57 protein-coding genes and 1 pseudogene (1 of these 58 cut by a window edge) are annotated in these 55780 nt (G+C 64.5%); 31 read left to right on the top strand and 27 right to left on the bottom strand.

Going from position 1 to position 55780, the window contains the following annotated elements:
* Window positions 1–380: 380 nt before the first annotated feature.
* The 6 genes from DH10_RS19290 to DH10_RS19315 form a co-directional block, all read right to left on the bottom strand.
* Window positions 381–1565, bottom strand: a complete 1185-nt coding sequence (locus DH10_RS19290; RefSeq protein WP_192385243.1) for a mandelate racemase/muconate lactonizing enzyme family protein — start codon at window positions 1563–1565, stop codon at window positions 381–383.
* 1 nt (window position 1566) lies between these two features.
* Entirely contained in the window at window positions 1567–2670 is a 1104-nt protein-coding gene (locus tag DH10_RS19295) for a mandelate racemase/muconate lactonizing enzyme family protein (protein WP_192256549.1), read from the bottom strand.
* 14 nt (window positions 2671–2684) lie between these two features.
* Complete coding sequence (locus DH10_RS19300) at window positions 2685–3389, bottom strand: GntR family transcriptional regulator (protein ID WP_192256551.1); 705 nt, start codon at window positions 3387–3389, stop codon at window positions 2685–2687.
* A gap of 147 nt (window positions 3390–3536) precedes the next feature.
* Window positions 3537–4691: an efflux RND transporter periplasmic adaptor subunit gene (locus DH10_RS19305; RefSeq protein WP_192385244.1), complete on the bottom strand. Its 1155-nt coding sequence runs from the start codon at window positions 4689–4691 to the stop codon at window positions 3537–3539.
* Between the two features lie 14 nt (window positions 4692–4705).
* The gene (locus DH10_RS19310; protein ID WP_192385245.1) at window positions 4706–7903 is read right to left on the bottom strand and encodes an efflux RND transporter permease subunit; all 3198 of its coding nucleotides are present in this window, start codon (window positions 7901–7903) and stop codon (window positions 4706–4708) included.
* Entirely contained in the window at window positions 7897–8196 is a 300-nt protein-coding gene (locus DH10_RS19315; RefSeq protein ID WP_376774926.1) for a hypothetical protein, read from the bottom strand. Before DH10_RS19315 ends, DH10_RS19310 begins: the two co-directional genes overlap by 7 nt.
* 187 nt (window positions 8197–8383) lie before the next feature.
* Here DH10_RS19315 and DH10_RS19320 point away from each other — a divergent pair, with 187 nt between their 5' ends.
* A complete protein-coding gene (locus DH10_RS19320) occupies window positions 8384–8965 on the top strand; it encodes a TetR/AcrR family transcriptional regulator (RefSeq protein ID WP_192256555.1) in 582 nt (193 codons plus the stop codon).
* 377 nt (window positions 8966–9342) lie between these two features.
* Here the strand turns inward: DH10_RS19320 and DH10_RS19325 are convergent, their stop codons facing one another.
* The 5 genes from DH10_RS19325 to DH10_RS19345 form a co-directional block, all read right to left on the bottom strand.
* Window positions 9343–10365 (bottom strand): LacI family DNA-binding transcriptional regulator, encoded by a 1023-nt coding sequence (locus DH10_RS19325; RefSeq protein WP_192256557.1) that lies wholly within the window; start codon window positions 10363–10365, stop codon window positions 9343–9345.
* Window positions 10366–10422: 57 nt separating this feature from the next.
* Entirely contained in the window at window positions 10423–11217 is a 795-nt protein-coding gene (locus DH10_RS19330) for an ATP-binding cassette domain-containing protein (RefSeq protein WP_192256559.1), read from the bottom strand.
* Between the two features lie 3 nt (window positions 11218–11220).
* On the bottom strand, window positions 11221–12207 hold the full coding sequence (locus DH10_RS19335) for an ABC transporter permease (protein WP_192256561.1): 987 nt from the start codon (window positions 12205–12207) through the stop codon (window positions 11221–11223).
* A gap of 103 nt (window positions 12208–12310) precedes the next feature.
* Complete coding sequence (locus tag DH10_RS19340) at window positions 12311–13243, bottom strand: substrate-binding domain-containing protein (protein WP_192256563.1); 933 nt, start codon at window positions 13241–13243, stop codon at window positions 12311–12313.
* Window positions 13244–13522: 279 nt separating this feature from the next.
* A complete protein-coding gene (locus DH10_RS19345; RefSeq protein WP_192256565.1) occupies window positions 13523–14680 on the bottom strand; it encodes a fumarylacetoacetate hydrolase family protein in 1158 nt (385 codons plus the stop codon).
* Window positions 14681–14912: 232 nt separating this feature from the next.
* Here DH10_RS19345 and DH10_RS19350 point away from each other — a divergent pair.
* From DH10_RS19350 to DH10_RS19380, 7 genes and pseudogenes are all read left to right on the top strand, one after another.
* Window positions 14913–15545 (top strand): annotated as a pseudogene (locus tag DH10_RS19350) (ABC transporter permease); the annotation flags it as partial.
* Window positions 15542–16342: an ABC transporter permease gene (locus tag DH10_RS19355; protein WP_192256567.1), complete on the top strand. Its 801-nt coding sequence runs from the start codon at window positions 15542–15544 to the stop codon at window positions 16340–16342. The pseudogene DH10_RS19350 and the gene DH10_RS19355, both read left to right, overlap by 4 nt.
* A 22-nt stretch (window positions 16343–16364) precedes the next feature.
* Window positions 16365–17951 carry a gamma-glutamyltransferase gene (ggt, locus tag DH10_RS19360; RefSeq protein WP_192256569.1) on the top strand — a complete coding sequence of 529 codons (1587 nt, stop codon included), beginning with the start codon at window positions 16365–16367 and terminating at the stop codon, window positions 17949–17951.
* Window positions 17952–18001: 50 nt separating this feature from the next.
* The gene (locus tag DH10_RS19365) at window positions 18002–19531 is read left to right on the top strand and encodes an acyl--CoA ligase (RefSeq protein ID WP_192256571.1); all 1530 of its coding nucleotides are present in this window, start codon (window positions 18002–18004) and stop codon (window positions 19529–19531) included.
* Entirely contained in the window at window positions 19531–20508 is a 978-nt protein-coding gene (locus DH10_RS19370) for a 2-dehydropantoate 2-reductase (RefSeq protein WP_192256573.1), read from the top strand. The genes DH10_RS19365 and DH10_RS19370 overlap by 1 nt, the downstream gene beginning before the upstream one ends.
* Window positions 20509–20628: 120 nt before the next feature.
* Entirely contained in the window at window positions 20629–20982 is a 354-nt protein-coding gene (locus tag DH10_RS19375; protein WP_192256575.1) for a nuclear transport factor 2 family protein, read from the top strand.
* Window positions 20983–21232: 250 nt separating this feature from the next.
* Window positions 21233–21580, top strand: coding sequence for an ArsC family reductase (locus tag DH10_RS19380; RefSeq protein WP_192256577.1), 348 nt, complete (start codon window positions 21233–21235; stop codon window positions 21578–21580).
* A 93-nt stretch (window positions 21581–21673) separates the two neighbouring features.
* Here DH10_RS19380 and DH10_RS19385 read toward each other — a convergent pair whose 3' ends face one another.
* The 3 genes from DH10_RS19385 to DH10_RS19395 all read right to left on the bottom strand — a co-directional run bounded on the left by DH10_RS19385 (window position 21674) and on the right by DH10_RS19395 (window position 24353).
* On the bottom strand, window positions 21674–22027 hold the full coding sequence (locus DH10_RS19385; protein WP_192256579.1) for a DUF488 domain-containing protein: 354 nt from the start codon (window positions 22025–22027) through the stop codon (window positions 21674–21676).
* 76 nt (window positions 22028–22103) lie between these two features.
* Window positions 22104–23360, bottom strand: coding sequence for an aminopeptidase (locus tag DH10_RS19390; RefSeq protein ID WP_192256581.1), 1257 nt, complete (start codon window positions 23358–23360; stop codon window positions 22104–22106).
* A gap of 78 nt (window positions 23361–23438) precedes the next feature.
* Complete coding sequence (locus DH10_RS19395; protein WP_192256583.1) at window positions 23439–24353, bottom strand: LysR substrate-binding domain-containing protein; 915 nt, start codon at window positions 24351–24353, stop codon at window positions 23439–23441.
* A gap of 97 nt (window positions 24354–24450) precedes the next feature.
* On the opposite strand from DH10_RS19395, the gene DH10_RS19400 reads away from it, so the two are divergent.
* The 3 genes from DH10_RS19400 (at window position 24451) to sbmA (ending at window position 27267) form a co-directional block, all read left to right on the top strand.
* Window positions 24451–24648 (top strand): hypothetical protein, encoded by a 198-nt coding sequence (locus DH10_RS19400; protein WP_192256585.1) that lies wholly within the window; start codon window positions 24451–24453, stop codon window positions 24646–24648.
* 72 nt (window positions 24649–24720) lie between these two features.
* Window positions 24721–25881, top strand: coding sequence for a YbfB/YjiJ family MFS transporter (locus DH10_RS19405; protein ID WP_192256587.1), 1161 nt, complete (start codon window positions 24721–24723; stop codon window positions 25879–25881).
* Window positions 25882–26004: 123 nt separating this feature from the next.
* Window positions 26005–27267, top strand: a complete 1263-nt coding sequence (gene sbmA, locus DH10_RS19410; protein WP_192256589.1) for a peptide antibiotic transporter SbmA — start codon at window positions 26005–26007, stop codon at window positions 27265–27267.
* 28 nt (window positions 27268–27295) lie between these two features.
* Here the strand turns inward: sbmA and DH10_RS19415 are convergent, their stop codons facing one another.
* Window positions 27296–28312, bottom strand: a complete 1017-nt coding sequence (locus tag DH10_RS19415) for a polysaccharide deacetylase family protein (RefSeq protein WP_192256591.1) — start codon at window positions 28310–28312, stop codon at window positions 27296–27298.
* Between the two features lie 202 nt (window positions 28313–28514).
* On the opposite strand from DH10_RS19415, the gene DH10_RS19420 reads away from it, so the two are divergent.
* Both DH10_RS19420 and der read left to right on the top strand, forming a co-directional pair.
* On the top strand, window positions 28515–29180 hold the full coding sequence (locus tag DH10_RS19420) for a tetratricopeptide repeat protein (RefSeq protein WP_192256593.1): 666 nt from the start codon (window positions 28515–28517) through the stop codon (window positions 29178–29180).
* 6 nt (window positions 29181–29186) lie between these two features.
* Window positions 29187–30617, top strand: coding sequence for a ribosome biogenesis GTPase Der (gene der, locus DH10_RS19425; RefSeq protein ID WP_192256595.1), 1431 nt, complete (start codon window positions 29187–29189; stop codon window positions 30615–30617).
* Window positions 30618–30631: 14 nt separating this feature from the next.
* Here the strand turns inward: der and DH10_RS19430 are convergent, their stop codons facing one another.
* Window positions 30632–31552 carry a LysR substrate-binding domain-containing protein gene (locus tag DH10_RS19430; protein ID WP_192256597.1) on the bottom strand — a complete coding sequence of 307 codons (921 nt, stop codon included), beginning with the start codon at window positions 31550–31552 and terminating at the stop codon, window positions 30632–30634.
* Between the two features lie 117 nt (window positions 31553–31669).
* Here DH10_RS19430 and DH10_RS19435 point away from each other — a divergent pair, with 117 nt between their 5' ends.
* From DH10_RS19435 to DH10_RS19465, 7 genes are all read left to right on the top strand, one after another.
* Window positions 31670–32944, top strand: a complete 1275-nt coding sequence (locus DH10_RS19435; RefSeq protein WP_192256599.1) for an MFS transporter — start codon at window positions 31670–31672, stop codon at window positions 32942–32944.
* 143 nt (window positions 32945–33087) lie between these two features.
* Complete coding sequence (locus DH10_RS19440) at window positions 33088–34269, top strand: cell wall hydrolase (protein WP_192256601.1); 1182 nt, start codon at window positions 33088–33090, stop codon at window positions 34267–34269.
* A gap of 266 nt (window positions 34270–34535) precedes the next feature.
* Window positions 34536–34928, top strand: coding sequence for an AtpZ/AtpI family protein (locus DH10_RS19445; RefSeq protein WP_192256603.1), 393 nt, complete (start codon window positions 34536–34538; stop codon window positions 34926–34928).
* A 65-nt stretch (window positions 34929–34993) separates the two neighbouring features.
* Window positions 34994–35755 (top strand): F0F1 ATP synthase subunit A, encoded by a 762-nt coding sequence (locus DH10_RS19450; protein ID WP_192256605.1) that lies wholly within the window; start codon window positions 34994–34996, stop codon window positions 35753–35755.
* Window positions 35756–35835: 80 nt separating this feature from the next.
* Window positions 35836–36060: a F0F1 ATP synthase subunit C gene (locus tag DH10_RS19455; RefSeq protein ID WP_027164582.1), complete on the top strand. Its 225-nt coding sequence runs from the start codon at window positions 35836–35838 to the stop codon at window positions 36058–36060.
* Between the two features lie 61 nt (window positions 36061–36121).
* On the top strand, window positions 36122–36703 hold the full coding sequence (locus tag DH10_RS19460; RefSeq protein WP_192256607.1) for a F0F1 ATP synthase subunit B: 582 nt from the start codon (window positions 36122–36124) through the stop codon (window positions 36701–36703).
* 10 nt (window positions 36704–36713) lie between these two features.
* Window positions 36714–37205 (top strand): F0F1 ATP synthase subunit B, encoded by a 492-nt coding sequence (locus DH10_RS19465; RefSeq protein ID WP_192256609.1) that lies wholly within the window; start codon window positions 36714–36716, stop codon window positions 37203–37205.
* 129 nt (window positions 37206–37334) lie between these two features.
* Here the strand turns inward: DH10_RS19465 and DH10_RS19470 are convergent, their stop codons facing one another.
* Both DH10_RS19470 and DH10_RS19475 read right to left on the bottom strand, forming a co-directional pair.
* Entirely contained in the window at window positions 37335–38033 is a 699-nt protein-coding gene (locus DH10_RS19470; RefSeq protein ID WP_192256611.1) for a ribonuclease HII, read from the bottom strand.
* A 253-nt stretch (window positions 38034–38286) separates the two neighbouring features.
* On the bottom strand, window positions 38287–39441 hold the full coding sequence (locus DH10_RS19475) for a PA0069 family radical SAM protein (protein WP_192256613.1): 1155 nt from the start codon (window positions 39439–39441) through the stop codon (window positions 38287–38289).
* A 149-nt stretch (window positions 39442–39590) separates the two neighbouring features.
* Here DH10_RS19475 and DH10_RS19480 point away from each other — a divergent pair, with 149 nt between their 5' ends.
* Both DH10_RS19480 and DH10_RS19485 read left to right on the top strand, forming a co-directional pair.
* On the top strand, window positions 39591–40094 hold the full coding sequence (locus DH10_RS19480; RefSeq protein WP_192256615.1) for a glycosyltransferase: 504 nt from the start codon (window positions 39591–39593) through the stop codon (window positions 40092–40094).
* 186 nt (window positions 40095–40280) lie between these two features.
* Window positions 40281–41255 carry a hypothetical protein gene (locus tag DH10_RS19485; protein ID WP_192256617.1) on the top strand — a complete coding sequence of 325 codons (975 nt, stop codon included), beginning with the start codon at window positions 40281–40283 and terminating at the stop codon, window positions 41253–41255.
* 16 nt (window positions 41256–41271) lie between these two features.
* Here DH10_RS19485 and DH10_RS19490 read toward each other — a convergent pair whose 3' ends face one another.
* The 7 genes from DH10_RS19490 to DH10_RS19520 all read right to left on the bottom strand — a co-directional run bounded on the left by DH10_RS19490 (window position 41272) and on the right by DH10_RS19520 (window position 45532).
* Entirely contained in the window at window positions 41272–41724 is a 453-nt protein-coding gene (locus tag DH10_RS19490; RefSeq protein WP_192385246.1) for a GFA family protein, read from the bottom strand.
* A gap of 96 nt (window positions 41725–41820) precedes the next feature.
* Complete coding sequence (gene moaB, locus DH10_RS19495) at window positions 41821–42372, bottom strand: molybdenum cofactor biosynthesis protein B (RefSeq protein WP_192256621.1); 552 nt, start codon at window positions 42370–42372, stop codon at window positions 41821–41823.
* Complete coding sequence (locus DH10_RS19500; protein WP_192256806.1) at window positions 42372–43253, bottom strand: 4-(cytidine 5'-diphospho)-2-C-methyl-D-erythritol kinase; 882 nt, start codon at window positions 43251–43253, stop codon at window positions 42372–42374. The genes moaB and DH10_RS19500 overlap by 1 nt, the downstream gene beginning before the upstream one ends.
* Window positions 43254–43279: 26 nt before the next feature.
* Window positions 43280–43465 (bottom strand): membrane protein, encoded by a 186-nt coding sequence (locus DH10_RS19505; RefSeq protein ID WP_040971812.1) that lies wholly within the window; start codon window positions 43463–43465, stop codon window positions 43280–43282.
* An 83-nt stretch (window positions 43466–43548) separates the two neighbouring features.
* Window positions 43549–44406: a S49 family peptidase gene (locus tag DH10_RS19510; protein WP_192256623.1), complete on the bottom strand. Its 858-nt coding sequence runs from the start codon at window positions 44404–44406 to the stop codon at window positions 43549–43551.
* Between the two features lie 107 nt (window positions 44407–44513).
* Complete coding sequence (locus DH10_RS19515; protein WP_192256626.1) at window positions 44514–45308, bottom strand: tRNA1(Val) (adenine(37)-N6)-methyltransferase; 795 nt, start codon at window positions 45306–45308, stop codon at window positions 44514–44516.
* The gene (locus tag DH10_RS19520) at window positions 45308–45532 is read right to left on the bottom strand and encodes a putative signal transducing protein (protein WP_059186744.1); all 225 of its coding nucleotides are present in this window, start codon (window positions 45530–45532) and stop codon (window positions 45308–45310) included. The genes DH10_RS19515 and DH10_RS19520 overlap by 1 nt, the downstream gene beginning before the upstream one ends.
* Before the next feature lie 162 nt (window positions 45533–45694).
* Here DH10_RS19520 and DH10_RS19525 point away from each other — a divergent pair, with 162 nt between their 5' ends.
* The 5 genes from DH10_RS19525 to DH10_RS19545 all read left to right on the top strand — a co-directional run bounded on the left by DH10_RS19525 (window position 45695) and on the right by DH10_RS19545 (window position 50679).
* On the top strand, window positions 45695–46708 hold the full coding sequence (locus DH10_RS19525; RefSeq protein ID WP_192256808.1) for a polyprenyl synthetase family protein: 1014 nt from the start codon (window positions 45695–45697) through the stop codon (window positions 46706–46708).
* Window positions 46709–46816: 108 nt separating this feature from the next.
* On the top strand, window positions 46817–47482 hold the full coding sequence (locus DH10_RS19530) for a GntR family transcriptional regulator (RefSeq protein ID WP_192256628.1): 666 nt from the start codon (window positions 46817–46819) through the stop codon (window positions 47480–47482).
* 204 nt (window positions 47483–47686) lie between these two features.
* Window positions 47687–48295, top strand: coding sequence for a biotin transporter BioY (locus DH10_RS19535; protein ID WP_192256630.1), 609 nt, complete (start codon window positions 47687–47689; stop codon window positions 48293–48295).
* Entirely contained in the window at window positions 48292–48711 is a 420-nt protein-coding gene (locus tag DH10_RS19540) for a DUF1284 domain-containing protein (protein ID WP_192256632.1), read from the top strand. The genes DH10_RS19535 and DH10_RS19540 overlap by 4 nt, the downstream gene beginning before the upstream one ends.
* Window positions 48712–48900: 189 nt before the next feature.
* A complete protein-coding gene (locus DH10_RS19545) occupies window positions 48901–50679 on the top strand; it encodes a tetratricopeptide repeat protein (RefSeq protein WP_192256634.1) in 1779 nt (592 codons plus the stop codon).
* Window positions 50680–50740: 61 nt separating this feature from the next.
* On the opposite strand, the gene DH10_RS19550 is transcribed toward DH10_RS19545, so the two are convergent.
* Window positions 50741–51202: a GNAT family N-acetyltransferase gene (locus DH10_RS19550; protein ID WP_192256636.1), complete on the bottom strand. Its 462-nt coding sequence runs from the start codon at window positions 51200–51202 to the stop codon at window positions 50741–50743.
* 169 nt (window positions 51203–51371) lie between these two features.
* Here DH10_RS19550 and DH10_RS19555 point away from each other — a divergent pair, with 169 nt between their 5' ends.
* Entirely contained in the window at window positions 51372–52316 is a 945-nt protein-coding gene (locus tag DH10_RS19555) for a glycine--tRNA ligase subunit alpha (RefSeq protein ID WP_192256638.1), read from the top strand.
* Here DH10_RS19555 and DH10_RS19560 read toward each other — a convergent pair.
* Window positions 52313–52495, bottom strand: a complete 183-nt coding sequence (locus tag DH10_RS19560) for a hypothetical protein (protein ID WP_192256640.1) — start codon at window positions 52493–52495, stop codon at window positions 52313–52315. The two genes, DH10_RS19555 and DH10_RS19560, sit on opposite strands and share 4 nt — an antisense overlap.
* A gap of 221 nt (window positions 52496–52716) precedes the next feature.
* Here DH10_RS19560 and glyS point away from each other — a divergent pair, with 221 nt between their 5' ends.
* From glyS to DH10_RS19575, 3 genes are all read left to right on the top strand, one after another.
* Window positions 52717–54870: a glycine--tRNA ligase subunit beta gene (gene glyS / locus DH10_RS19565; RefSeq protein WP_192256641.1), complete on the top strand. Its 2154-nt coding sequence runs from the start codon at window positions 52717–52719 to the stop codon at window positions 54868–54870.
* 267 nt (window positions 54871–55137) lie between these two features.
* Entirely contained in the window at window positions 55138–55458 is a 321-nt protein-coding gene (locus tag DH10_RS19570; RefSeq protein WP_192256643.1) for an ATPase, read from the top strand.
* On the top strand, window positions 55400–55780 hold the 5' end (the start) of the coding sequence (locus tag DH10_RS19575; RefSeq protein ID WP_192385247.1) for a hypothetical protein. 387 nt of this gene lie beyond the right edge of the window; the window shows 381 of its 768 coding nt (coding positions 1–381); it begins with the start codon at window positions 55400–55402; the stop codon falls past the right edge of the window. The genes DH10_RS19570 and DH10_RS19575 overlap by 59 nt, the downstream gene beginning before the upstream one ends.

A 55780-nucleotide genomic window follows, 5' to 3' on the forward strand; every position in this document is an offset into this window, starting at 1 on the left:
TGGCGGACGAAGTCGCGGCGGCTGACGCGGCCGTCGATAAGGCCGTCGATGAGGTGGTTTTCGAGCGGCGTGCGGTTGCGCCGGATAAGGTCGAGAATGCGGTGGTTCTTGCTCATGGGTCTAGACCCTTTCCCCAGTTCTTGTGGTTGGCGAGTGCATTCCGGTTGACGAAATACCGTGGAGTTCTCCGGTCCCGGCCATCGTCAAGAATATCAGTCGAACGAACTTTAGCATGCAGGTTAGTCCGGTCCATCCGCTCTTGGATGCGGGAAGGTCAGATTTTCTTGATGCATGCCATCTTCGATCTTGCGGTCCGATCGAAATCGCGGCCGCTTCTTTTTCTACGTCTGTCGCCTCCTTTCCTCTGGCGGTCTGCTGGTTCAGTTCAGCGGCAGCCGGCGATAGGCGCCGGGCTTTTCCGGGTCGTGGTACTTGTTGCAGGGCCCGTTCTCGACGAAGTCGCGATGGCAGGCGGCAAGCCTGTCGGGCGACAGCGTGACGCCGAGCCCGTAGCCTTCGGGCACCCGCACGACATTGTTCTTAGGCGCGAACGGCCCTTCCTCGATGACGTCCATCGGCTGCATGCGAAACAGCGACTGGTTGGGCTCCCGGATCCAGCCAAGTGCCGAGCAAAGATGCAGGTAGCAGGCGCTGCCGATGCCGGTGTCGCCGCTGTAACACCAGTAATCGATGCCGGCATGCTCGCAGGCGCCGACGAAGCGCAGCATCCGCCCGATCCCGCCATGCGCCGTCGGGTTGCCGACAAACGCGTCCGGCACCTTCAGCTCCATGGCGCGCGCGACATCGATATTGTGGGTGGAGAAGGGGATCGAGGTGTGGCGGCGCAGCTCGCGCATCTCCTCGATCGTCGCCACCGGGTCTTCCCAGTTGCGCACGCCGAGCTCTTCCAGCGGCCGTGCCAGTCGCCTGGCGGTGGCCAGCGAATAGGCCTGGTTGGAATCGACGTGGATCATCGCATCGTCGCCAAGCTTCTTGCGGATCAACTCGACCATCTTCAGCGAAAGCTTCGGATCCTGCGTCGAGAACTTGCCTTCGAAGAAGGTCGTGCCGTGGCGTTCGTTTAGCTCGACGCAGTAGTCGGCGACCGCTTCCGGCGTCTTCTCGCCCTTTACCGTCGGCCCGTCGCCGCGCAGCGAGAAATAGTCGGTGAAGGGGATCTCCTTGCGCACCGCGCCGCCGAGCAATTGGTAGAGCGGCTGCTTCCACGCCTTGCCGCGCAGATCCCACAGCGCCATCTCAATGGCGCCGAAGGCCATGATGCGGACGCGGTCGTTGATCGACTGCACGCCGCTCCAGAAGGGCAGGCAGACTTGCTCCGCGCTGGCGATGTCGAAGGCGTCGCGGCCGGTGAGCCGGGGTGCGAGCACGTCGTTGACGACGGCCGCGGCCGCCGGCGTCGGCGCTTCGCCGAGACCGACAAGCCCATCCTCCGTTTCGACCTCGACTATGGTCGGCGAAAAGCCGTCGAGCTCGCCGAACACCCAGACATAGGGCGCTTCGAGCCTGTAATTGATCGGCGTTGCCTTGATGCGCCGGATCTTCATTTCAGCCGATCTCGAAGAAGGGCTTGCCGAGCAAGTCCGGGTCGACATCGATGCCGAGGCCGGGTCCGTCGGGAATGCCCATGCGGCTGCCCGTCACCGGCGGCTTGTTGGAGGCGGTGCGCACCGTCACCCATTCGTGGAAGGCGATCGCGTGCAGCCGGCGCTCCTCCGGCGTCGACAGCGACAGATGCGCCATGGCGGCCGTGTCGATCTCGGCGCCGCCGGTGTCCTCGACGGTGATCATGAAGCCGAGATCGACGGCGACGTCGCGGATCAGCCGCGTCTGCGTCACGCCGCCCAGCCGCGAGATCTTCAGCGTCAGCCCGTCGGCCGCGCCACGGCGGTGGATTTCCAGCATCTCACCCAGCGAGGTGACGGATTCGTCCAGCACCATCGGCTTGTCCAGCATGCGGCGCACCGACATGTTTTCCTCGATCGTCGTGCAGGGCTGCTCGAAGGTGTAGTCGATGCCGCGCGTAGCGTCCGCGAACTGCCGCGCCTGGTAGGGCGTCCAACCGGCATTGGCGTCGCAGAAGATTACCGTGCCCTTCGGCACGGCCGACGCCACTGCCGTCACACGTTCGATGTCGTCGCGCACATTGCCGCCGACCTTGACCTGCAGCCGGTGGTAACCTTCGGCGACGATCTTCTTGGCAAGCGCTGCCATCTGGTCGACTGTGCCGTGGGTCACAACCCTGTAGAGCTCCGCCGTCTCGCTCTCGCGGCCGCCGAGCATGGTCACCAGCGGCACGTCGGCCACGCGGGCGGCGAGATCCCAGCACGCCATATCGAGTGCGGCTTTGATGTAAGGGTGGCCCTTGAACACCGTGTCCATCAGTCTGCCGATGCCGGCAAGGCCGCGTGGATCGTGGCCGATGAGGTGCGGCGCGATCTCCGGCACGCCGGCCCGGGTTCCGGCCGGGAAGGCGGCCGAGTAGAAATTGCCGAGCGGCGCCATCTCGCCCCAGCCGGTCACGCCTGTGTCGGAGGTGATGGCGACGATCACCGCGTCGAAGCAGTCGGCGACCCGCCCCTTCGACATGCGGTAGGGGCCGTCCACGAAAGGCTGCACGACATGGTAGGCTTTTATGCTTTCGATCTTCATGTCGGTGTCCGTTGTCAGCGAGGTCGGTCGGCGCCCTTCGAGGCGCGCTTTTCGAGGCCGCGCGCGTAGGCAAGAAGCTCTTCGAAATCGAGGTCGATATGCTCGCGCGCATGGCGCTGGGCGGCGCGCATGTCCGCGCCCTTGAGCAGCGTCACATAGGTCTCGTGCACGTCCTCGGCCGGCACCGGCTCGTTGCGCGCCCGCTGATGCAGGGCGAAATACATCTGCAGCCGGCTGGTCAGCCGCTGCCAGGTTTCCAGCAGCACCGAATTGTCGGCCCATTCGTAGATCAGCCCGTGCAGCTGCAGCGCCGTCTCGATCTGGCGCGTGGTGTCGAGCGCCCGCGTCGCCTGCTTGACCGCTTCGTGGCGGCGGTCGATCTCGTCGAAAAAGCGCTGGTCGCGCTGCGGCCAGGCGAGCTCGATGGCGAACTCGTCGAGCACCTTGTTGAGGGAATAGGCATCGATGATGTCCTTGGCGGCGACATCGATGACGAAAGTGCCGGCATAGGGGATGCTGGTCAGGACGCCTTCCTGCACCAGCTCGCGCATCGCCTCGCGCAGCGGCGCGCGGCTCACTCGCATCTGCTCGGAAATCCTGAGCTCGTTGAGCTTCTGTCCGGGCTCCAGCTGCCCGGTGAGGATGGCGCGCCTGAGCAGCGCGACGATCTCGGCCCTGCGCGTCGTATCCGCGATCGGACTGAAATCCAGTTTCGCCATGTGTCCCACTCCGGATGACCTAGCTGCAAGACAAGCAGATTGTCGACAATCTAACAAGGGTATTTTTTGCAGAGCGTAGCGCTCAACGAAACGGCGCCCTCGACGTGGGAGCCGAGGGCGCCGTCGGACCGGAACTGATGGGGGTTATCAGCTGGCCGGTTTCGGTTGCGGCAAGGGAGAAACCGGCATTCCGGGTCCGATCTTCTGCAAATTGCCCGTGATCACCTGGTCGCTCTCGGAAATGCCTGAGGTGACGGAGATCAGGTCGCCGTCGGTTGGCCCGAGCGAGACCAGCTTCTGGTCGACGGTGTTGCCTTTGCCGAGAACGTAAAGGTACTTGCCGAGCTGGCTGGAACCCGCCGCCACCTGCGGCACCATCAGGGTGTTGGGCTGCTCCTTCACATGCAGCCGCACGCGCACATATTGCCCGGGCAGCAGCCTGAACTTGGCGTTGCCGATCGTGGCACGCGCCGTGATCGTGCCGGTCGAGTGGTCGATCGTGTTGTCGATGAAGGTGAGCTGGCCTTTCTGACTGGGCTCGGTCTCGCCGGGCAGCAGCACGTCGACGGCGATCGGACCGGCGGCCTTCGCTTCTTCGATCTGCACGAGGTCGGTCTCGCTCGGATTGAAGGTGACGTAGATCGGGTCGAGTTGCACCAGCGTGTTGAGCACGGTGCCGGCGACGCTGACCAGCGTGCCGACCGAGGCCTGGTTGCGGCCGATGCGTCCCGGGAACGGCGCCTTGATCTCGGCATAGCCGAGATTGAGCTCGGCCGTCCGCACCGCGGCCCGGTCGACCGCCAGCGCCGCCTCGGCCCCGCGCAGGGTGCTGGTGCGCTGGTCGAAGCTGTCCTTGGCGAGATAGCCGCTCTTGGCGAGCTCGGTGCCGCGGCCGAGGTTCGAACGCGCATAGTCGAGCGTCGCAGAGTCGCGCTCCACCTGAGCCTTCGCCTGGTCGAGTGCTGCCTGATAGTCCTCGGTCGCGATCCTGTAGAGCAGGTCGCCCGGCTTGACGTCGCTGCCGTCGGCTGCTGTCTGCTCTTGCAGATAGCCCGGCACGCGCGCCTGCAGGGTGATGCTGCGGATCGATTCCACCCGCGCGGCGTAATCGAGGTAGATCGGCAGCGTCTTCTTGACGACGTTCACCACCGGCACCGGCATGACGAAGGCAGCGGGCGCGGGCGCCGCGCCAGCCGTGCTGGCGTTGAGGCTCAGATTGCCCATGTCGAGCAGATGAACACTTGCCACCGAAATCGCGCCCAGCGCGACGGCCGTTCCCAAAGCGATTTTCCATTTACGCATGTTGGTCTCCAATCCTATTCGGCCGCCTGGGCGAGCGGCTGAAGCGCCGGCTCGGCGGTCGGTTCAATTTCCTCTGGCTGAGGAGCGTCATGATGCCCCTTGGCTGGTTCTTTCTCGCCGCGCTCGCGCAGCTTTTCGATCACCGCGTAGAAGACCGGCACGAAGACCAGCGACAGGATAGTCGCCGCCACCATGCCGCCGAAGACGGTGGTGCCGATCGACTGCCGGCTGGCCGCACCCGCGCCGGTCGCGAACATCAGCGGCAACACGCCGAGGATGAAGGCGAAGGCCGTCATCAGGATCGGCCGCAGCCTCAGCCGCGCGGCTTCCATCGCCGCCTCGACGATGGTCAGGCCTTCCTCTCGGCGCCGTCGGGCGAACTCGACGATCAGGATGGCGTTCTTCGCCGCCAGGCCGATCAGCATGACGAAGCCGATCTGCGAATAGACGTCGATCTGCATGCCGCGCAGCAAAAGCACCACGAAGGCGCCGAACAGAGCCAGCGGCACGGCGAGCAGCACCATGAAGGGCATTGCCCAGCTTTCATACTGCGCCGCCAGGATCAGGAAGACGAAGACCATGGCGAGCCCGAACACGATCGAGGCGATCGATCCGGCCTTGAGCTCCTGATAGGTGATGCCGGTCCACTCATAGCCGAAGTCCCGCGGCAGGACGTTCGCCGCCGCCCGTTCCATCGCCGCCACCGCCTGGCCGGACGAGAAGCCCGGCGCAGCGCCGCCATTGATCAAGGCCGACGCATTGTTGTTGTAATGCGGCACGGTCTCGGGGCCGACGATCGGCACCAGCTTGCCCAGCGTGCTCAGCGGCACCATGCCGCCCGACGCGTTGCGCACGTAGAGCCGCGAGATGTCGGTTGCATCGGCGCGCGCGTCCTTGTCGGCCTGGATGGTCACACGGAAGGTGCGGCCGAACAGGTTGAAGTCGTTGACGTAGAGCGAGCCGAGATAGATCTGCAGCGTGTTGAACACGTCGGGCAGGTTGAGCCCGAGAAGCTTCGCCTTGCTGCGGTCGAGGTCGTAGTTGAACTGCGGCGTCGAGGTCGAGAAAGATGAGAACAGCTGCTGCGGATTGAGCTCCGGCTGCTTGCGTGCCTCGGCGATCAGCGCCTGCGTCACCTCGTTGAGCGCGGCACTTCCGCGGCCCGAAAGATCCTCCACCTGGAACTCGAAACCGCCGGTGGTGCCGATGCCCGGGATCGAAGGCGGATCGAAGGAGAGTGCGAACGCGTCCGGCATCTGCAACAGCTTGCCGCGCACCTGCTCGACGAGTTTCGAAGCACTCTGGTCAGGCCCGCGTTCGTCCCACGGCTTCAGGATGGCGAACTCCACCGCCGAGTTCGACTGCGCGGCGCTGGTCAGGAAGTTGAGGCCGCTGATCGAGCCGACGATGTCGACGCCGGGCGTGTTCTGCAGGATGTCGCGCGCCTTCTGCGCCACCGCGTCGGTGCGCTCCAGCGAGGCGCCGTCGGGCAGCTGGATGACGACGAAGAAGTAGCCCTGGTCTTCGACCGGGAGGAAGGTCGAGGGCAGCTTCTGCCAGACGAAATAGGTGGCGACGAGGCCGGCCGCGAACAGGCCGAGCATGGCCCAGCGCAGCCTGATCAGGATGCGCACGCCATGGGCATAGGCATGCGACAGCCAGTCGAAGCCGGCATTGAACCAGCGGAACAGCACGAACTGCGTTTCGCCACGATGGCGTAGGAACGCGGCACTCAGCGCCGGGCTCAACGTCAGCGAGTTGAAGGCCGAGATGCCGACCGAGATCGCGACGGTCAACGCGAACTGGTTATAGAGCCGGCCGGAGACGCCTGGGATGAAGGCGACCGGGATGAACACCGCCATCAGCACCGCGGTGGTGGCGATGATGGGGCCCGTCACTTCGGCCATTGCCGCGCGCGTCGCGGCAAGCGGCTTGAGGCCGGCTTCCAGCTGTCGCTCGACATTCTCGACGACGACGATCGCATCGTCGACGACGAGGCCGATCGCCAGCACCATGCCGAGCAGCGAGAGCATGTTGAGCGAGAAGCCCAGCATGTACATCACCGCCAGCGTCGCGACGAGCGACACAGGGATGGCGATGGTCGGGATGATCGTGGTGCGCCAGCTCTGCAGGAAGATGAACACCACCGCCACGACCAGCACCAGCGCTTCGCCGAGCGTGATCAGCACGTCATGCATCGAGGCCGAGACGAAGCGGGTCGTGTCGTAATGCATGGCGTAGTTGACGCCCTTCGGGAAGCGCGCGGACAATTCCTGCATCTTGTCCTTGACCCGCTGCTGCAGGTCGAGGGCGTTGGAGCCGGGCATCTGGTAGACGGCGAGCACCACCGTCGGGTCCTTGCCGAAGAAGGCCGACGAGGAATATTGCAGCGCGCCGAGCTCGATGCGGGCGACGTCTCGCAGCCGCACCAGCGAGCCGTTCTGCGAATTGGCGCGCACGACGATGTCGCCGAATTCCTTGGGGTCGCTCAAGCGGCCGACCGCATTGACCTGCATTTCGAAGGAGGTGCCAGCCGGCGCCGGCGACTGGCCGATCTTGCCGGCCGCCACCTGCACGTTCTGCTCGGCAATGGCGTTCTGCACGTCGACGGCGGTGATGCCGAGATTGGCCAGTTTGTCCGGATCGAGCCAGACGCGCATCGAATAGCGCCGCTCGCCGAAGATCTGCACGTCGCCGACGCCGGGCAAGCGCTTCAGCGGATCGACCACCTGGAGATAGGCGAGATTGCTCAGCGCCACCGGATCGACGGAGCCGTCCGGCGAGGTGAGGTCGACGATCAAAACGAAATTGGGGTTCTGCTTCTTGATCGTGACGCCGCCCTGGTTGACGATGGCCGGGAGGGAGGATGCGGCTTGCGAGACGCGGTTTTGCACGTCGACGGCCGCGGTGCTCAGCGGATAGCCGACGTCGAAGGTGATGGTGATGGTCGAGGAGCCGTCATTCGAGCTCGTCGACGACATGTAGGTCATGCCTTGCACGCCGTTGATCTGCTGCTCGAGCGGCGTGGTGACCGTATCGGCCACCACCTGCGCGCTGGCGCCGGGGTAATGGGCGCTGACCACGACCTGCGGGGGCGTGATGTCTGGGAATTGCGAGACCGGCAGCAGGAAATAGGCGATCGCGCCGGCGAGCACCATGATGATGGCGATCGCCGATGCGAAGATCGGGCGGTGGATGAAGAATTTCACCATGATGCTGATGCCTCGCCGAAGGGTTTTGCGAAGTGGCGCAGGCGGGCCCGGCCGGAGCCGGAGTCCTCCAGGAAGGATGGCAGAACTTCATCGCCCGGCACCTGTTGCGCCGCGCGCGAGCGCAACATCCGTTCGAAGGCTCCGGGATCGATCCCGTCTGCCTTCATCACCAGCCGGATCATCGGATCCCGGATGGCTTCGTCGATCGTCAGGTCTTTGCGCTTTTGCATAGGAGTAGCTCCTTGCTTGCGGTCCGCATCGGATGATCTCGGACCGTTTTTCTCTCTTTTCACCGGCCGAAGCCGCATGACAGGCAGGTTTCTGGCTCTATCTCGCTCTGGCAGGGCCTATCGGTAGGGCCTTGTCGTTGACGGGAAGCGACATAGGTGTTACCAGTAAGTAACATTCTGGAAGTTACAGACCGGTAACACCCTAGTCAAGAGGTGGCCGAGGGATTTTTGGAAACGAAAGGAGATCATGATGACAGACGGCGTCGTGGAGCGCTCTCGCCCCCGGGATCGGATCCTGGAGACGGCGCAGGACATGTTCCACAAGCACGGCATCAAGGGCGTGGGCGTCGATGCCATCACCGAGGCCGCCGGCACCAACAAGATGACGCTTTATCGTCACTTCGAATCCAAGGACGAATTGATCATCGAATGCCTGCGGGCTACCGCGGCGAAGACCGCGAGGATATGGGACGAGTTCGAGGCCCGGCATCCCGGCGACAAGCTCGCGCAGCTGCATGCCTGGGTCCAGAAGGCCTCGGAAATGCTGAGCGCAGACTGCCGCGGCTGCGACATGGCCAACGCGGCCGTCGAGCTCAGTGAGACCGATCACCCGGCAAGGCGCGTCATCAAGGAATTGAAGGAAGCCCAGCGCGAGAAGCTCGTTGCACTGTGTCGCGATGCCGGCGTCGGCCAGGCGGAACTGCTCGCCGACACGCTGTCACTGCTGCTCGAAGGCGCGCGCGTGAGTATGCAGAGCGTCGGCGCCGAAGGCCCGAGCGCGCAATTCGTGCGCATGGCCGAGGGCCTGATCGCCTCGTTCCGGTCGCGCTAGGAAGTCCCCTTGACGCTTCGCGGCTACCTCCTCTTCGAAGAGAGAAGAGGCCGGCGCCGGCTGCCCGAATTGCGTTTGCTGTTCGCCTGGAATGCGGGTGAGGGGATTTGGTGTTTGCCGAGGCCTGGGCAAAGAAAAGCCCGCTGCCGGGAGGAGGTGGCAGCGGGCTCGATTTCGAACACGGCGCGGGAGGAGGTGCACCGCATTCATCGTCGGCATCACATCTGGGAGGAGGAGACGGCCGACACGTGTACATGTACTAGTTGCTTAATGATTCGGCAACCTCAAAACTTGCATAGCTGGTGTGCAGATTTGTCGCATCGTCGACCATTCCTCCTACAAATCCGAATATAGCGGCCTCGCCCGAAGCGGCCAACTCACTGCACCGGCACGTTTTCCTTGAAGATCAGCCGCGGCTCGATGAATTTCTTCGTCAGGTACGGCGCCGATGAAGCGATCGAGCCAAGCAGGCGGATCACCGCCTGTTCGGCAATCAGCCGCGCATTCTGGTCGATGACGACGTCGGCGAGGTCGTCGACGAGATAGCGGCGCGTTTCCTTGGTCAGGTCGTGGCAGATGAACACCGGCTTCTTGCGCGGCCTGGCTTCGAGCAAGGCCTTCGCCACGCCCGAGCGTCCCGCGCCGAGGCAGTAGATGCCGAGCAGTTCCGGCTCGTTGTGCAGCGCCTTGATCGTCGCGCCGTAGCTGGCGTCGGGCTCGTCGTTGATCTCAACGGCGCTGGAGACGGTGAGGTTGGGAAACTCCTCGGCGAGCACCGAGCGGAAACCCATCTCGCGCTCCTCATGGCCGCGATAGGAGCGCGAGCCGACGACCATCGCCAGATGGCCGGTACGGCCGCCCAGGAAGCGGCCCATCAACAGCGCCGCCGTGCGTCCGGCGACCCGGTTGTCGATCCCGACATAGGCCGAGCGGGGTGCAGCGGGAACATCGGAGACCAGCGTCACCAGCCGGATGCCCGCCTCGACCAGCTCGCGCAGGATATTGCGCGTGCGCGGGTGGTCGACGGCGATGACGCCGACGCCGTTGGCCTTGAGCGAGAGGTTCTCGACCGCGCCCTGCAGCGCGCCAGGTGAGATGCCGGCAAGGTTGTGGATGCGGCAGGAGGCGACCAACGGCAGGCGCGCGGCATAGTCCTCGATGTGATGGGCGAGATCCGCCATGAAGGCGTTGCTGCCGATCGGCAGGAAGAATTCGAGATGCGCCGGCTTCGACGGCAGCACGACCTGGTCGAGGGTCGGCAGGTAGCCGAGCTGCTTCGCCGCCTCCATCACCCGCTGCCGGTTGGCCGCGCTCGCGCCTGGCCGGTTGTTGAGCACCCGGTCGACGGTCGCGGTCGACAGGCCGCAGCTCCTGGCGATGTCGGCTACGGTGGCTTTCATGGGTCCACTCATAGGATGGGATGCGAGCCCTGTCAGGCCAATCAACGTCAGGCCAAGTCAGCCATGCGGCTGCGGGCCGTCGGAAATCGCATCGCGGATCTCCTTGTCCGACATGCCGGTGATGATGCGCTCGACCTCGGCGACCGTGGTCTTTTTCGGATCGATTTCCTCGGCCACCACCTTGCCGCGGCGCATCACCACGATGCGGTCGACCACCTGGAAGACGTGGTGGATGTTGTGGGCGATGAAGATGCAGGAATGGCCCGAGTCGCGCGCGCTGCGCACGAAGCTCAATACCCCTTGCGTCTCGGCGACGCCGAGATTGTTGGTCGGCTCGTCGAGGATGATCAAGTCGCTGTCGAAATGCATGGCGCGCGCGATCGCCACGGCTTGCCGCTCGCCGCCGGACAGCGAACCGATCGGCGTCGTCGGCGGGATGTTCTTGGAGATGCCGACTTGTTTCAGCAGGTCGCGCGCCACCGTGTTCATCGCCTCCTGGTCCATGCGGTTCAGGAAACGCGGCGGCTTGATCGGCTCGCGCCCAAGAAACAGATTGCGGGCGATCGACAGCTGCGTGACCAGCGCCGAGTCCTGGTAGATCGTCTCGATGCCCTGCGCGATGGCATCGCTGGTGCTGCGCAAGGTAACCTTCTTGCCGCGGATGAAGATATCGCCGCTGGTCAGCGGTACCGCGCCCGACAACACCTTGATCAGCGTCGACTTGCCGGCGCCGTTATCGCCGAGCAGCCCGACGATCTCCCTTTCGTTGACGTGGAAGTTGGCGTCCACCAGCGCCTGCACGCGCCCGTAGGACTTGCGGATATTTTCCATGCGGATGAGCGGTTCGGCCATGGTTCACGTCCCTGCCTGATGCCGGCGTTCGAGCCATGAGTGCAGCGCCATCATGCCGAGGATGATCGCGCCGATGAAGATGTTGTAGGCCAGCCCCGGCACGCCGATGAGCACGATGCCGTTGCGCATGACGCGCAGGATCAGGATGCCGAGCACCGTGCCGATGATGGTGCCGCGTCCGCCGGTCAGCGCCGTGCCGCCGATCACCACCATGGCGATGACCTCGAGCTCGTAGCCGGTGCCGCTGTTGGGGTTGGCGGCCGAGGTGCGCAGCGACGAGATCACGCCGGCGAGCGAGGCCATCACCGCCGACAGGACGAAAAGGCCGACCTTGACGCGGTTGACGTTGACGCCGCGGGCGCGCGCCGCATTTGGGTTGCCGCCGGCCGCCTGGATCCAGTTGCCGGTGCGGCTTTGCGTCAGCACGTAGCCGAGCAGGATCGCAGCGCCGATGAACCAGAACAGCGAGGCGTAGATGCGGAACGGCCCGATGTAGAAGTCGCCGACCAGGATGTCGGCAAGCCAGCTGCCTTCGGCGCTCCATGTGCGCTGCGGAAAGCCGTCAGTGACGAACAACGCGGTGCCGCGCACGACGAGCAGCATGCCGAGCGTCACCAGGAAGGACGGAATCTTGAGCCGGGTGACGAACCAGCCATTGACCAGCCCGATGAAGGCCGCGACCACCAGCGCGATGACGAAGCCCACCTCCAGCGATGTGACGCCGCCGTTGAAAAGCGTCCACATCAGTACCGGCGAGAAGCCGAACAGCGAGCCGACCGAAAGGTCGAATTCGCCCGATGTCATCAGCAGCGTCATCGCCAGCGCGATCAGGCCGAGCTCGACGGTGAAGGCCAGGATGTTGGAGATGTTCTGCGGCGACAGGAAGTCGGGATTGATGCCCCAGAAGACGACGAGCTCGACGACGAGCAGCACTAGCGGGCCGAATTCGGGCCGCGCGATGAAACTTTGGATGAAGGAACGGTTTTCCATTGAGCCCGCGACGTGAGTGAACTTGGCTGAAGCCCGCGCGGCCGCAGGCTCGGCGAAAGGAATGGCCGTGGCCGCCGCAGCGGTCACGGCCATTGGTCGCGGATTACTTGCCGGACAGGATCTTGTCGTAGACGCCGGCTGTGTCCTTTTCATAGAGCGCGCCGGTGATGACGTTGAAGCCCGGAGGAATGCCGGCGGCAGCCATGTTGGCGAGCGAGAGCGCCACATAGCTTGTCGCCTGGGGGTCCTGCCACTGCGCGGCATTGACGTAACCGTTCAGTACTTCCTGCGTGGTGTCGAGCGAGTTGCCCCAGCCGACGACCGGGATTTCGCCCGCCTTGACGCCGACCTGATCGAACACGCGCTTGATCGAGCCGGTGACGAGATCGCCGAGACCGATGATGGCCTTCACCTTGCCCTTGTGGGCGGTGAGGTAGTCGACCATGCGGTTGATCACTTCGGCCTGGTCGAGCGTCGCTTCGGTCACCTCATAGGTGATGCCCGCCGGCTCGAACACGCTCTTGATGCCTTCCTCTTCCTGGACGCCATAGGTGGCGCCCGGAACCTCGACGGGCATCCACACGAAGTCGCCCTTCTTCACCAGGCCCTTGTCGACCAGATACTGCGCCCAGTGCTTGCCGAAGGTGACGTTGTCGCCGCCGACATAGGCGTTGAAGTTGGCCTTCGGATCGGGCGTGTTAAAGTTGATGATCGGGATGTTGGCCGCGCGGGCCTCCTTGACGATTTCAACGAGACTGCCCGGATCGGGGCTGGTCGTGACGATGCCGTCGGCCTTGGCCGAGATGGCGGCGCGGACAGCCTCTTGCTGCGAGGCGACGTCGCCATTGTGGAACGAGGTGTTCACCTTGTTGCCGGTGTCGCTCGCCCATTGTTTGGCGCCGGCCAGGAAATAGGTCCAGACCGGATCGGCCGGGCCGCCATGCGAAATCCAGTAGAACGTCTTGGCCTCGGCCATCGCCGGAATGGCGAGTGCCGCGATCAAGCCAAGCACGAGCAGTCTTAGCCTCGAAAGCATTCGATTTCCTCCCATGTTGAAATCCACCTCCACATCAGGCGCGATACGATCCTCAAGGACCGCATCTCCTGCCCGCGCCGACCGGACGCCTCTAGAGCATTCCCTTTTTCGGTCGCTGGCAAGCCTCCATCGCCAATGGATGTTGGGGCAGCCGCACGCGCCATCAGCAATCCCATCAGATTGCATCAGTTGCGATGATATTCCGCGGGCAAAACCCCGCCGTTGCGCTCCATCAGCCCCTGGCAATGAGCGCCAGCATATTGCCGCTATGATCCGCTGTTAGATCAGACCGGCTCGGGCGAGGTCGCGCATGAGGTGGCTGGCGCCGTAGGTCCAGTGTGGGCAATCCGGCGACAGCCGCACGCGGTTGACCAGGGCGCCGAGCTTCTCGGATGAGATGGTGACCAAATCGCCGACCTTGTGGGTGAAACCCTTGCCCTTCTCGCCGCGGTCCTTCGACGGCACGAACATGGTGCCGAGATAGAGCGCCAGCCCATCCGGATACTGGTGATGCGGCCCCAGCGCGGCCTTGACCAGCTCTTCCGGCGAGCGGCTGATTTCGGCCATCGAGCTCGCGCCCTCCAGAGAAAATCCATCCTCGCCCTCGACGCTGAGCCGCACCGTCGCGCGCTTCACGTCGGCGATGGAGAACGTCTCGTCGAAGAGCCGGATGAAGGGGCCGAGCGCGGCGGAAGCATTATTGTCCTTGGCCTTGCCGAGCAGCAGCGCCGAGCGGCCCTCGACGTCGCGCAGATTGACGTCATTGCCGAGCGTTGCACCGACAATCCGACCTGAGCTGTCCGCAATCATCGCGATCTCCGGCTCCGGATTGTTCCAGGTCGAGACCGGATGCAGCCCGACATCGGCGCCGAAGCCGACTGAGGCCATCGGCTGGCACTTGGTGAAGATCTCGGCATCCGGCCCGATGCCGACTTCCAGATATTGCGACCAGGCGCCGCGCTGGATCAGCTTGGCCTTGATCTCCATCGCCTCGGGCGAGCCGGGCTTCAGCTTCGACAGATCATGGCCGATCAGCCCGGCGATGTCGGCGCGAATGGCGTCGGCCTTCTCAGCCGAGCCGCGCGCCTGCTCCTCGATGACGCGCTCGAGCAGGCTGACGACGAAAGTGACGCCGGAGGCCTTCACTGCCTGCAGGTCGACGGGCGAAAGCAGGATCGGCTTCTTCGCATCGCGCTTGGTCGCGAAGCTGTTTGCCGCAATGTCTTCCAGCGCGCCGATCGCCTTGCCCTTGGCCGAGCGCACATGGCCGGCCGGATCCTTCAGCTCGCAGAGATCACGCATCGTGGGCGCCGCGCTCGACGTGATGTCGATGACCTCGCCGTCGCGCACCGTGACCACCAGGGGGTGGGAGGCTTCGCTGGTCCTGGCGCGGCCGACGAAAAGGCCGTCGGCGGGGAGGCGGGTCGGGTCGGTCATGGTCTTCGTATCCTCTCGATTGTTGCGCGGCACTTTCCTCGGATTTAATGCAAACGTCTATCCCGTCGATGGCAAGGTTATGGGCCATTGGCGTGCTGTCACATAGCCAGGGCCGGCTGGCCCATCGAGCGCTCTTTCAAATTCATGAAATCGGCAATAGGATTTTCACGAAGCTCCAGCACTTGCCCGCAGCCTTTTCCGATCCGATCTGGCGGAAGCCCAAAACGGCCCCGGCGCCTGCGTGCTGTTCGGCTATCCGCTGGCCTATATGCTGTCGCAACTGCCGCGCCGCGCGGCCTCGATCTGCCTGATCTTCGTCATCCTTCCGTTCTGGACCTCGGTGCTGGTGCGCACCTATGCCTGGCTGGTCATCCTGCAGCGCAAGGGACTGATCAACAATTGGCTGATCGACCTCGGCATCATCGGCCAGCCGCTGCCGCTCGCCAACAATTTCGCCGGCGTCGTCATCGGCATGACCCACATCATGCTGCCGTTCCTGGTGCTGCCGCTCTACGCCTCGATGAAGACCATCGACGTCGACTGCCTGCGAGCCGGCATGATTCTCGGCGCCAGCCCGGCCGCCACCTTCCGGCAGATATTCTTCCCGCTGTCGCTGCCCGGTCTCGCCTCGGGCGTGGTCATCGTCTTCGTGCTTTGCCTCGGCTTCTTCGTCACGCCGGCGCTGATGGGCGGCGGCAAGGTCATCATGTGGGCGATGCGCATGGAGCAGGCGACCAGCCTCTATTCCAACTGGGGCGCCGGCGCCGCTCTCGGCGTCGTGCTGCTCGCCGTCACGCTGGCGCTGCTCGGTCTCTTCCAATGGCTGCTCGGCGCGCGTGCCACCGGTGTATGGAGCCGGCGATGAGCGCGGAAAACAGCCTGCCCATCTCGCACTGGCAACGCCTCTGGCTCTACCTTCTGGGCGGCCTCGTCATGCTGTTCCTGATCGCCCCCTCGGTGATCATCGTCATCATGTCCTTCTCCGGCTCGACGCTGCTGCAGTTCCCGCCCGAGCAATGGTCGCTGCGCTGGTACGAAAGCTATTTCGGCTCCGTCGAATGGCGCGACGCCACCATCGTCTCGGTCAAGGTGGCGGTGATGACGGCCATCGTGGCGACGCCGCTAGGCACCGCCGCCGCCTACGCGATCAATGCCGGCACGTTGAGGCTGACCGGCGCCATCAGTGCGCTGCTCACGGCATCGCTGATCATCCCGGTCATCCTGATCGGTATCGGCACCTTCTTCCTCTATGCCCGCATCGGCCTCAACAACACGCTGACCGGCCTCGTCATCGCGCATACCGTCCAGGCGCTGCCGCTGGTGGTGCTGACCGTGCTTTCCGGCTTGCGCTCCTACGACATGAGCCAGGAGATGGTGGCGCGCAGCCTTGGCGCCGGACGCTTCGCCGCCTTCTTTCAGGTGACCATGCCTCAGCTTCGCTTTTCGATCGTCTCGGGCGCGCTGTTTGCCTTCATCACCTCCTTCGACGAGGTGGTGGTCTCGCTCTTCATCTCGGGCGGCGAGACCACGACGCTGACGCGCCGCATGTTCAATGCGCTGCGCGATCAGATCGACCCGACGATTGCCGCCATTTCGACTTGCCTGATCGTGCTATCGATCGTCTTGTTGTCCGCCGCCCAGCTTTTCGGCCGCGGACGTTGAATGCAGGGATATCTTAAACAGCATGCGTGATTTCCAATTTCCCGGCCGCTCTCCGGTCCGCGCCACCGAAGCCATGGCGGCGACCTCGCATCCGCTCGCCACGCTTGCCGCCATCGACATGCTGCGCTCCGGCGGCAACGCCATGGACGCCGCCGTCTGCGCGGCGGCGGTGCAGGCAGTGGTCGAACCGCAATCGACCGGCATCGGCGGCGACTGTTTTGTCCTCTATTGCCCCAAGGGCGACGGCAATGTGATCGCCTTCAACGGCTCGGGCCGCGCGCCCCAGGCCGCGACGGTCGACTGGTACCTGGAGAACGGTTTCAGCGAGCTTCCCAAGCAGGGCCCGCACGCGGTGACCGTTCCCGGCGCCGTCGACGCCTGGTGCCGGCTGCTGGAAGACCATGGCCGCAAGGGCATCGCCGACGCATTGGCGCCCGCCATCCGTTATGCCGAAGAAGGTTATGTCGTGCACGACCGCGTCGCCTTCGACTGGGAGGAGCCGGAAACCGATCTGTCGGCCGACGAAGTGGCGGCGCGCATCTTCCTGCCGGGCGGCAAGCCGCCCAAGGCCGGCGACGTGCATCGCCAGCCGGAACTGGCGGAGACGCTGCGCATCATCGCCAGGAAAGGTCGTGCCGGCTTCTATGAGGGCGCGGTAGCCGAGGATATTGTCGGACGGCTTCGTGAGCTCGGCGGGCTGCATACGCTGGACGACTTCGCCGCGACCAAGGGCGACTACAGGACCGCGATCAGCACCTCCTATCGCGGCTGCGACATCCACCAGATGCCGCCGAACAATCAGGGGCTGACCGCGCTCTTGATGCTCAACGTGCTGTCCGGCTTCGACCTTGCCGCGCTCGACCCGAACGGCGCCGAGCGCCTGCATCTGGAGGTCGAGGCGGGGCGGTTGGCCTATCAGGAACGGGATGCATTTTTCGCCGACCAGGACCATGTCGATGTCCCGGTGAAAGCGCTGCTCTCCAGCGCTTATGCCGACCGGCTGCGCGCTACGATCGATCCCGAGCGCGCGATGACGCATCTGCCGCGCCTCGATCTGCCGGGCAGCGACACGGTCTACATCACCGTCGTCGATCGCGACTTGAATGCGGTGAGCTTCATCAACTCGACCTATTATTCCTTCGGCAGCGGCGTCGTCGGGCCGAAGACCGGCGTCGTGCTGCAGAACCGCGGCTCGAGCTTCCGCCTCGATGCGAAGCACCCGAACGCAATAGCGCCCGGCAAGCGGCCGATGCACACGATCATGCCGGGCATGATGACCAGGAACGGCCGCGCCGTGATGCCGTTCGGCGTCATGGGCGGCGGCTACCAGCCCTTCGGCCATGTGCATCTTTTGACCAACATGATCGACTTCGGCATGGATCCGCAGCAGGCGCTGGACGCCGCGCGCGTCTTCTATAACCACGATGTCGTGGAAGCCGAGCGAAGCGTGCGTCCAGATGCCGTCGAGGGCCTGCGTCGCCGTGGCCACCGCGTTGTCGAGCCCGACCATCCGCTAGGCGGCGGACAGGCAGTGCTCATCGATTGGGAAAAAGGCACGCTGACCGGCGCCTCCGATCCGCGCAAGGACGGCCTGGCGCTCGGATATTGAGCAGCCCTTTGCTGGACATCGGCCGACCGTTCGAAACATAGTCTGGAACCGTGACAAGAAGCGAAAACTCCATCGACCTTGCCCATCGTCTTGCGCCCGGTGCCGAAGATGCGCCGGCCATTGCTGCGCCCGACCGGACCGCTCTCTCGCATGGCGGGCTGCGCCGGCTGATCCACGAGACAACGGCCCGGCTCAACGCGCTCGGCATCGGCCGCGGCGACCGCGTCGCCATTGTGCTGCCCAACGGCCCGGAGATGGCGACGGCTTTCATCGCGGTCGCCGCTGCCGCCTCCACGGCGCCGCTCAATCCGGCCTATCGCGCCGACGAGCTCGATTTTTATCTGACCGACATCGGCGTCAAGGCGATCCTCGTCGGCAAGCACGAGGCAGGTCCCTCGGTCGAGGTTGCCGAACGCCTTGGCATCCCAGTACTGCGCTTGGTCGTGCCGCAGGACGCGCCTGCCGGCGTCTTCACGATCGAGGGCGACCCGGTCGGTCCGCCGGTCGCGTCCGGATTGTCCGAGGATGGCGATACCGCGCTGCTGCTGCATACCTCCGGCACCACCTCACGTCCCAAGCTGGTGCCGCTCAGCCATGCCAACCTTGCCGCTTCGGCGGCGCATATCGGCGCCACGCTCGGCCTGACCTCGACGGACCGCTGCCTCAACATCATGCCGCTGTTCCACATCCACGGGTTGATCGCGGCGGTGCTGTCCTCGCTTGCCGCCGGCGGCAGCGTCTTTTGCACGCCGGGCTTCAACGCGCTGCGCTTCTTCCAGTGGCTCTCCGAGGCGCGGCCGAGCTGGTACACGGCGGTGCCGACCATGCATCAGGCGATCCTGCCGCGCGCCGCGCGCAATCCCGAGCAGCTCGCCGAAGCAAACTTGCGCTTCATCCGCTCGTCTTCGGCCTCCTTGCCGGCGCAGGTCATGGCGGAGCTCGAAGCGACATTCGGCTGCCCGGTGATCGAGTCCTACGGCATGACCGAAGCCGCGCACCAGATGGCGTCCAACCGGCTGCCGCCGGGCCAGCGCAAGCCGGGCAGCGTCGGCGCGGCGGCGGGACCGGAAGTGGCCGTCATGGCGCCCGATGGACGGCTGCTCCAGGCAGGCGAGATCGGTGAGATCGTCATTCGCGGGCCGAACGTCACCGCCGGCTACGAGAAGAATCCGGACGCCAATGCCAGCGCCTTCGCTCATGGCTGGTTCCACACCGGCGACCAGGGCGTGCTCGACGAGGATAACTACCTGCGCGTTACCGGCCGGCTGAAGGAGATCATCAACCGCGGCGGCGAAAAGATTTCGCCGCTCGAGGTGGACGGCGTGCTGATGGACCATCCGGCGGTGGCGCAGGTCGTCACCTTCGCCATGCCGCATGACAAGCTCGGCGAGGAGGTCGCGGCCGCGGTCGTGCTGCGCGAAGGTCAGAGCGCCAGCGAGACCGACATTCGCGGCTTCGCCGCGGCACGGCTCGCCGATTTCAAGGTGCCGCGCAAGGTAGTGATCCTGGACGAGATACCCAAAGGCGCGACCGGCAAATTGCAGCGCATCGGCCTTGCGGCAAAGCTCGGTCTCGGCTGATGCGCATCACTGTCTTTGGCGCCGGCGCCATCGGCGGCTACCTCGCCGCCAAGCTGGCGATCGCCGGCCGGGTCGATCTTTCGATCGTGGCGCGCGGCGCGCATCTCGAAGCGATCAACGCCAACGGTCTTCGCCTGATCGAGGATGGCAAGGAAACAGCGACACGGGTGAGGGCCGCGGCGCGGGCCGATGAGCTCGGCGCGCAGGACTATGTCGTGCTGGCGCTGAAGGCGCATTCGCTGGCGCCGGCGCTCGGCGAGATCGCGCCGCTGCTGGGCGAGGGGACCGCCGTCGTCACCATGCAGAACGGCGTGCCCTGGTGGTATTTCTACAAGGCCGGCGGCGCGCTTGAAGGCACGCGGCTCAACACGGTCGATCCCGACGGCACGATCTGGCAGCGCATCGGCCCTGAGCGCGTCATCGGCTCCGTCGTCTATCCCGCCGTCGAGGTCGATGCGCCCGGCCTGATCCGCCATGTCGAGGGCACGCGGTTTTCACTTGGCGAGCCTTCCGGCGAAAAGAGCGAGCGTGTCACTGCGTTGGCGCGGGAACTGGTCAAGGCCGGGCTGCAGGCGCCGGTGCGCGAGGACATACGCTCGGAAATCTGGGTGAAGCTTTGGGGCAATCTTTCCTTCAACCCGATCTCGGCGCTGACCTGCAGCACGCTTGCGGCGATCGTTGCCGACGAAGGCACGCGCGCAGTCGCTCGTGCTATGATGCTGGAGGCGCAAGCGATCGGCGAGAGCCTCGGCGTGCGCTTCCTCATCCCCGTCGACCGGCGCATCAAGGGCGCCGGCGATGTCGGCGAGCACAAGACCTCGATGCTGCAGGATCTCGAACGCCGCCGTCCGATGGAAATTGATGCCCTGGTGGGCGCAGTGCAGGAACTCGGCCGCCTGACCGGCCAGCCGACGCCGACCATCGACAGCGTGCTGGCGTTGGTGCGGCGGCTGGCGATCCAACGCGGGTGTTACTGATTGGGCGACGCTCGATGCCGTTTTCAGTCCTGACATGACTTGTCAGGTACCGGCCGTTTGGCGGTGGCAAGCTGATGGCAAGCTCCCTATTTGGACTCTGTCCAAACCCGGGAGGATCCCATGACCACTGCCGAAATTGCCAAGGATTTCACCGAACTCCTCAAGCAGGGCGACAGCCACAGCGCTGCCGCGAAGTACAATGCCGACGACATCGTCAGCTACGAAGCGATGGAAGGGCCGATGGCCGTCTGCAACGGCAAAGAAGCCGTCAAGCAGAAGGGTGAATGGTGGGAAGCGAACCATGAGGTTCACGGCGGCTCGATCGATGGCCCCTATGTCAATGGCGACCAGTTCGCATTGCGCTTCACCTTCGACATAACGCCCAAATCTACCGGCGAACGCGTCACCATGGACGAGGTTGGCCTCTACACGGTCAAGAACGGCAAGATCAGCGAAGAGCGCTTCTATTATTGAGGCCGATCGGCCTGCGGCATCCTACGTCTTTTCGCTGCAGGATTTGAAAATCAGACATGGCGGCCAGGATGATATGCCGGCCGCCATGGAGAGCGTCAAATCGTCTTCACATAGTCCCACTGGCAAAGCGAGCAGGGCAGGCTCTAAATCAAAAAGAGAGCATGATGTCGCCCGAAAACCGCTTCGCACTTTTCGGCATCATGCTCTAGGGTTCGGCCGGATTCGCAATCCCATCTGCCCGAGGTCTGAGTTGACGATCACCATGTACGGCATCACCACCTGCGACACGATCAAGAAGGCGCGCGTCTGGCTTGAGAGCCACGACGTGCCGTATCGTTTTCATGACTACCGGGCCGAGGGCATCGAGGTCGACAAATTGAACGGCTGGGTCGGCAAAGTCGGCTGGGAAAAGCTGCTCAACAAGGGCAGCACGACTTTTCGGGAGCTGCCGGACAAGGACAAGGAAGCGCTCGACGAGAAGAAGGCGAAGAAGCTGATGCTTGCCAAGCCGACGATGATCAAGCGCCCGGTGCTCGAGGTCGGCGACCGCATCCTGGTTGGGTTCAAGCCGGAGGTTTATGAGGAGGCGGTGGGGTAGGGTAGCGGGACAGCGAAGCTGCCAATCTCCCCCCGCAAGGGGAGATCGGACGTCACCTCGGCTTTCGCAAATCGCGAGCGTTGCGCGAGTCCTTCACGCCCCCCGCAAATACCCCGCCAGCGCCACTGCGTTGTTATGCGCCTCATCCTGCGCGCCGTAGAGCAGCGTCACCTTTCCCTCGCGAAGCACATCGCGCAGTTGCGCCACCGCCTCCTCGTTCCGGTCGAGTTCGGCGCGGTATCGCTTCTGGGAATCCGCCCAGCGCTCAGGCTCATGTCCGAACCATTTGCGCAGCTCGTCGCTCGGCGCGATGTCCTTCAGCCAAAGGGTGAGAGCGGCATCCTTCTTGGCGACGCCGCGCGGCCAGATGCGGTCGACTAGCACCCGCTGGCCGTCGGTCTTCTCCGGCGCCTCATAGATGCGCTTCACCGCTATGTCGAAGGCCATTGAGCCTCCCTTGACAAGCAATCCCGGGAAAACTGTGCAGCGGTTTTCCGTCCGGAATTGCGCAAAAAAAGTCCTCTCAGGCCCACTCGCCCTTGCGCATGACCGGCACGCGGCCGCCGTCCTTGGCCACGCCATCGATGTCGATCTTGTCCGAGCCGATCATCCAGTCGATGTGGATAAAACTCTTGTTGCCGCCACGCTGCGCGATCTCGTCTTGGCTGAGCGAAGCGCCGTTGACGAAGCACTTCGAGTAGCACTGCCCGAGCGCGATATGGCAGGCGGCGTTCTCGTCGAACAGCGTGTTGAAGAACAACAGTCCGCTCTTCGAGATCGGCGAGGAATGCGGCACCAGCGCCACCTCGCCGAGGCGGCGCGCGCCCTCGTCGGTGTCGAGCACCTTCTTCAAGACGTCCTCGCCCTTCGCGGCCTTGGCCTCGACGATCCGCCCGCCCTCGAAGCGCACCGAGATCTCGTCGATCAGCGTGCCCTGATAGGAGAGCGGCTTGGTCGATGACACGTGCCCTTCGACCCGCCATGCATGCGGCGTCGTGAAGACTTCCTCGGTCGGGATGTTCGGATTGCAGGTGATGCCGTTCTTGGCCGTCGAGGCACCGCCCATCCACTCATGGCCTTCCGCCAGTCCGACGGTCAGGTCGGTGCCCGGCCCGGTGAAATGCAGCGCGTGAAAATTGTGGCCGTTCAGCCATTTGGTGCGCTCGGCCAAGGCGGCGTTATGCGCCTTCCAGTTGCCGATCGGATCCTCGACGTCGACGCGTGAGGCCGAGAAGATGGCGTCGGCGAGCTTCACCACCGCGACGTCGTCGGGCTCGCCCGGAAACACCTGCTTGGCCCAGGCAAGGTCGGGATAGGCGACGATGTTCCAGTTGATGTCGAAGCCGGTGATCTTCTCCAGCGCCGGCTGGTAAGCCATCGAGTTCGCCTTGTTGGCGCGTGCCACCTTGGCCGGGTCCTGCGCCGACAGCAGCGACGGGTCCTCGCCGCGCACGGCGAGCCGCGCGGCATTGTTGGAGAAGGCTTTCGCCATACCCTCATAGAGCCAGCCGGCGGCGCGGTCGAAGCCGGCGTCGGCGCCGTAGCGGAAGCGCGCCAGCGTGATCTCGTCGTCGTTGAAGATCGGCGTCACCAGCCCGGCGCCGGCCTTGTAGGCATGCTCGACGATCCGCCTGGTCAGCGGCAGCGCCGCGATCGAAGAGGTCAGCACCAGATCCTGTCCGGGCTGCAACTGCAGCCCGACCTTGATCGCGACTTCCGCCAGCCTGTCGAGCTTCACCGGGTCGATTGTTGCCGAGACGCCGCGCGAATGTGTGGTCATGATCCTGCCTGCCGTTATGTTGGGGTCTGGTCCTTACATAGACCGGCGCGGTTGGCCTTTCCACCGTGATCGACTGGTTCAGGCGGCGCTGTCCAACGCTCGGAACTGCGCCATGGTCGCTTCGATCTCCTCGCGGATCCAGGCCTTGAAGTCCCGCACCTTGCGGCTTTCGCTTTTTGTCTCCGATGTCACCAGCCAATAGCCAAGTCCGCTTTGCGCACGCACGCCGAAGGGCGCGACAAGCCTGCCGTCGGCGAGCGCGTCGGCGGTGAGCAACTGCCAGGCAAGCATCACACCGTGGCCGGCGATCGCCGATTCCAGGCAAAGCATCGGATCAGTGAAGCGCGCTCCCTTGAGAAAGGTGACGGGCTCGACGCCGGCCGCCTCGAACCAGCTGTCCCAATTGATCATCGCCCGCTCGTCGGTGATGGCGCAGGTCTGCGCCAGGTCCTCGATCGACTTCAGCCTGGCCGCGATCGACGGCGCGCAGACGGGAAACACCTCTTGCGCCAGCAGCAGCTCCGCCCGGCCGCCCGGCCATTTGCCGTCGCCCAGCCGGATGGCGATGTCGATGTCGGACCGGTCGAGGTCGGCGATCCGGGCGGAAGCGTCGATCCGCAGCAAAACGTTCGGGTGCCGGGCGAAATGCCGCGACAGCCTGGGCAGCAGCCATTTCGAGGCGAAGGCCGGCGCCACCGACACCACCAGCGTGCATTCGCTCGCCTCGTCAGCCAGCGCCATCGCTTGCGCGAGTTCGCGGAAGCCGGCGCTGAGTCGGGCCGTGAAGACGGTGCCGAATTCCGTCGGCACAAGCCCTGCAGGCGTCCGCTCGAACAGTGCCTGGGCAAGCTGCTTTTCCGTGCGCTTGACCTGCTGGCTGACGGCGCTGACCGAGACGTTGAGCTCGGCGGCCGCGGCCGCAAGCGAGCCCAGCCGGGCGACGGTTTCGACGGCGCGCAGGCCGTTGAGATGGACGCGGTTCAGCATAGCCATTCAGTTTTTCTAAACTCTCTGGGCCGAAATCTCAATTGAAACCTGGCGCGGAAAGGCGGATTTTAGCGAGGCGAGCCAGACCGTGGAGGCAATCCGGATGAAGATTTTATCTTTGCTGAAGGGGCTTTCCGGCGCCGAGCCAAGTCAGGTTCGGCCGGATGACAGCGAGGTCGCCCGCTGGGTCGTCGATCCGCTGTCGCATCCGGTGCTCGACACGATGTCGGAGCGCGAGCTCGGCGACATGCCGTTCCGGCTGACGGCGCATCGCACGGCTTACGAGACGACCTGCCACTGAAAGGCAGCCTAACCGAACTGGCCCAACAGAAGCGCATTGTTTCGCCTGCGCACACACTTATGTTGCGCTGCAATGAGCGCCGCTTCGCCATCTCCCTTGCGCCTCGCCATTGCCGGCATGACGGCACTCGCCGTCGCCATGGGCATCGGCCGCTTCGTCTACACGCCGATCCTGCCCGGCATGATGGAGGAGTTGCACCTGACGCCGGCCGACGCCGGCTGGATCGCCTCCGCCAACTACCTCGGCTATCTCATCGGCGCGCTCGGCGCGGCCGGCGGCTGGGCGCATGGGCGCGAGCGTATGCTGATGTTCGCCAGCCTTGCCGCCAGCGCCGTGCTCGTGGGGCTCATGGGGCTGAACGAGACGATGGCCGCTTTCCTCGTCATCCGCTTCCTTGCCGGCCTCGCCAGCGCTTTCGTCATGGTATTCATGTCGTCGATCGTCTTCAGCCATCTCGCCCTGGCCGGCCGCGGCGACCTGCAAGCGCTGCATTTCGGCGGCGTCGGCCTGGGCATCGCGGCATCCTCGGCGCTGTTGGCCATTCTCGTCACGACCCACGCAGGCTGGCCCGCGGGCTGGCTGTGGTCGGGAGCGATTTCCGCTGTCGGCTTGCTCTTCGTAGCGCTGCTCGCGGGCTCCGCCACGCCCGCCAACGGCGTCGACGGGCCTGAACCGGCGCTGCCGAAGGACAGGTCGCTGACGAAGATGATCCTTGCCTATGGGCTGTTCGGCTTCGGCTATGTGGTGACGGCCACCTTTCTGGTCGCCATCGTTCGCCAGGGCGGCGGCGGGCGCGTCTTCGAGGCCACCGTCTGGATGGTCGCTGGCCTTGCCGGCTTCCCCTCGACCTGGTTCTGGCAGAAGTTCGCCGGCAGGATCGGTCTCTATCCCGCTTATGCCGTGAGCTGCCTGGTCGAGGTGGTCGGCGTCACCGCCAGCGTCGTCGTCAAAGGCTTCACCGGGCCGCTGCTCGCCGGTGTGCTTCTCGGCGGCACCTTCATCGCCATCACCGCTCTCGGCCTGCAAGCGGCAAGGCAGCTTGCGCCGCAGGCACCGCGCCGCATCTTCGCGGTGATGACGGCCGCCTTCGGCCTCGGCCAGATCATCGGCCCGATCGCCGCCGGCCTGCTCGCGCAGGCCTCGGGCAACTACGTGCTCGCCTCGATCATGGCCGCCGTTGCCTTGCTGCTCTCCGGCGTCATCGCCTGGTCGGCTGCGCCAAAATCGCCATGATTTGTGGTCTTGCTCGAGGCCGGGCATCGGGCACGGGCATTTTCTTTCCCACTAATGTGTGACTTTATGCCCGCCGAACAGCAACGCCGCTGATTTGCGGTCAGACCGAGGAAACCCGCCACAGTGTTCGTATCCTTCTTCCCGCAGCCGAAGCTTTTCTTCACCTCGGCGATCGTATGGAGCGCGGTCATGGTGATCGTGTGGTTTCTGGGCGGTGAGCAGATCGGCGCTCTAATCGGATTACCTGCCGCCGCTTCGGAGGCCCCACCTATCATAGGCGTGTCAGTATTTTGGTCGCCCCCATTTCTTTGGTTCTACATCTACTTTGCACTAGGCGTGATGGCCTTTTATGCCTTCTGGCAACTGTATTCCCCACACCAGTGGTCAGGTTGGTCGATCCTCGGCAGTTCGCTGATCCTGTTCACAACCTATTTTCAGGTACAGGTCAGTGTCGCGATCAATGCCTGGTACGGGCCGTTTTGGGACCTTATTCAGGGCATCGTCAGCAAAAGCGTGAAGGCCACGGAAAGTGATGTTTACGCGCAAATAATAACGTTCCTCGGTATCGCTCTTGTCGCCGTTACCGTGCTGGTTTTGACGAATTTCTTTGTCAGCCACTGGGTGTTTCGTTGGCGCACCGCAATGAACCATTACTACATGTCGCATTGGCCTAGATTGCGCCAGATCGAGGGCGCCGCCCAGCGCGTGCAGGAAGACACGATGCGGTTCTCCCGGATCATGGAAGACCTCGGCACGAGCTTCGTCGATTCGATAATGACGCTGATCGCCTTCATGCCGATTTTGCTCGGCTACTCCAAGCATATCACGGTGCTACCATTCGTCGGTCAGGTTCCGCAGCCGCTTGTTCTTGCTGCGATCTTCTGGGCGATCTTCGGCACCGTGTGCATTGCCGCCGCGGGTATAAAGCTTCCTGGCCTGCAGTTCCGCAATCAGCGGGTCGAAGCCGCCTATCGGAAGGAGCTTGTCTATGGCGAGGACCATGCCGACCGGGCCCAGCCGTTGACCACCGCCGAGCTGTTCGCCAATGTCCGCCACAATTACTTCCGGCTCTATTTCCACTACGTCTATTTCAATGTGGTCCGCTACCTTTATTTGCAGCTCAATACCGTCTTCCCTTATTTCCTGATGGTACCTTCGCTGATAGCTGGTACGTTGACGCTGGGTCTGATCAACCAGATCAGTTCCGCCTTCTCGCAGGTGACGAGTTCCTTCCAGTATCTGGTCAATTCCTGGTCGACGATTGTCGAGCTTCTATCGGTCCATAAGCGCCTGCGTGCTTTCGAAGCCACGATCAAGGGCGAGCCGTTGCCGGACATCGACCAGCGCTTCGTCGAGCGCCAGGCGCAGGAGGCGGATCCAGCCTGATCAATATTGGGTGGGTGTGGGCGGCGGCTCAACCGCCCGCCATCGCCTGCCTGTCGCTGACGCGCTGCCGCGCGACATAGTCGCGGAAGCTGATGCATTCGACCTGCTGCATGACGCAAACCTCGCCGGCAAAGCGCTCCAGCGCGTTCCAGTAGGTGCCGCCGTTCATCTGTGTGAAGTGGAAGCCGAGCTCGAGCGGAAGTCGTTTGCCATTGTATTGGGCATCGAACGCGGCGCGGAACGCGTGGTAGGCGCGATCGGCGAACTCACCCGCCATCGACGGTCTCTCGAAGCCGCCCGAATGGCGGACATAGAGATTGTAGTCCATGGCGACCACCGGTTTCGATTTCGGCCCCTCCGGAATCTGCGGCAGCGCAAAGCCAATGATGCCGTTCTTTGTCGGCGGCACGGCAGGGCCGTTCGAGACACCGCTCGCGTCGTACTGGAAGCCGGCCTCGGGCAGCGCTTCGTAAAGCGCCTTGTCGGTCGACAGGTACGGCGCGCGAAAGCCGATCACGGCACGGCGCGCGAAATCGCGCCAGCCGGGCGGCTCCGGCGAAATGCCGCTGATCGCATAGGCATTTTCGAGGATGTGCCGGAATGCGGCGAACTCGGCCAGCCAGTCGGCCTTGCTCCAGTCCTTGCCGTCGAAATGGCCGCAGGCATGGCTGCCGATATCGTGGCCTTCGGCGGCCGCGAGCCGGATCTGTTCCAGCCTGTCCGCCACCTCCTGCTTCGAGGCGGCAAAGCCGATATTCGATTTGCCGGCGCCCTTGCCGGGTGCGGTGTACTCACTGCGTGTCTCCGGCGAGAGCAGGAAGACGCAGGACAGAAAATAGGTGAAATGCGCGCCGGTGCGCTTTGCCAGCGCGCGGCTGCGTTCCCATTGCGAGATCTCGCGCGCGCTGTCGAAAGAGATAAGCACGATCTGCTTTGGCCTCGCCGGCATGGACTCCGGCGGTTTGGGCGGATCGGCGAAGACCGCGGCAACGGAGCTGGCAAGCGAAGCGAGACTGAGCGCAAGGACGCGGAACGGATGTGGCACAGGCAACCTTCGGAGACATCTTCTGATGATTGGAATACCGGCTATTGCCCAATTGTGGCATCGGTACGTTGCGCCCCGGCTGGAAGCCGCCCTGGCTTGTCCCGCCGATTTTCCGGCGATCCCCCTTCCATGCCGACAAAATTTCGCTAAAACGCGGGGCTCAAGAAGCGCCCCGTTCCGGGGCTGCAATGGTTTTTGATTGATGTCCGACGACAGTTTTATCCGCGAAGTCAACGAAGAGATTCGTCGCGAGCAGGCGCAGGCGCTGTGGGACCGTTTTGGCCCGGCCCTGCTTGGCCTGGCCATCCTTGTGGTGGTCGGCACCGCCGCCTTCGTCGGCTACCGCTACTGGGACGAGACCCGCGCCAACCAGTCGGGCGATGCCTTCTCGCAGGCTCTCAAGCTCGCCAATGACGGCAAGAACGATGAGGCGATCGCCGCCCTCGATCAGCTGGAGAAGGATGGCTATGGCGCCTATCCGCTGCTCGCCCGCATGCGCGCCGCGACCGTCAAGGCCGACAAGGGCGATGTCGACGCCGCCGTCAAGGATTTCGACGCGGTCGCCGCCGACAGTGCCATTCCCGCCGGCATCCGCGATATGGCGCGGCTGAGGGCGGCGCTGCTGCTGGTCGACCACGGCTCGTTTGCCGATGTCTCCAGCCGGGTCGAGGCGCTCACCGCCGACACCAACCCGCTGCGCAGCTCGGCGCGCGAGGCGCTCGGCCTTGCCGCCTGGAAGGAAGGCAAGTCGGCTGACGCGCTCAAACTGTTCGACCAGATTGCTTCGGATGACGGCGCCCCGCGCAATGCGCGCCAGCGGGCGACGCTGATGTCCGAACTGATCCGCGGGTCGGGCAACGCGTCGTGACCTCGGATGTCATTCAAAGTCGCCATCATCGGCCGGCCTAACGTCGGCAAATCGACCCTTTTCAATCGGCTGGTGGGAAGGAAGCTGGCGCTTGTCGACGACACGCCGGGCGTGACGCGCGACCGTCGCGTTCACGCAGCCAAGCTCTACGATCTTCACTTCGACGTCATCGACACCGCCGGCTTCGAGGATGCGGCTGCCTCGACGCTGCCCGGCCGCATGCGCCAGCAGACCGAGATCGCGATCCGCGAGGCCGACCTGATCTTTTTCACCGTCGATGCCAAGTCCGGGCTGATGCCCGACGACCGCACATTCGCCGAAGTCGTGCGCAAGTCCGGCAAGCCGGTCGTGGTGGTCGCGAACAAAGCCGAGGCGCGTGGCGCGCAAGGCGGCATGCTGGAGGCCTGGGAGCTCGGTCTCGGCGAGCCGATCCCCGTTTCGGCCGAGCACGGCCAGGGCATGCCCGATCTCCGCGACGCTGTGATCGCCGCGCTCGGCGAGGAACGTGCCTTCGGCGAGGACGAAGAAGAGCCAGGCGACGAGATCGCCGTCAGCGAGGTGCTGATCGGCGAGGACATCGCCGACCCTGATGCCGAGCCTGCCTATGATGACAGCAAGCCGCTGCGCATCGCCGTCGTCGGCCGCCCCAATGCCGGCAAGTCGACGCTGATCAACGCGTTGATCGGCGAGGAGCGGCTGCTGACCGGCCCGGAGGCCGGCATCACCCGCGATTCCATCTCCGTTGACTGGGACTGGCGCGGCCGCCGCATCAAACTTTTCGACACGGCCGGCATGCGGCGCAAGTCGAAGGTCCAGGAAAAGCTCGAGAAGCTTTCGGTACAGGACGGCCTTCGCGCCATCCGTTTCGCCGAGATCGTCATCATCGTGCTCGACGCCACCATCCCCTTCGAGAAGCAGGACCTGCAACTCGCCGATCTGATCATCCGGGAGGGCCGCGCGCCGGTGATCGCCTTCAACAAATGGGACCTGATCGACAACCCGCAGGAGCTTCTCGCCGAACTGCGTGAGAAGACAGGGCGGCTCTTGCCGCAGGTGCGCGGCATCCAGGCGGTGACGGTCTCGGCCGAGACCGGACGCGGCCTCGACAGGCTGATGGAGAGCATCATCAAGACGCACAAGGTGTGGAACAGCCGCGTCTCCACCGGCAAGCTCAACCGCTGGCTGGAAGGCATTCTGGCGCATCATCCGCCGCCCGCCGTCGCCGGCCGCCGGCTGAAGATCAAATATGTCACGCAGGCCAAGACCCGCCCGCCGGGCTTCGTGGTGTCGTGCTCGCGGCCGGACGTGATGCCGCAATCCTATGTCCGCTACCTGTCGAACAGCCTGCGCGAGGCCTTCGATATGCCCGGCGTGCCGATCCGCATCGCGCTGCGCACCTCGGATAACCCCTTTGCCGGCCGGGCGAAGAAGCGCTGAGGCAGACCTAGAGACTAAGCCACTTTCAGCAGCTTCTCTTTCATCTCGGCGCTTTCAGGCAGCGCCTCGAAAGCCGCCTGCAACAGAATGTCGGCCAGCCGCGCGGCCACCGGATCGAGCTCGGCATCCTTCTGATGCAGATGCAGCGCCATCTTCGGCAAGGCCGGCAAGCCGAGCAGACCGGGCGCGAGCGCCCTGACATTAGCGGGCAGGCCGATATCGGTGCGGATCGTCAGCCCAAGACCGGCCGCGACAGCCGCCCAGATGCCGCCAAGGCTGGGGCTCGAGAACGCCATGCGCCAGGCAAGCCCGGCCCGGTCGAGCGTCTCTGTCGCCACGGTGCGCAGCAGGCAGGGCGCCTCGAACACCACCAGTGGCAGCGCTTCGCCGTGGCGTGCGTCCGCCTCGATCTGTTTCGCCGGACCGATCCAGCGCGCCTGCACATCGGCGACATGCCGGCTGTATGGCAGCGTCGTGCCGTCGTGCCAGGCGAGCGCGATGTCGAGGCTGCCGGCAAGGACGCGTTCGGCGAGTTCATGGCTGCGTCCGATCCGCGCTTCGATCCGGACCTTGGGGTGGGCGCGGGCGAAGCGGCCGAGCACTTCCGGCAGCACGGCTTCGCCGAAATCCTCCTGCAGGCCGAGCCGCACCCAGCCTTCCAGCTCGACATCGCGGATGGCGGAAGCCGCCTCGTCATTGAGCTCGATCAGACGCCGCGCATAGCCGAGCATGGTCTCGCCGGCCTCGGTAAGCGCCAGGCCGCGCCCTGCCTTGCGGAAGATCGGCGTCGCCGCCTGCTCCTCCAGCTTCTTCAACTGCGCGCTGACGGCGGAGGTCGAGCGGCCGAGCCTTTCAGCCGCCTTGGCGAAGCTGCCGAGTTCCATGCCGGTGACGAAGGTCCTGAGGACGTCGAGGTCGAACGTGACGCGTCGCATAAGATCGTCCTTATTTTCAGGATTGTCGATCAAGAACTTCCTGATTTTATGAATCAAGCTATGGCGCTACATCCGCCCCGTCAAGGCCGGTCGGCCGGCCGTCACGGGAATGGAATCATGTCAGCCATCGTCACCCGCAACCAATGCCAGCCGTCTGGGCGAGGCATCACCGCCTCGGCCGGTTGGAGCTTCGGACCCAACCATCGCTGGAAGGTGCTGGGCATCGGCGTCGCCGCCAATGCCGGCTTCTCCGCCACCTTCTCCGGCATACCGGCAACCGCTGTGGTGATGCGCCAGGGCTATCAGCTCGACAATGCCTCGCTTGGACTGGCGCTCGGTCTTCTCGGCCTCGGCGTGGCGCTCAGCGAACTGCCCTGGGGCGTGCTCACCGACCGTTGGGGCGACCGCCGCGTGCTCTTGACCGGGCTCGGCGCGACGGCGGCATGGCTTCTCATCATGGCGATGCTCGTCGTGCCGACGAAAACAAACGTTCCCGGCGTCACGCTGCTGTCGGCAAGCCTGCTCGTTGCCGGGCTGCTCGGCGGCAGCGTCAACGGTTCCAGCGGCCGTGCCATCATGGGCTGGTTCGGTGAAGGCGAGCGCGGCTTCGCCATGAGCATAAGACAGACGGCGGTGCCGCTCGGCGGCGGGCTCGGCGCGCTCGTCTTGCCTTCGCTAGCTGTGGCCTTGGGCTTTGTCGCTGTCTTCGGTCTGCTTGCGGCTCTATCCGCGCTCTCGGCTTTCTTCGCCTGGCGCTGGCTGTACGAGCCGCCGACGCAAGGCGACGCGCACGGCGCCGCCGCGACGAGCGGTCCGGCGCCGCTGCGCAACATCGAGGTCTGGCGCATCTCGACGGCTATCGGTTTACTCTGCTTCCCGCAGGTGGCGGTGCTCACCTTTGCCGCCGTCTTCCTGCACGACTTCGCCGGCATGGGCACATGGGTAACCAGCGCCAGTCTTGCCCTCGTGCAGACCGGCGCCATGGTGATGCGCGTCTGGAGCGGCCGCTTCACCGACCGCCACGGAAACCGCCGGCCGTTCTTGAAATTCTGCAGCGTGCTCAGCGCGCTGGCCTTCCTGGTCCTGTGGCTGCTAGTGATCGTGGCGGCAACGCAGCCGGCGCTGATGCTGCTCCTTCCCGCCATGGTGGTCGTGGCCGGCATCTCCGTCTCGGCCTGGCACGGCGTTGCCTATACCGAACTGGCGACGCTTGCCGGCGCTGGCCATGTCGGCACCGCGCTCAGCCTCGCCAACACCCTCGTCTTCGTCGGCTTCTGCCTGGTGCCGATCGCCATTCCCTGGCTGTTGCTTCTGTTCGCATGGCCGGGCGTGTGGCTCGCAGCCGCGATATGCGCGGCGATCGCCTGGCCGATCTTCCTGCGCACCGCCTGATTCCTGGCCAGCTTTCCACAGCAGTGGGAAGCCGGCTTGCCTTCAACATAAAATAAACACGATCGATGTCGTTAACCCGGCATCAAGGTTAATGCATCATTTTGGCTCTCCAGTCGGGTCAGTAGCGTTTCCTGGAGAGTTCCGTGCATCGACGCGTTTTTAAGCGGCTTCTGGCCGCCGCCGGTGAGAAGAAACGTTCCGTCCTTCCTCCTGTGCTCCTTGGCCTCGGCTTCTGGGTCGGCTTTCCGTCCGTCGTCGCCTATCAGGACATGGCAAGCCTCGTTTCCGGTCTGGAATCGCCCAGCCATCGCTGGAACGCCTATGTCGAAAAATCCGTCGCCGGCTCGGTGCACGCCGCCGAGATGCCTTTCGTCGATTCGGCCGCCACGGGCTCGATCTCCGGCTCCGGCGTGGAATTGCCGGGCGTCGGCACGGTGGCGTTCCGCGGCAAGGGCAATGTCGCCGGCGCCACGCCCGACGAGGATCGTGTCGTGCGCGCCGACAAGAAGGGCCGCCTCGTCCAGGTCTCGCCCGTTGCGCCGCCCAAGAACTTCAGCGCCGGCTCGATCTTCGAGCGCACGTCCTCGCTGCTTCGCCCCGCGATGGACAGCGGCCTGAAGCTCACTTTCGCCAAGCCCGGCATCAAGGGCAGGGAAGTCCAGATCGCCCAGGCCTTCCATATCCGCGAGGACAAGAAGCCCGATCCCGACTTGCCGGCGGCCCTCGTCGCCCTCGTCAACAACGACAAGCCGGATATCCTCGCCACCGCCTATGCCCAGTCGGCGCCCGACTATGCCAAGGCCTCGCCCTTCGAGGCGCTGCTGCAGGACGATCCGAACGACGGCCGCTTCATCCCGCCGATGGGCAAGGGCGACCACGCGTGGATGCAGAACCCGCTGCCGGCGGCCGTCTTCTCCAAGCCGGAACAGGAGTGCCTCGCCAAGGGCATCTATTTCGAGGCGCGCAGCGAACCGGTGCGCGGACAGGCCGCGGTGGCGCAGGTGATCCTGAACCGCGTCCGCAACCCCGCTTATCCGAAGACGATCTGCGGCGTCGTCTACCAGAACGACAACTGGTTCAACCGCTGCCAGTTCTCCTTCGCCTGCGACGGCAGGAAGAAGCGCATCAGCGACCCGGTCGCCTACAAGACCGCCCAGGACGTCGCAATGGCGGTGACCGCCGGCAAGATATTCATCCCCGAGGTCGGATCCTCGACCCACTATTACGCCAATTACGTCCATCCCGGCTGGGCGCGCGCCATGCAACGCATGACCAGGATCGGCCTGCATATCTTCTATCGCACCTATGGCGGCGGCTGGAGCTGACCCGCTCGAGCGAGGCCTCCGACGGCATTCTGCGCGGCCTGGCGCGCGCACCGATCGGCGCGGCTTGCCGGGCGGATTCGCGCCGAGTCCCCGCGCGGGCGTGACGGGCACGATGTCGCACCCGAATAAGTCATTGATTTAAAAAGCGAAAATACATCGCTTCGAAGTTCGGCCCGTGGCTTGACGGGCGCGGACCCTCTAACTATGTTGCCGGCGACTTTAGAAGCGGACGGACGGTGATCGTCTGCCCGGGCAGGGGGGTTGCGATGGCCGACAAGAAAGGGCCAGACGGAACCGGAGAAACCGGCCGCGGCAGGCAGCCAGAAGCCACCATCCGCGACGACGAACTTGAGCGCCGCCGGCGCGAGCTTGAAGCATCGCTTGCGACAAGACGCACGGACCGGCTCGAGGGGAAAGACGAAGCGAACGCTGCGACCGGTTACGGTCAGGCACTGAAGCTGTCCAGCGAGTTCATCGCCGGGGTGGTGGTTGGTGTCGGCTTGGGCTGGATCATCGACCGCTTGGCGGGAACGGCGCCTTGGGGTCTGATCGTCGGCCTGTTGCTGGGCTTTGGCGCCGGTATACTCAATGTCCTGCGTTCGGCGGGACTTGCACCGCAGTTCGGTCAGGGCGGCAAGCCACCCGAGCCGAAGGAATGAGACGAGGCGCCGCAAGGCGCGAAAGAAACTTAAGAAGCCGGTTGTGGCTTTGACGGGGATTTAAAGTGGCTGCTGCTGACAAGGTCGATCCGATCCACCAGTTCCAGATCCATCCGATCATCCCGCTTCATATCGGCGGCTACGACGTCTCCTTCACCAACTCCGCTCTGTTCATGGTCGTGACGATCATCGTCGCTTCTGCCTTCCTCTACATGAGCACCGCCAGCCGCGCCCTCATCCCGGGCCGCCTGCAGTCGATGTCGGAAATGGCCTACGAGTTCGTCGGCAACATGCTGCGCGACGCGGCGGGCAAGCAGGGAATGCAGTTCTTCCCGCTGGTGTTCTCGCTGTTCATGTTCGTGCTGGTCGCCAATCTGATCGGCCTGTTCCCTTATTTCTTCACCGTCACCAGCCACATCATCGTCACCTTCACGCTGGCCGCGCTGGTCATCGGCACCGTCCTCGTCTACGGCTTCGCCAAGCACGGCTTCGGCTTCCTCAAGCTGTTCGTGCCGCACGGCGTGCCCGGCTATCTTTTGCCGCTGGTGGTGGCGATCGAAATCATTTCCTTCGTCTCGCGTCCCGTCAGCCTCTCGGTTCGTCTTTTCGCCAACATGCTGGCCGGGCACATCACTCTGAAGGTGTTTTCTGGCTTTGTCGTCAGCCTCAGCGCGTTCGGCGTCGTCGGTATTGCCGGCTCGGTGCTGCCGCTCGCCATGGCGGTCGCGTTGACGGCGCTGGAATTGCTGGTCGCCTTCCTGCAGGCCTATGTCTTCGCGGTGCTGACCTGCATGTATCTGAACGACGCTCTGCACCCGAGCCACTGACCGATTTTCACCGGCGCTCCGGCGCCAGCATACCCAACGTACCAACCGCAACGATTACGAAAAACCACAGGAGTTTTGAAATGGACGCAACTGCAGCAGCTGCTATCGGCGCTGGTATCGCCTGCATTGGCATGGGCGGCGCCGGCATCGGCCTCGGCAACATCTTCGGCAGCTATCTCTCGGGCGCGCTCCGCAACCCGTCGGCTGCTGACGGCCAGTTCGGCCGCCTGATCTTCGGCTTCGCCGTGACCGAAGCTCTGGGCATCTTCTCGCTCCTGATCGCTCTGCTCCTGGTCTTCAAGTAAGAGCCAGAGTTGATGCATGGGGCCGCATGGTGCGGCCCCGTTCCATGGACAGGGGAATGAGATGTTCGTGACATCTGCCTTTGCGCAAGAAACCGCGCCAGCCGCGGCCGAAGGCGAGACGCATGCAGGCACCGCCGTGCCTGCCGAGGAGCATGGCACGTTCCCGCCGTTCAATGCCGAGACCTTCCCGTCGCAGATCCTGTGGCTGGTCATCACCTTCGGGCTCTTCTATCTGTTCCTGAAGCGGGTTGTCATGCCGCGTCTCGGTGGCATCATCGATGTCCGTAACGACCGTATCACCCAGGATCTCGACCACGCCGCCAGGCTGAAGGGCGAGGCGGACGCGGCCGTTGCCGCCTATGAGCAGGAACTGGCGGAAGCCAAGACACGCGCCAATACGATCGGCCAGCAGGCGAGCGACGCCGCCAAGACCGAAGCCGAAAGCACGCGCAAGAAGCTCGAGGCGGAACTCGAGAAGAAGCTCGGCGAGGCCGAGGCGAGCATCGCCTCGATCAAGGCCAAGGCGATGAAGGAAGTCGGCACGATCGCCGAGGACACCACGTCGGCCATTGTCGAGGCGCTGGTCGGCGGCAAGACCGACAAGGCCGAGATTTCGGCCGCGGTCAAATCCGCGACCCGGTGAGGAGGGCATCATGGACGCCACATCACTCGCGACACTCTGGGCCACGATTGCCCTGATCATCTTCCTCGGTGCCGTCATCTATCTGAAGGTGCCGGGCATGCTCGCCAAGTCGCTCGACGCCCGCGCGGCCAAGATCAGCAGCGAGCTCGAGGAAGCGCGCCGCCTGCGTGAGGAGGCCCAGCAGTTGCTCGGCCAATACCAGCAGAAGCGCAAGGAAGCCGAGAAGGAGGCCGCCGACATCGTCGCCGCCGCCAAGCGCGAGGCCGAACTCCTTGCCTCCGAGGCGCACAAGAAGACCGAGGACTATGTCGCGCGGCGCACCGCACTTGCCGAGCAGAAGATCAGCCAGGCCGAGCGCGAAGCGATCGGCGAGGTGCGCGCCAGCGCCGTCGACATCGCCGTCGAGGCCGCTCGCGCGCTGCTGGCCGCCAAGGTCGACGCCAAGGCCGGAGCGGACCTGTTCAAGTCCGCGCTGCAGGACATGAAGGCCAAGCTCAACTGACGGGTCTCGCGGTTACAGAATCAAAAAGCCGCCTGGGCAACCCGGCGCCTTTTTTTGTTTTCGAGAGGGAGTGCGGCGCGGAAGCTGCTGATCTCTCACAAGGGGGGAGATAAGCTTATCGATGTCCGCTCATTCCAGCCCGATCAAGCCTTCTTCCTCTTCCGCCACCTCAACCCCACCCAGCCGGAACGGCGCGAACGATGCCCGGTGCAGTCTTGCCACCGGTCCATGCGCTTCGATCGCGGTGCGGTGCCGGATCGTCGCGTAGCCCATATGCATTTCGAAGCCGTAATGCTCGTGATGGCCGCCGCAGCCGCACATCATGCGGTCGCGCATCACTTTGGCGACGATCGATGCGGCGGCGATCGATTGTGAGCGCTGGTCGCCCTTGATCAGTGCGCGGCCCTCGCAGGTGAGGCCTGGCGGCACGTCGCGACCGTCGGCTAAAGCCAGTTTCGGCTGCAGCGACAGGCCGGCGGCGGCGCGGCGCATCGCTTCCAGGCTGGCTTTCAGAATGTTGCTGCTGTCGATGCCTTCGGCGCTGATCGAGGCCATCGAGACGCTGAGCGCCGAGCCCAGGATTTTGAGGAACAGCGCCTCGCGCTGCAGACGGGTGAGGCGCTTCGAGTCGTCGAGCCCCTCGGGAATGTTGGCTGGGTCGAGCACCACGGCCGCCGCCACAACCGGACCGGCGAGCGGCCCCCGGCCAGCCTCATCCATGCCCGCGACAGGCCACAGCCCGTCTGCCATCGCCTTCGTCTCGATGGAGAAGTCGGGTTTCTCGACCATTTCAAAGAGAAGCGGAGAATCGGAACGCGCGCGAGCCATAGTGCGGGCCAGGTTCGCATCGGCTCCGATTCTCCGCAAGTCCCTCCGGGTCGGATGGGGCGTCGGACCGGGAGGGCACCGTCTCACGGCCGGGGACAGGGGCCGGACGGGGTTCTTGAGCAATTCCAGGAAAATTACACAGCGGCTTTTCCGTTCGGAATTGCGTAAAAACAAATACTTAGCGGGTCGCAATCCGGGCGGAAAACCCGTTCTCCCGAGTTGCTTGGCGCCGGCCTTTCGGCCGGCACCGTCTTCACAGCAGCATCAACTGTTCGCCGGCGCCGGAGCCTGCGACGAATTGGTCGGTCCGAAGCTGCCGCCGCTCGGCATTGAGGCCGAGCCGCTTAGCGGCGATCTCGAAGCGCCGGCCGATCTGCCAGGCATAGGGTCCGGCGCCCTTCATGCGCTTGCCCCATTCCGAATCGTAATCCTTGCCGTCGCGCATCGAGCGGATCAGCGACATCACATGTCGGTAGCGATCCGGATAATGGCGCAAGAGCCAGTCCTTGAAGATCGGCGCCACCTCGAGCGGCAGGCGCAGCACGACATAGCCGGCTTCCCTGGCGCCGGCGGCACGCGCCGAATCGAGGATACGCTCCATCTCCGGATCGTTGAGGCCTGGAATGATCGGCGCCACCATCACCGAGGCGGGGACACCGGCATCCGAAAGTTGCCTTATCGCCTCCAGCCGCTTCGTCGGCGTCGACGCGCGGGGCTCCATCGTCCTTGCCAGCATGCGGTCGAGCGTCGTCACCGACAGTGCCACCTTGGCAAGGCCGCGTTCGGCCATGCGCGACAGGATGTCGATATCGCGCGTCACCAGCGCCGACTTGGTGACGATGCCGACCGGATGGCCGCGCGCCTCCAGTACTTCCAGGATCTCGCGCATGATCCGGTACTGCTTCTCGATCGGCTGGTAGGGGTCGGTGTTGGTGCCGATGGCGATGGTGCGCGGCTGGTAGCCGGGCTTCGACAATTCCCTGTCCAGCATGCGTGCCGCATCCGGCTTGGCGAAGAGCTTCGATTCGAAATCGAGCCCCGGCGACAGGCCCATGAAGGCATGCGTCGGCCTGGCGAAGCAATAGACGCAGCCATGCTCGCAGCCGCGATAGGGGTTGATCGAACGGTCGAAGGAAATGTCCGGCGATTCGTTGCGCGTGATGATGGTGCGCGGCTTCTCGACCTGCACCTCCGTCTTGAACGGCGGCAGTTCTTCCAGCGAGTTCCAGCCGTCGTCGAACACATGCCGGCTGACCGGCTCGAAGCGGCCGGACGGATTGATGCCGGCGGAGCGCCCGCGGTTGCGATCCGGCCGCACGCGCATGCCGCTCTGTTCCATCATCGCATTTGCCATTTCGGCCCTGCCTGCTCCGAAAGCGGCAATGTCGGCGCGCACGATCTGTTCCATTTTCGCCCTCTCCCAGGGACCGTCGGCAGGCTGTCGAATCGCTCTGTTCATGAAACTATTCCTATTTTGCCGATGAGAACAAAGCAAGAACTTTTTCGGCTGGGATGCGCAACTGGCGCAGCGCCCGGCTTTCCGCTATTCGGCTAGGAATGCTCAGCGTTCTCATCGAAACCCGGAACGACGAAGAGGGCCTTGCCCGCACGCTCGCCTCGCTGATCGGCGGCGCGGTCGAAGGTGTGGTACGCGACGTCATCGTCTGCGACGCCGGCTCGACCGACCAGACGCATCGCGTTGCCGAGCACGCCGGCTGCCACTATGTGGCCGGCAGCATCGCTACCGGCATCGGCCAGGCCAAGGGCGACTGGCTGCTGTTCCTCGAGCCTGGTGCGCGGCTGGCCGAGGGCTGGATTGACGAGGTCGTCGCCCACACGGCAAGGCAGACCATGCCCGCGCGCTTCGCGCGCGCCCGCGCCAACCGCACGCCGTTCCTGGCACGGGTCTTTTCAGGCAAGCGGACGCTGGCCGAAGGCCTTGTCATCAGCAAGCGACAGGCCGCGGCGCTCGCGAAAAGCGCGCGCAGCGCCGAAGCCCTGGCGCGCGGGCTGGCGACCAGAAAGCTGAACGCGGAAATCTGGGTCGCGCCGCCGAAGTAACCTATCCTTCCTCGTTGGTGGACGAGAGCGATGCCGCACTTTTTATATAAGACGATTTTAATTGTGCATTGCACAAAATCTGCCGTGAAGTTAGCATTCCTTTGACGCGGGACAATCGGGTTTGGGTAATGCCAGAGCGGTAAGCGGCCGACGATTCGAGGCTGCCGCGCATATCTGAGGAACCCAATGAATCCTGCTACGCCTGACAAATCCGGCACTCCCAGCCTGGAGGCCATTGCCCGCAACGGCAGCCTGCTCCGCCGCATCGCGGTGCGCATCCCGACCTACATGACGGACCTTCGCGAAAACCCCGCCTGGCTGCCGATGTTCATGCTGGCGCGCACCATGCCCGGACGCCGCATGCACTGGCTGGGCGCCAAACGAGCCCGCCCGCTGGAGAATGCGGCAGAGACGATGTTCACCGGCATCGATCGCGGGGCGGTGGTTGAGGCGTTGCGTTCTGACGGACTGTTTTCGGGCTTCATGCTGCCGCCGGCGATTCATGAGGAGATCGCCGCTTTCGCGCAGCGCACGTCCTGTTTCGGCAATTTCGACCGCCGTCTCGAATTCATGCCGGGCGAGCATGACGAGGCGGAAAAGCGATTTGGCCGCTCGCTGCTCAGCGGGCACTATTTCGAGCGCATCCTCGATTGCCCGGCGGCGCTTGCCATCCAGAAGGATCCGCTGCTTCTCGACGTCGCCCGGCATTATCTCGGGGGCCAGGCCAAGTTGATCACCACGCGCGTCTGGTGGAGCTTCCCGACCGGCAAGGCCTCAGACGCCGACAAGAACCTCGCCTCGCTCGGCAAATACCATTTCGACCTCGACGATTGGCGGATGCTGAAGTTCTTCTTCTATCTTTCGCCGGTCGACGCGGGCACCGGCCCGCACGTCTATGTCCGCGGCAGCCACAGACGCCGCGCACTCAAGCACCAACTGACGCTGCTGGTCGGCCACGCTGCGGAAGAGGTGCTGGACGTCTACGGTCCGCAAAGCCCCGTCACGCTGACGGGCGAGGCGGGTCTCGGCTTCGTCGAGGACCCGTTCGGCTTTCACATGGGAACGGTGCCGGCGCACACACCACGGCTGATGATGGAAATCGGCTTCGGCGTCTCGCGGCCGTCGCGCCGCCGCTTCCACGGCGAGCCGGTCATCCGCTAGAGCCGGACCTTGCCGGTCAAATCCCCTGAATCGCGACCGGCATCCAGGCGGTACGTCGCCTGGCCAGGCGCTGCTCGCGGCTTTCGGCGTCGTAGCGAACCGGGATCGGTTCGCGACAGAATTGCTCGCGGTCGTCGAGCGCGTTGACGATGACGATCGCCCTGGCGTCGTCACCATCGCCGGCGATCGCCGCGACATAGACGCCGCATTCGCGGCAGATGAGATAGTCGGCGGTGCGCAGGCCGAAGCGGTAGACCTGCAGCCGCGACTTATCCTCGACCGAGACGATCAGCTTCCCGTTCGGATCGGCGGCAGCACGCGACCCATGCCGGGTGCAGAACGAGCACTGGCAAGCGCGGATTTCCATTCCGGCCGGAGCGAGCGCGGTGGAGAAGCTCAGGCGGATGTTGCCGCAATGGCATCCGCCGCTGTGAACGGTGATGGCATTGTCCCTTGTTTCACAGCACAAGGTACTTTGCCCGCATCGGCTTCGGAATGGCGCCTCGAAGGCGGGAGCGCCATTCCGCTTGCAAACCGGATGCCGATTGAATGTTTTGCCTGCGGTTTATGAGGCAGGCTTGCCGCCGCGCCTGAGATGCTCGTCGAGGCGCGGCATGATCTCGACGAAGTTGCAGGGCATGTGCCTGTAGTCGAGCTGTGCCTTGATGATACCGTCCCAGGCGTCCTTGCAGGCGCCGGGCGAGCCGGGCAGCACGAAGACGAAGGTGGCGTTGACGACACCGCCCGTCGCCCGGCTCTGGATCGTGGAGGTGCCGATCTTGTCATAGGAAATGCGGTGGAAGACTTCGGAAAAACCGTCCATGCGTTTTTCGAAGATCGGCTCCAGCGCTTCCGGGGTGACGTCTCGTCCGGTGAAGCCGGTGCCGCCGGTGGTGATGACGACATCCACCGCTTCGTCTTTCGACCACGCGAGCACTTTTTCGCGGATCTTTTCGCGATCATCGGTGACGATATCGCGGGCGGCCAATATGTGGCCGGCCTCCACGATGCGGTCGGCCAGCGTCTGCCCCGATTTGTCGTCGGCGAGGCCGCGCGTATCGGAAACCGTCAGCACCGCGATGCGCACCGGGATGAAGGGCCGGCTCTCGTTGGCCATCAGTCGGCCTCCATGCTGCGCGTCGCCGCGACGAACCAGCCGGGATGGCGGCCTCGGATCTCGATCGCGGCGCGCTTGGCGACATTGCCGGTCTCGAACAGGCCGAAACAGGTGGCGCCGGAGCCCGACATGCGGGCGAAGGCCGCGCCTGCCTTCTTGAGCGCCTTGAGCGCTTCGCCAACGGTCGGCTGGATGGCTTGAGCGGAAGGTTCGAGATCGTTGCGGGTCGTCTCGAGCCAGTTGCGGATGGTGTGGAAATCCAGACGGCCGGGCAAGGGCGGCAACGCCTCGTTGTCGCGCCTGGAAAGCGCCTTGAACACCTCGGGCGTCGAAACCGCAACACCCGGGTTGACCAGAACCAGCGCCAGCGCCGGAAAGCCCGCCAGCGGCGACAATTCATCGCCGATGCCGCGCGCAATGAGCGGCTTTGCCTCGAGGCACATCGGCAGGTCGGCGCCGAGCGACAGCCCGATCCGCGTCAGTCCGGCTTCGTCGATATCGAGGTTCCATAGGTGCGAAAGGCCGTTGAGCGCGGCGGCTGCGTCACTCGATCCGCCGCCGATGCCCGAGGCGATCGGCAAATTCTTCTCCAGCCGGATGGCGACCGGCGGCGTCCGCTGCGCCCCGGCTTGCCGCCGCAAGACGTCGCGGGCCTTGATCACCAGATTGCCGTCATCGAGCGGCACGCCGGCGGCGAAGGGGCCTGACACCGAGAATTCGTCACGCTCGGCCGGCCCGATCTGCAGCCGGTCGCCGAAGCGCGTGAACACGGCAAGGCTGTCGAGCAGATGGTAGCCGTCCGCACGCCGTCCGGTGACATGCAGCGCCAGGTTGATCTTGGCAGGCGCAAGCCATGTCCGGGACTTGGCCTCGGGCTCCAGAATTTCGGCTGCTGGCGAGATGACGCTCAGTCCTTGGCCAGACGGTATTCGCCGGTCTTCGGATCCTTGACCAGCGTGCCCATCGTGCCGTTGGCCGCTTGTTTTTCGGTGCGCCGGATCTTGGCCGTCACGCGCTCGGCCTCGCGGATGAAAGCGCGATAGCCGAAATAGGCGGCGGCGCCGACGACAACGAAGAAAATGATCTGCGGCATCTCAAAACTCCTCCCGCGACTGCGCGGCAAGGCCAGCCGTATGGGGCCGGTCAGGCGTTATGCTAGACGCAATCATGGCTTTTTCAAAGCCTGAAGCGCGCCCACAGCGCGCGCTCTTCCGCCGCATCGATGATGCCGCTGGCGGCGGCCGCGGCGATGTCGGGCGCCGAAAAGCGCGAGCCGAACAGGCCGAAACGGCCGAAAAGGCCGCGCGGCGCGGTGATCAACTTGAGCTCCGTCTTGTCGCCGAAACGGGTCTTGAGCACGCTGCGCATGTCGCCCAGCGCATCGACCAGACCGAGCTCCAGGCCCTTCTTGGCGGTCCAGAACAGGCCGGTGAACAGGTCAGGATCGTCCTTGAGCTTGGTGCCGCGCCGTTCCTTGACGAGATCGATGAAGGTCTCGTGCACTTCGAGCTGCAGCGCCTTCAGCCGCTCGACGTCTTCCTTCTTCTCCGGCTTGAAGGGGTCGAGCACGGCTTTGTTTTGGCCCGCGGTGTGGACGCGCCGCTCGACGCCGATCTTCTTCATCAGTTCCGGGAAGCCGAACGATGCCGAGACGACGCCGATCGAGCCGACGATCGACGACGGGTCGGCGAAGATCTCGTCGCCGGCGACCGCGATCATATAGCCGCCGGAAGCCGCTACGTCCTCGACGAAGACCAAGACCTTCTTGTTCTTTTCCGCCGCCAGGTCGCGGATGCGCTTGAAGATCAGCCGCGACTGCACCGGCGAGCCGCCCGGCGAGTTGATCGAAATCGCAACCGCCGGCGCGTCGAAGCCGAACGCCTTTTCGATAACGCCAGCCGTCGAAGCGAGCGACAGGCTCGGCCGGAACTGGCCGCCGCCGGGCAGGATGGTGCCATGCAGCCGGATGACGGGAATGGTGACGACAGTCGAGCGCCAGGATTTCGGCAGCAGGCGGTTGAAGAGGCGTTTCACGAAAGCTTGTCTCCGCAAGAGGTGCAAGAGCAAGGTGGGACCTCATCCTTGCTCCCGGCATGTAGGAATTCGCCGGCCAACGGCAATGCCGCATTGCCGGCCTCTGATCAATCGCCGAACAGCGACGCCAGCCCATTGTTGATCATCTCGGTCCGCTCCGTCGGCCCATTGCCGGATGGTCCGTGCAAGGTCAGCGGTGGCCGGATCGACAGTTTTCCGCGCGCGCCGAGCACCGCCCTGACGATGATGCGGATCGCCGCAGCGTCCGGGCGAGGGTGGACGCACAGCATCTCGGCGTCGCCGAAGCGGCCTTCGATCGCATCGAGGATGGCGACGAGCTGCTCGGGCCGGACAATCGCCGCCAGCCCGCCGCGCGGCTTGACGACGGCGGCCGCACTCCTGATCCAGCGCTCGAACAGCCCGTCCTCCGTGACATGCGCCTCTCTGCGCAGCGCATCCGGCGTGGCGCGATCCTCCGCAGCATTGAAGGGCGGGTTCATGATGACGAAGTCGAACGAATTGTCGGCAAGCCCGGCCTCGGCCCGCGCCTTGCCGGCGAGCGTGACATCGGCCTTAAGCACCGAGGCGCGGCCGCCGAGATGCGCATTGCCCGGATGCGCAAGCGTGGCGGCGGCAAAGGCCGCCATCTCGGCAGAACGCTCGACCAGAACAGCGTGTGCCGCAGGGCAGCGTGACAGCATGGCAAGCGCGGCCGCACCGGCGCCGGCGCCGAAATCGGCGAGCCGGCCGGAAAAGCCGGACGGCACGGCCGCCGCCAGCATCATGGCATCCATGCCGGCGCGGTGGCCCTGCCGTGGCTGCACCAGCCAGAAGCGCCCGCGATGAAAGGCATCGACCGTATGGGCCGGCGTGTCCGGGGCGAGGGCGGTTGATGCTGCCATTATTTCCGGCGGATCTCGTTCTCGATGCCGGCATCCTTCAGGATGCGCCGCGCCGCATCGGCCTTGTCGGCATCGACCATGATGCGCCGAGGCAGGATGCCGATCGATCCGTCGAGCACGCTCATGTTCTGGTCAGCCACGAAGCAGGCGATGCCGGCGTCGCGCATCAGCGATTCGACGAAGGAGATGAGGACGGCGTCGTTGGTGCGGACGAGTTCAATCATGGAATGAAAATCGCAGGTTGCGGCGTTCATGTAAACGTCGAGGCAGACCGGCGCCAGCAAAGCCGCGCCAATTCGCCTCTTGCCGTGCGCGGTTGTGCCGACCTAGAGTCCCATCGGGACCAGGGTGTTGTCGTGCGCGTCAATGAGACGGGAGTGATCGTGGTGGGTGTCGTTCTGAATATCGAGGGCAAGCGGGAACCTGCTTCCATCAAGGATCTCATCGATCTGACGGCAGCCGATATGGGACGCGTCAACGAGCTGATCCTGTCGAAGGCCGGCTCCGACGTCGAGATGATCCCCGAGGTCGCCAACCACCTGATATCGTCCGGCGGCAAGCGGCTGCGGCCGATGCTGACGCTCGCCGCCGCCCAGATGTTCGGCTATGCCGGCGAAGGCCACGTCAAGCTCGCCACCGCGGTCGAGTTCATGCACACGGCCACGCTCCTCCATGACGACGTCGTCGACGAAAGCGCGCTGCGCCGCGGCAAGAAGACGGCGCGCATGATCTGGGGCAACCAGGCGAGCGTGCTGGTCGGCGATTTCCTGCTCGGCCAGGCTTTTCGCATGATGGTCGAGGTCGGCTCGCTGGAAGCTTTGGACATCCTGTCGAGCGCCGCCTCCATCATCGCCGAGGGCGAGGTGATGCAGCTTGCCGCCGCCAAGAATTTGGAAACCACCGAGGACGAGCATTTCGCCGTCATCAAGGCCAAGACCGCGGCGCTGTTCTCGGCCGCCGCGGAGGTCGGCCCGGTGATTGCGCTCGCCTCCCGCAACGACCGCGCGGCGCTGCGCTCCTACGGCATGAATCTCGGCCTTGCTTTCCAACTCATCGACGACGCGCTCGACTATGGCGGCTCCAGCAAGGATCTCGGCAAGAATGTCGGCGACGATTTCCGCGAGGGCAAGGTGACGCTGCCGGTGATCTTGGCCTACCGGCGCGGCACCAAGGCCGAGCGCACCTTCTGGAAGCGCGCCATCGAGGACAATGTCGCCGACGATGCGGGGCTCGAAAAGGCGATCGGCCTGATGACCCGCCACGGCGCCATCGCCGACACGATCGGCCGCGCCCGTCACTTCGGCGAGATCGCCCGCGACGCCTTGGCGCCGCTGGAGGCGACGCCGCAGAAGTCGGCGCTGATCGACGTCATCGATTTCTGCATCAGCCGCGTCAACTGAGAGCCTGCCCACCTCCTGGCGCTTGCCTGGCGTCCGCTGGGAAGGGCGCCTGTGAATCTCGTTCCGGCCGTCTCGACAAACGGCCTCTGCGCAAATTATCTATAAAATATGGCCAATACAGAGGACACGATCGCCGTCCGCATCAGCAAGGAATTGGCGGACCGCATCATTTCGGGTTCGATCGAGCCCGGCTCGCGGCTGCGCCAGGACCATGTCGCGGAGGAATTCGGCACCAGCCACGTCCCGGTGCGCGAGGCCTTCCGCCGCCTCGAGGCGCAAGGCCTGGCGATCAGCGAGCCGCGCCGCGGCGTGCGTGTCGCGGCTTTCGACCTCGGCGAGGTCAGGGAAGTGGCCGAGATGCGCGCCGCGCTCGAGGTGCTGGCGCTGCGCCACGCCGCCCCGCATCTGACACCGGCGATCCTCGATGAGGCCGAGGAGGCGACCAAGGCGGGCGACAAATCCCGTGACGTCCGTTCCTGGGAAGAAGCCAACCGGACCTTCCACCGGCTGATTTTGGCGCCCTGCAACATGCCGCGACTGCTTTCCACCATCGACGACCTGCATGCCGCAAGCGCCCGCTTCCTGTTCGCGGCCTGGCGCTCCGAATGGGAAACGCGCACCGACCAGGATCACCGCGCGATTTTGAGCGCGCTTCGGCAAGGCAACACGGAATCGGCCGCCGCCACGCTTGGCCGCCATGTGCAATGGATCGGCCAGAAACCGGTCAAGACCGCCTCCGGCAAGACCCGCGACGCCTTCGCCATCGTTGGCTAGCGATAACGCAGACTCAAGCTATGCTTCTGCGCTCTATCGCCGCCAGATGTCGGCTTTGGGAATCCCAAATCACCCCGAATGGCTCAGCCTCACCGCTCGTCGATTTGCGTTTCCGCGATAGATGCTTGCCATCTCTGCAAAAATATGAATTCGATAATAGATCGAATGCAGAAATTATCTATAATTTCAACCAGGGACATCACCGTGACAAACATCGCCGTTTCGACCCGCAAGCCCTCCTTCAGCCCGCTCAGGCTGGATAGTCGCTCCGTTGGCTGGAAGGCCGGCGCCGTCATTCTCGGTTCGCTGTTCCTGGCGCTGTCGTCCTACATCGAGGTGCCGATGGTGCCGGTTCCGGTGACCATGCAGACCTTCGCCGTGACGCTGGTCGGCGCGCTCTATGGCTGGCGGTTCGGCGCGCTCACCATCGCGGCCTGGCTCGTCGAGGGTGCCGCGGGCTTCCCGGTTCTGGCCGGCGGCGCTGCCGGCGTGCAGCATTTCGTCGGCCCGACCGGCGGCTATCTTTTCTCGTTCCCGATCGTCGGCGCGGTTGTCGGCTGGCTGGCCGAGCGCGGCTGGAACGGCAATCGAGTGATGCTTGCCTTCGCCGCCATGCTCATCGGCAATCTTCTGTGCCTGGTTCTTGGCACGGCCTGGCTCGCAGTCATGATCGGCGCCGAGAAGGCGATCACCTTCGGCTTCCTGCCGTTCATCGTTGGTGGCTTGCTGAAGTCGGCGCTGGGCGCCGCGACGCTGAAGCTCTTCTCGACCTATCGGGCCGAGCCGCGCGACCGCTCGTCCGAGACGCGATGACCATCAGGCTGCGCGCCCACCATCTGCTCTGCCTTCTGACCTATGTCGGCAAGGGCTACTCGCCCGCCTTCATCGCCAATTACGAAAAGGTGGTGAGGCGGCTGGGCGAGGGCGAAGAGGTTCTGATCGTTACCGGGCCGGACGACATCTGCGCCCCGATGCTCGACGAGCCCGCCGAGCCACATTGCCTGCGCGAAAGCGCGGCCGAGCGGGACGGGCTCGCGGCGCGCGATGTCGGGGCTCTTCTCGGCCGGCTGGTCCAGGCCGGAGAGCGGTTCGTGCTGGACGCCTCCAGCCTGGCGCGGATGCGGAAGGCGTTTTCCTCCGGCCTGACGCGCCAGGCGTGCTTAGGCTGCGAATGGTCCGACCTGTGCAGCACGGTTGCCGGCAGCGGATTCCACGATACGCGCCTTTAGGCAACGCTGGCCTGTCGGTCCCGCGCCGGACTTTTTTGGCGCGCGGCATCGTTTTTTAAGCCGGATGATTGCATTGTGATTCGCGCCGGATTGAAGCCTGACCCCAAAAAGGCCATGCTTTGTCTGGAAAAGATCGAGTCTGTGGGCGGTCCGCCAAGGGCGGGATCGCGTCTGGCTGAAAGGGATACAATGCGGCAAGGACGTGCGCGCTGGCTGACAAGGCTGGCATTTTTGACGGGTGTGGCGCTTTCGGTGCTGCCTGCCCATGCCAAGGAAAACGCCCAACCGATCCAGATCACGTCCTTTTCGGGCGCCTATCTCGCCGCTCATATCGCCGAAAGCGACAACGATCTCGACAATGCCATCGCCTACTACAAGCAGGCGCTGGCCTTTGGCCCCAATGATACCGAGCTGCAGCAGAGCCTGATGCTGGCGCTGGTCGCGCAGGGCCGCTTCGAGGAATCGCTGGTCTATGCCGACAAGCTCAAGGAAGTGCCCGATGTCGAGCGCTTCTCGCGCCTGGCGCTTGCCGTCGATTCCTTCCACAAGAAGGATTACGCCAAGGCCCAGTACTGGCTGAAGCTGTCGCTCGAATCCGATCTCGACCGGCTGCTCTCGGGCGTCATGGACGGCTGGGCCAAGGAAGGCGCGGGCGATGCCTCCGAGGCGATGGCTTCGATCGACAAGCTCAAGGGGCCGGACTGGTTCGGCCTGTTCAAGTCCTTCCATCGCGCGCTGATCGCCGACGCCGCCGGCCTTTCCGACAAGGCCGATGAGATCTACGCCGCTACCCTGGCCGACACGGCCGCCGGCGGCTCCGCGCCCGAGACGTGGATGCGCAACGCCCAGGCCTATGCCTCGTTCCTCGCCCGCAAGGGCGATAAGGCAAAGGCGATTGCGGTACTGAACCAGGCCGAAGCCTTCGCGCCGGGCAAGCTCGAAATCACCACGCTGCGCGACAGGATCAGCAAGGGCGACAAGATCGAGCCTCTCGTCGCTGGCCCGGCGGACGGCGCGTCGGAAATCCTGCTCGATCTCGCCACCGCGCTCAACCGTGGCGGCGGCGAGCCTTTCGTGCGGCTCTATCTGCAATATGCGCTGGCGCTGAAGCCGGACAGCGACGCCGCCCTCGTGCAGCTCGCGGCCGTCGCCGAGCAGTTGAAGGACGGCGAAGGCGCGATCGCGCTCTATCGCCGCATTCCGGCCTCCTCGCCGTTGAAGGAGCTCTCGGAGCTGCAGCTTGGCCTGAACCTTGCCGACATCGACCGCCACGACGAGGCGATCGCCCATCTCAAGGGCTATGTCGATGCGCATCCGACCGACATGCGCGGCTACCTGGCGCTTGGCGGTGTCTACTCCTCCAAGGAGGACTATCGCTCGGCCGCCAATCTCTACGACAAGGCCGCAGAGGAGCTGAAGACGCCGACCGCCGCCAACTGGAACATCTTCTACCAGCGCGGCATCGCCTATGAGCGGCTGAAGGAATGGCCGAAGGCCGAGCCCAATTTCCGCAAGGCGCTGGAGCTGCAGCCCGACCAGCCCCAGGTTCTGAACTATCTCGGCTATTCCTGGGTCGACATGAACATGAACCTCAAGGAAGGCCTGGCGATGATCCAGAAGGCCGTGGATCTCAGGCCAAGCGACGGCTACATCGTCGATTCGCTGGGCTGGGCCTATTACCGCCTCGGCCGGTACGACGACGCCGTGCGCGAAATGGAGCGCGCCGTGTCGCTGAAGCCGGAGGATCCGGTCCTCAACGATCATCTGGGCGATGCCTATTGGCGCGTCGGCCGCAAGCTGGAAGCGACCTTCCAATGGACTCAGGCCCGTGACCTGAAGCCGGACCCGGACGTGCTTGCCGCCCTGCAGCAGAAGCTGCTCAAGGGCCTGCCGCCGATCGAATCCAACACGGCGCAGGAAACCCCGAAGGTCAAGCCGGTCCCGCCGACAGCGCCGCCGAAGGGTTGAGATTTCGCAATCAAGCATTTTTGCGGGGCCTTTTGGCCCCGCAATTCTTTCAGCAGCTCTGTCAGAACAGCTTTCGGTAGACGACGAACCCCGAGCGCTCGCCGATCTTGTCATAGAGCTGCATGGCGGTGTGGTTGGTCTCGTGCGTCAGCCAGTAGACGCGGCCCGACCCGGCGACCCTGGCGCGCTCATAGACGCCTTCGATAAGCGCCCTGCCGACGCCCTGGCCACGCGCGGCCTCCGAGGTGAAAAGATCCTGCAGATAGCAGTTCGGCGCGATCGCCGTGGTCGAGCGGTGGTAGAGATAGTGAACGAGGCCGAGAAGCCTGCCGTCGCGCTCGGCCACCAGCGCATGCACGGGCTCATAGGCATCGAAGAATCGCGACCAGGTCATTTGGGTGATCTCGCCGGCAAGCGCTGTCTCGCCCGAGCGGCCGTAGAATGCGTTGTAGCCGTCCCAGAGCGGCAGCCACTGTTCGTAGTCTTGCCGGGTGACGGGACGGACGGTGAGCTGACCGGGCATGGCGGAACCTTTGTCGTTACGGCTCACGCGAGCAAACGGCCAGTGTGAACCGCCTGCAATGGGCCAGCCGCCGGCAAAGCGTTCAACCTCTCCGTGATGCGGCGCTGCCTTGACGCTAGCCGGCCCGGCAACTAGGGAATGCCCAATCCCAGCGCTTTCCGAGGCCGCCGTGACCATCGAGATTCCTGCCCATATGCATCCCAGCCGCTCTTTCCAGGGGCTGATCCTGACCTTGCACAATTACTGGGCGGCCTATGGCTGCGTCATCCTGCAGCCCTACGACATGGAAGTCGGCGCCGGCACCTTCCATCCGGCAACCACCTTGCGAGCGCTCGGTCCGCGTCGCTGGAATGCAGCTTATGTGCAGCCGTCGCGCCGGCCGAAGGACGGCCGTTACGGCGAGAACCCGAACCGGCTGCAGCACTATTATCAGTATCAGGTGATCCTGAAGCCGAACCCGCCGAACCTGCAGGATCTCTATCTCGGCTCGCTCGAGGCGATCGGCGTCGACCCGCTGCTGCACGACATCCGCTTCGTCGAGGACGACTGGGAAAGCCCGACGCTGGGCGCCTGGGGCCTCGGCTGGGAGTGCTGGTGCGACGGCATGGAAGTGTCGCAGTTCACCTATTTCCAGCAGGTCTGCGGTATCGAATGCGCGCCGGTGGCGGGCGAGCTCACCTATGGGCTCGAGCGCCTCGCCATGTATGTGCAGGGCGTCGACAATGTCTACGACTTGAACTTCAACGGCCGCGAGGGCGCCGACAAGGTCACCTATGGCGATGTCTTCCTGCAGGCCGAGCAGGAGTATTCGCGCCACAATTTCGAATTCGCCAACACCGCGATGCTGCTCCGGCATTTCGAGGACGCCGAGGCCGAATGCAAGGCGCTGCTTGCCGCCGGCGCGCCGGCGTCGAACGACAATCTGGCGGCGCATCGCATGGTCTTTCCCGCTTACGACCAGTGCATCAAGGCAAGCCACGTCTTCAACCTGCTCGACGCCCGCGGCGTGATCTCCGTTACCGAGCGGCAGAGCTATATCCTGCGCGTGCGCAATCTGGCCAAGGCCTGCGGCGAGGCGTTCCTGCAGACGCAGGCGGGCGGTCTGGCGGCTTAACCCAGCACAGCTTTTGCGATTTCGGCGGCGACGGTCAGCGGCAACGCGCTTTGGCTGCTTGCGGCATCGATCGTGCGCAGTGCTTGCCTCACGCCAGGCATCGAGAACGTGCCATGCATCTGGGCGGCGAAGCAGGCGCTGAGCGCCAGGATCTGCAGGGTTCTCGATGCCGTCTTCATCGTCGTTCAGCCAATAGTTCTCTGCCTGAGCGTTGGTCGCTTCAGCGCTGCGTTCGGTTCATGGGAATTTCTGCTCCTAGGACGGGCAGGTTCGCTTCTTCCCGACAGCCAGCCGCAAAATTTCCGGAAATCGATCAAAAAGGGGATCCGCATGCAGGGTGACAGCGGCCGGCCGAGTTGCTATGCCCCGCGCGGACATTCCTGCCGCAAGAGCCCTGTCGATGCCTGACCTGCTACTGGAACTTCGCTCCGAGGAAATCCCCGCCCGCATGCAGCGCAAGGCGGCGGGCGATCTCAGGAAGATGCTGACCGACGGTCTGGTCGAGGCGGGCCTGACCTACGAGGCGGCGCGCGAATACTGGACGCCGCGGCGCCTGGCGCTCGACATCCGCGGGCTGACGGCGCGCTCGAAGGACATTCGTGAGGAGATCAAGGGGCCCTCGACCACGGCGCCGGAGCAGGCGGTGCAGGGTTTCCTGCGCAAGGCTGGCCTTGCCTCGATCGCCGAGGCGCATGTCCATTCCGATCCGAAGAAGGGCGACTTCTACGTCGCCCACATCGCGAAGCCGGGCAGGGCGGCGGAGGAGATCATTGCCGAGCTGGTGCCGGGCATCATCAAAAACTTCCCCTGGCCGAAGTCGATGCGCTGGGGGCCGGCCTCGGCCAACCCCGGTTCGCTGCGCTGGGTGCGGCCGCTGCAATCGATCGTCTGCACCTTCGGCCCGGAGACCGAGGAGCCGGTGGTGGTCGATTTCGAGATCGACGGCATCCGCTCCGGCAACGTCACCTACGGCCACCGCTTCCACGCGCCGGGTCCGATCACGGTTCGCCGTTTCGACGACTACGTGGCCAAGCTCGAAGCGGCGAAGGTCGTGCTCGATGCCGACCGGCGCAAGGAGATCATCCTCGCCGACGCGCGCAACGTCGCCTTCGCCAACGGGCTCGATCTCGTCGAGGATGAAGGTCTGCTGGAAGAAGTGTCCGGCCTGGTCGAATGGCCGGTCGTGCTGATGGGCGAGTTCGAGCAGGATTTCCTCACCATTCCGGCCGAGGTCATCCGGCTCACCATCCGTGCCAACCAGAAGTGTTTCGTCACCCAGCCGCAAGGCGCGGGCGAAGACCTCTCCAACCGCTTCATCCTGGTCGCCAACATCGAGGCGAAGGACGGCGGCAAGGAGATCGCCTACGGCAACGGCAAGGTGGTGCGCGCACGCCTTTCCGATGCGCTCTATTTCTGGAAGACCGACCAGGGCGATTTGCCGGATCTCGACCAACTCGTGGAATCGGCGGCAAAGTTCGACCTGGATCTGAAGAAGCCGCTCGACCAGCGCATGGCGCGGCTCGATCACCTCAATGTCACCTTCCACGCCAAGTTGGGCACGCAGGGCGCAAGGGTCGCGCGGATCAAGCGCCTGGCTGAGGAGCTGGCTCCGGTCGTCGGCACCGATCGCGCGCTCGTCGCCCGCGCTGCGGTGCTTGCCAAGGCCGACCTGCAAACCGAAGTGGTGGGCGAGTTTCCGGAACTTCAGGGCGCGATGGGCCGCAAATATGCGCTGCTGCAGGGCGAGCATTCATCGGTGGCCGCGGCCGCCGAGGAGCACTACAAGCCGCAAGGCCCGTCCGACCGCGTGCCGACCGATCCGGTGTCGGTTGCCGTCGCGCTCGCCGACAAGCTCGACACGCTCACCGGTTTCTGGGCGATTGATGAAAAGCCGACCGGCAGTAAGGACCCGTTCGCGCTGCGGCGGGCAGCGCTCGGCATGGTCAGGATCCTGATCGAGAACCGCATTCGCCTGGGACTGACTTCGGTCTTCGCCAAGGCCTTTGCGGACTTCGCCAACGGTACCGGTCAGATATCCGACCTGCTTGCTTTCTTCCACGATCGTCTAAAAGTCTATCTTCGCGACCAGGGCGCGCGGTACGACCTGATCGACGCCGTCATCACCCCGCAGTCCGACGACCTTCTGCAGATCGTTCGTCGTGTCGAGGCGCTCGGCTCTTTGCTCGACACCGAGGACGGCAGGAACCTGCTGGCCGGCACCAAGCGCGCAGCTAACATCCTGGCCGCCGAGGAGAAGAAGAAAACGCTGGTCGCCGAGACTGTTGAGCCGGCACTATTCCGTGAAGACGCGGAAAAGAAGCTGTTTTCCGCGGTGAATCAGGCCGAGAAGGAAGCCGGCAAAGCGATTCAAAAAGAAGATTTTTCCACCGCCATGCTGACACTTAGCGTGTTACGCGAGCCCGTTGATTCATTCTTTGAAGGCGTTCTCGTGAATGATGAGGACCAGGCCGTGCGCGCCAACCGCCTGGCGCTGCTTGCCCGTATCCGCGCCGCCACCGATCAGGTCGCCGATTTTTCAAAAATCGTCGGCTGACGACCCGAAAAATCGCACGTTCGAAGCCGCCTGCATCCGCTAGGATGCGGGCGCGTTTCAACAATTTGGCATCCGAAATTTAACGCGCCGGAGCCGGCTTACAGTCATATGGCGATGACCTCCGCATGGGAGAACCAATGCATGTCGCCCAGAAGTGTTCAGCGGTTCTGGGACAACGACATGCATCAGACAAAGACTTAAGGCGCGTCGCCTGAATTCATTTCAGCGCGACGCGCCTTAAGACGTTCCCAACCACGGAGGCATGCCATGAATTCCGTTCACGATATCGAATTGACCGAAGAGACCCCGGCCGCCGCCGGGGCCACCGAAATCGCTTCCGACAACATGCTCGACCACGCCGCCGCCGCAGCGGTCGAAGCCGCCGAACCGTCTGAAGACGATGAAGAAGAAGGCGGCGAAGACGCCGATGAGGAAGCCTCGGGCGGCGAGTCGGAGGATGAGGACGACGAAGACGGCGACGACGATGCGGACGCCGACGAAGAAGCCAAGGCCTCGGGCGACGACGAAGATGAAGACGGCGAAGACGACGACGAGTCCGAAGATGACGACAAGGAAGAAGCGGCCTGAGCCGTTTCTCGCCGCTTGGAAAGAAGGAGGGGCGACACGGGCCGCGTCGCCCCTTTTTGTCGGTCCTGAAGGGTTGCGCGCCTACATTGCCTTGCTGAAGCGCGGCGATATCGGGGGCTCTTGCGGTTGGGCTTGCGGCTGCGCCTGGCCGTCCGAAGCGCCTGCGGTCGCGGCGGCCTTGTTGTCGGCCGTTTTGGTGTCGCCGTTGGGGGCCGCCGCGGCCGTGCCGTTGGGAGACGTGGCCGCAGCCGGCGCAGTGCCGTTTGCCGGTGTTGCAGCCGCCGGCGCTGGGGATTTGGCCGAGGCGGTCGCCGCGGGCGCT

This window comes from Mesorhizobium silamurunense (genome assembly GCF_014843825.1).
Lineage (GTDB): Bacteria > Pseudomonadota > Alphaproteobacteria > Rhizobiales > Rhizobiaceae > Mesorhizobium > Mesorhizobium silamurunense.

Excerpts from the sequence above, each read along its gene's own strand:
- DH10_RS19400 (WP_192256585.1), top strand. The coding sequence starts at position 24,451 with ATGAAGATTTTATCTTTGCTGAAGGGGCTTTCCGGCGCCGAGCCAAGT.
- DH10_RS19505 (WP_040971812.1), bottom strand. The coding sequence starts at position 43,465 with ATGCCGCAGATCATTTTCTTCGTTGTCGTCGGCGCCGCCGCCTATTTC.
- DH10_RS19480 (WP_192256615.1), top strand. The coding sequence starts at position 39,591 with ATGCTCAGCGTTCTCATCGAAACCCGGAACGACGAAGAGGGCCTTGCC.
- DH10_RS19445 (WP_192256603.1), top strand. The coding sequence starts at position 34,536 with ATGGCCGACAAGAAAGGGCCAGACGGAACCGGAGAAACCGGCCGCGGC.
- moaB (WP_192256621.1), bottom strand. The coding sequence starts at position 42,372 with ATGGCCAACGAGAGCCGGCCCTTCATCCCGGTGCGCATCGCGGTGCTG.
- DH10_RS19335 (WP_192256561.1), bottom strand. The coding sequence starts at position 12,207 with ATGGAAAACCGTTCCTTCATCCAAAGTTTCATCGCGCGGCCCGAATTC.
- DH10_RS19390 (WP_192256581.1), bottom strand. The coding sequence starts at position 23,360 with ATGACCACACATTCGCGCGGCGTCTCGGCAACAATCGACCCGGTGAAG.
- DH10_RS19460 (WP_192256607.1), top strand. The coding sequence starts at position 36,122 with ATGTTCGTGACATCTGCCTTTGCGCAAGAAACCGCGCCAGCCGCGGCC.
- DH10_RS19485 (WP_192256617.1), top strand. The coding sequence starts at position 40,281 with ATGAATCCTGCTACGCCTGACAAATCCGGCACTCCCAGCCTGGAGGCC.
- der (WP_192256595.1), top strand. The coding sequence starts at position 29,187 with ATGTCATTCAAAGTCGCCATCATCGGCCGGCCTAACGTCGGCAAATCG.
- DH10_RS19455 (WP_027164582.1), top strand. The coding sequence starts at position 35,836 with ATGGACGCAACTGCAGCAGCTGCTATCGGCGCTGGTATCGCCTGCATT.
- DH10_RS19520 (WP_059186744.1), bottom strand. The coding sequence starts at position 45,532 with ATGATTGAACTCGTCCGCACCAACGACGCCGTCCTCATCTCCTTCGTC.
- DH10_RS19330 (WP_192256559.1), bottom strand. The coding sequence starts at position 11,217 with ATGGCCGAACCGCTCATCCGCATGGAAAATATCCGCAAGTCCTACGGG.
- DH10_RS19475 (WP_192256613.1), bottom strand. The coding sequence starts at position 39,441 with ATGGAACAGATCGTGCGCGCCGACATTGCCGCTTTCGGAGCAGGCAGG.
- DH10_RS19540 (WP_192256632.1), top strand. The coding sequence starts at position 48,292 with ATGACCATCAGGCTGCGCGCCCACCATCTGCTCTGCCTTCTGACCTAT.
- DH10_RS19420 (WP_192256593.1), top strand. The coding sequence starts at position 28,515 with ATGTCCGACGACAGTTTTATCCGCGAAGTCAACGAAGAGATTCGTCGC.
- DH10_RS19325 (WP_192256557.1), bottom strand. The coding sequence starts at position 10,365 with ATGAAAGCCACCGTAGCCGACATCGCCAGGAGCTGCGGCCTGTCGACC.
- glyS (WP_192256641.1), top strand. The coding sequence starts at position 52,717 with ATGCCTGACCTGCTACTGGAACTTCGCTCCGAGGAAATCCCCGCCCGC.
- DH10_RS19545 (WP_192256634.1), top strand. The coding sequence starts at position 48,901 with ATGCGGCAAGGACGTGCGCGCTGGCTGACAAGGCTGGCATTTTTGACG.
- DH10_RS19435 (WP_192256599.1), top strand. The coding sequence starts at position 31,670 with ATGTCAGCCATCGTCACCCGCAACCAATGCCAGCCGTCTGGGCGAGGC.
- DH10_RS19550 (WP_192256636.1), bottom strand. The coding sequence starts at position 51,202 with ATGCCCGGTCAGCTCACCGTCCGTCCCGTCACCCGGCAAGACTACGAA.
- DH10_RS19570 (WP_192256643.1), top strand. The coding sequence starts at position 55,138 with ATGAATTCCGTTCACGATATCGAATTGACCGAAGAGACCCCGGCCGCC.
- DH10_RS19395 (WP_192256583.1), bottom strand. The coding sequence starts at position 24,353 with ATGGCTATGCTGAACCGCGTCCATCTCAACGGCCTGCGCGCCGTCGAA.
- DH10_RS19515 (WP_192256626.1), bottom strand. The coding sequence starts at position 45,308 with ATGGCAGCATCAACCGCCCTCGCCCCGGACACGCCGGCCCATACGGTC.
- DH10_RS19370 (WP_192256573.1), top strand. The coding sequence starts at position 19,531 with ATGCGCATCACTGTCTTTGGCGCCGGCGCCATCGGCGGCTACCTCGCC.
- DH10_RS19470 (WP_192256611.1), bottom strand. The coding sequence starts at position 38,033 with ATGGCTCGCGCGCGTTCCGATTCTCCGCTTCTCTTTGAAATGGTCGAG.
- DH10_RS19300 (WP_192256551.1), bottom strand. The coding sequence starts at position 3,389 with ATGGCGAAACTGGATTTCAGTCCGATCGCGGATACGACGCGCAGGGCC.
- DH10_RS19320 (WP_192256555.1), top strand. The coding sequence starts at position 8,384 with ATGACAGACGGCGTCGTGGAGCGCTCTCGCCCCCGGGATCGGATCCTG.
- DH10_RS19375 (WP_192256575.1), top strand. The coding sequence starts at position 20,629 with ATGACCACTGCCGAAATTGCCAAGGATTTCACCGAACTCCTCAAGCAG.
- DH10_RS19385 (WP_192256579.1), bottom strand. The coding sequence starts at position 22,027 with ATGGCCTTCGACATAGCGGTGAAGCGCATCTATGAGGCGCCGGAGAAG.
- DH10_RS19305 (WP_192385244.1), bottom strand. The coding sequence starts at position 4,691 with ATGCGTAAATGGAAAATCGCTTTGGGAACGGCCGTCGCGCTGGGCGCG.
- DH10_RS19310 (WP_192385245.1), bottom strand. The coding sequence starts at position 7,903 with ATGGTGAAATTCTTCATCCACCGCCCGATCTTCGCATCGGCGATCGCC.
- DH10_RS19290 (WP_192385243.1), bottom strand. The coding sequence starts at position 1,565 with ATGAAGATCCGGCGCATCAAGGCAACGCCGATCAATTACAGGCTCGAA.
- DH10_RS19340 (WP_192256563.1), bottom strand. The coding sequence starts at position 13,243 with ATGCTTTCGAGGCTAAGACTGCTCGTGCTTGGCTTGATCGCGGCACTC.
- DH10_RS19430 (WP_192256597.1), bottom strand. The coding sequence starts at position 31,552 with ATGCGACGCGTCACGTTCGACCTCGACGTCCTCAGGACCTTCGTCACC.
- DH10_RS19530 (WP_192256628.1), top strand. The coding sequence starts at position 46,817 with ATGGCCAATACAGAGGACACGATCGCCGTCCGCATCAGCAAGGAATTG.
- DH10_RS19295 (WP_192256549.1), bottom strand. The coding sequence starts at position 2,670 with ATGAAGATCGAAAGCATAAAAGCCTACCATGTCGTGCAGCCTTTCGTG.
- DH10_RS19465 (WP_192256609.1), top strand. The coding sequence starts at position 36,714 with ATGGACGCCACATCACTCGCGACACTCTGGGCCACGATTGCCCTGATC.
- DH10_RS19405 (WP_192256587.1), top strand. The coding sequence starts at position 24,721 with ATGAGCGCCGCTTCGCCATCTCCCTTGCGCCTCGCCATTGCCGGCATG.
- DH10_RS19560 (WP_192256640.1), bottom strand. The coding sequence starts at position 52,495 with ATGAAGACGGCATCGAGAACCCTGCAGATCCTGGCGCTCAGCGCCTGC.
- DH10_RS19345 (WP_192256565.1), bottom strand. The coding sequence starts at position 14,680 with ATGACCGACCCGACCCGCCTCCCCGCCGACGGCCTTTTCGTCGGCCGC.
- DH10_RS19355 (WP_192256567.1), top strand. The coding sequence starts at position 15,542 with ATGAGCGCGGAAAACAGCCTGCCCATCTCGCACTGGCAACGCCTCTGG.
- ggt (WP_192256569.1), top strand. The coding sequence starts at position 16,365 with ATGCGTGATTTCCAATTTCCCGGCCGCTCTCCGGTCCGCGCCACCGAA.